At 71.7% G+C, this 56,501-nt stretch carries 48 protein-coding genes and 1 riboswitch (1 of these 49 running past the window's edge); of the genes, 16 read left to right on the plus strand and 32 right to left on the minus strand.

Features of this window, described 5'->3' with window-relative positions; all coding sequences use genetic code 11:
• Window positions 1-125 precede the first annotated feature (125 nt).
• The 3 genes from ACWGQ1_RS10160 to ACWGQ1_RS10170 all read left to right on the plus strand — a co-directional run bounded on the left by ACWGQ1_RS10160 (window position 126) and on the right by ACWGQ1_RS10170 (window position 1,998).
• The gene (locus ACWGQ1_RS10160) at window positions 126-689 is read left to right on the plus strand and encodes an RNA polymerase sigma factor (protein ID WP_136036703.1); all 564 of its coding nucleotides are present in this window, start codon (window positions 126-128) and stop codon (window positions 687-689) included.
• Window positions 676-1,413 (plus strand): anti-sigma factor domain-containing protein, encoded by a 738-nt coding sequence (locus tag ACWGQ1_RS10165; protein WP_452312895.1) that lies wholly within the window; start codon window positions 676-678, stop codon window positions 1,411-1,413. The genes ACWGQ1_RS10160 and ACWGQ1_RS10165 overlap by 14 nt, the downstream gene beginning before the upstream one ends.
• A 66-nt stretch (window positions 1,414-1,479) precedes the next feature.
• Window positions 1,480-1,998, plus strand: a complete 519-nt coding sequence (locus tag ACWGQ1_RS10170; RefSeq protein ID WP_136036054.1) for a glycine cleavage system protein R — start codon at window positions 1,480-1,482, stop codon at window positions 1,996-1,998.
• Between the two features lie 21 nt (window positions 1,999-2,019).
• Here ACWGQ1_RS10170 and ACWGQ1_RS10175 read toward each other — a convergent pair whose 3' ends face one another.
• Window positions 2,020-2,730 carry a FadR/GntR family transcriptional regulator gene (locus ACWGQ1_RS10175; RefSeq protein WP_136029435.1) on the minus strand — a complete coding sequence of 237 codons (711 nt, stop codon included), beginning with the start codon at window positions 2,728-2,730 and terminating at the stop codon, window positions 2,020-2,022.
• A 164-nt stretch (window positions 2,731-2,894) separates the two neighbouring features.
• Here ACWGQ1_RS10175 and ACWGQ1_RS10180 point away from each other — a divergent pair, with 164 nt between their 5' ends.
• The 4 genes from ACWGQ1_RS10180 to ACWGQ1_RS10195 all read left to right on the plus strand — a co-directional run bounded on the left by ACWGQ1_RS10180 (window position 2,895) and on the right by ACWGQ1_RS10195 (window position 7,376).
• Entirely contained in the window at window positions 2,895-4,130 is a 1,236-nt protein-coding gene (locus ACWGQ1_RS10180; protein WP_452312896.1) for an aminotransferase class V-fold PLP-dependent enzyme, read from the plus strand.
• A 61-nt stretch (window positions 4,131-4,191) separates the two neighbouring features.
• On the plus strand, window positions 4,192-5,505 hold the full coding sequence (locus tag ACWGQ1_RS10185; protein ID WP_247982292.1) for an ABC transporter substrate-binding protein: 1,314 nt from the start codon (window positions 4,192-4,194) through the stop codon (window positions 5,503-5,505).
• Window positions 5,506-5,508: 3 nt separating this feature from the next.
• Window positions 5,509-6,459: an ABC transporter permease subunit gene (locus ACWGQ1_RS10190; protein ID WP_452312897.1), complete on the plus strand. Its 951-nt coding sequence runs from the start codon at window positions 5,509-5,511 to the stop codon at window positions 6,457-6,459.
• Window positions 6,456-7,376 carry a carbohydrate ABC transporter permease gene (locus tag ACWGQ1_RS10195; RefSeq protein WP_205812679.1) on the plus strand — a complete coding sequence of 307 codons (921 nt, stop codon included), beginning with the start codon at window positions 6,456-6,458 and terminating at the stop codon, window positions 7,374-7,376. Before ACWGQ1_RS10190 ends, ACWGQ1_RS10195 begins: the two co-directional genes overlap by 4 nt.
• A gap of 61 nt (window positions 7,377-7,437) precedes the next feature.
• Here ACWGQ1_RS10195 and ACWGQ1_RS10200 read toward each other — a convergent pair whose 3' ends face one another.
• Both ACWGQ1_RS10200 and ACWGQ1_RS10205 read right to left on the minus strand, forming a co-directional pair.
• Entirely contained in the window at window positions 7,438-8,451 is a 1,014-nt protein-coding gene (locus ACWGQ1_RS10200) for an aldo/keto reductase family protein (protein WP_136036085.1), read from the minus strand.
• 29 nt (window positions 8,452-8,480) lie between these two features.
• Window positions 8,481-9,980, minus strand: a complete 1,500-nt coding sequence (locus tag ACWGQ1_RS10205) for an aminotransferase class I/II-fold pyridoxal phosphate-dependent enzyme (RefSeq protein ID WP_452312898.1) — start codon at window positions 9,978-9,980, stop codon at window positions 8,481-8,483.
• A gap of 19 nt (window positions 9,981-9,999) precedes the next feature.
• Here ACWGQ1_RS10205 and ACWGQ1_RS10210 point away from each other — a divergent pair, with 19 nt between their 5' ends.
• Window positions 10,000-10,473, plus strand: coding sequence for a hypothetical protein (locus tag ACWGQ1_RS10210; RefSeq protein ID WP_452312899.1), 474 nt, complete (start codon window positions 10,000-10,002; stop codon window positions 10,471-10,473).
• On the opposite strand, the gene ACWGQ1_RS10215 is transcribed toward ACWGQ1_RS10210, so the two are convergent.
• From ACWGQ1_RS10215 to ACWGQ1_RS10290, 16 genes are all read right to left on the minus strand, one after another.
• A complete protein-coding gene (locus tag ACWGQ1_RS10215; RefSeq protein WP_452312900.1) occupies window positions 10,461-11,933 on the minus strand; it encodes a DUF4407 domain-containing protein in 1,473 nt (490 codons plus the stop codon). The two genes, ACWGQ1_RS10210 and ACWGQ1_RS10215, sit on opposite strands and share 13 nt — an antisense overlap.
• Window positions 11,934-11,983: 50 nt before the next feature.
• Window positions 11,984-13,273, minus strand: a complete 1,290-nt coding sequence (gene rlmN, locus ACWGQ1_RS10220; RefSeq protein ID WP_205828305.1) for a 23S rRNA (adenine(2503)-C(2))-methyltransferase RlmN — start codon at window positions 13,271-13,273, stop codon at window positions 11,984-11,986.
• 44 nt (window positions 13,274-13,317) lie between these two features.
• Window positions 13,318-15,228 (minus strand): 3D-(3,5/4)-trihydroxycyclohexane-1,2-dione acylhydrolase (decyclizing), encoded by a 1,911-nt coding sequence (gene iolD / locus ACWGQ1_RS10225; protein ID WP_247637852.1) that lies wholly within the window; start codon window positions 15,226-15,228, stop codon window positions 13,318-13,320.
• Entirely contained in the window at window positions 15,228-16,139 is a 912-nt protein-coding gene (gene iolB / locus ACWGQ1_RS10230) for a 5-deoxy-glucuronate isomerase (RefSeq protein WP_452312901.1), read from the minus strand. The genes iolD and iolB overlap by 1 nt, the downstream gene beginning before the upstream one ends.
• Window positions 16,140-16,177: 38 nt before the next feature.
• On the minus strand, window positions 16,178-17,695 hold the full coding sequence (locus tag ACWGQ1_RS10235) for a CoA-acylating methylmalonate-semialdehyde dehydrogenase (RefSeq protein ID WP_452312902.1): 1,518 nt from the start codon (window positions 17,693-17,695) through the stop codon (window positions 16,178-16,180).
• Between the two features lie 15 nt (window positions 17,696-17,710).
• Window positions 17,711-18,610 (minus strand): Cgl0159 family (beta/alpha)8-fold protein, encoded by a 900-nt coding sequence (locus ACWGQ1_RS10240; protein WP_206252520.1) that lies wholly within the window; start codon window positions 18,608-18,610, stop codon window positions 17,711-17,713.
• Between the two features lies 1 nt (window position 18,611).
• Window positions 18,612-19,568: a 5-dehydro-2-deoxygluconokinase gene (gene iolC, locus ACWGQ1_RS10245; RefSeq protein WP_136033378.1), complete on the minus strand. Its 957-nt coding sequence runs from the start codon at window positions 19,566-19,568 to the stop codon at window positions 18,612-18,614.
• A 66-nt stretch (window positions 19,569-19,634) separates the two neighbouring features.
• Complete coding sequence (locus tag ACWGQ1_RS10250; protein ID WP_452312903.1) at window positions 19,635-22,322, minus strand: glycoside hydrolase family 38 N-terminal domain-containing protein; 2,688 nt, start codon at window positions 22,320-22,322, stop codon at window positions 19,635-19,637.
• 39 nt (window positions 22,323-22,361) lie between these two features.
• Entirely contained in the window at window positions 22,362-23,618 is a 1,257-nt protein-coding gene (locus ACWGQ1_RS10255) for a CehA/McbA family metallohydrolase (protein WP_452312904.1), read from the minus strand.
• Window positions 23,618-24,691 carry an ATP-binding cassette domain-containing protein gene (locus ACWGQ1_RS10260; protein ID WP_452312905.1) on the minus strand — a complete coding sequence of 358 codons (1,074 nt, stop codon included), beginning with the start codon at window positions 24,689-24,691 and terminating at the stop codon, window positions 23,618-23,620. Before ACWGQ1_RS10260 ends, ACWGQ1_RS10255 begins: the two co-directional genes overlap by 1 nt.
• Window positions 24,691-25,545, minus strand: a complete 855-nt coding sequence (locus ACWGQ1_RS10265; RefSeq protein ID WP_205812745.1) for a carbohydrate ABC transporter permease — start codon at window positions 25,543-25,545, stop codon at window positions 24,691-24,693. Before ACWGQ1_RS10265 ends, ACWGQ1_RS10260 begins: the two co-directional genes overlap by 1 nt.
• Window positions 25,542-26,489 carry a carbohydrate ABC transporter permease gene (locus ACWGQ1_RS10270; RefSeq protein WP_240744632.1) on the minus strand — a complete coding sequence of 316 codons (948 nt, stop codon included), beginning with the start codon at window positions 26,487-26,489 and terminating at the stop codon, window positions 25,542-25,544. Before ACWGQ1_RS10270 ends, ACWGQ1_RS10265 begins: the two co-directional genes overlap by 4 nt.
• Before the next feature lie 2 nt (window positions 26,490-26,491).
• On the minus strand, window positions 26,492-27,901 hold the full coding sequence (locus tag ACWGQ1_RS10275; RefSeq protein ID WP_136036190.1) for an extracellular solute-binding protein: 1,410 nt from the start codon (window positions 27,899-27,901) through the stop codon (window positions 26,492-26,494).
• Between the two features lie 63 nt (window positions 27,902-27,964).
• A complete protein-coding gene (locus ACWGQ1_RS10280; RefSeq protein ID WP_452312906.1) occupies window positions 27,965-29,134 on the minus strand; it encodes a Gfo/Idh/MocA family oxidoreductase in 1,170 nt (389 codons plus the stop codon).
• Window positions 29,131-30,039, minus strand: a complete 909-nt coding sequence (locus ACWGQ1_RS10285) for a TIM barrel protein (RefSeq protein ID WP_452312907.1) — start codon at window positions 30,037-30,039, stop codon at window positions 29,131-29,133. The genes ACWGQ1_RS10280 and ACWGQ1_RS10285 overlap by 4 nt, the downstream gene beginning before the upstream one ends.
• Window positions 30,040-30,111: 72 nt before the next feature.
• The gene (locus ACWGQ1_RS10290; protein ID WP_136033363.1) at window positions 30,112-30,813 is read right to left on the minus strand and encodes an MgtC/SapB family protein; all 702 of its coding nucleotides are present in this window, start codon (window positions 30,811-30,813) and stop codon (window positions 30,112-30,114) included.
• A gap of 172 nt (window positions 30,814-30,985) precedes the next feature.
• Here ACWGQ1_RS10290 and ACWGQ1_RS10295 point away from each other — a divergent pair, with 172 nt between their 5' ends.
• The 4 genes from ACWGQ1_RS10295 to ACWGQ1_RS10310 all read left to right on the plus strand — a co-directional run bounded on the left by ACWGQ1_RS10295 (window position 30,986) and on the right by ACWGQ1_RS10310 (window position 33,956).
• Window positions 30,986-31,747, plus strand: a complete 762-nt coding sequence (locus tag ACWGQ1_RS10295) for a GntR family transcriptional regulator (protein ID WP_136033361.1) — start codon at window positions 30,986-30,988, stop codon at window positions 31,745-31,747.
• Window positions 31,748-31,810: 63 nt separating this feature from the next.
• Window positions 31,811-32,449 carry a bifunctional 4-hydroxy-2-oxoglutarate aldolase/2-dehydro-3-deoxy-phosphogluconate aldolase gene (locus tag ACWGQ1_RS10300; RefSeq protein ID WP_136033359.1) on the plus strand — a complete coding sequence of 213 codons (639 nt, stop codon included), beginning with the start codon at window positions 31,811-31,813 and terminating at the stop codon, window positions 32,447-32,449.
• Window positions 32,450-32,487: 38 nt separating this feature from the next.
• Entirely contained in the window at window positions 32,488-33,210 is a 723-nt protein-coding gene (locus ACWGQ1_RS10305; protein WP_452312908.1) for an ankyrin repeat domain-containing protein, read from the plus strand.
• Window positions 33,207-33,956 (plus strand): sulfite exporter TauE/SafE family protein, encoded by a 750-nt coding sequence (locus ACWGQ1_RS10310; protein ID WP_372490548.1) that lies wholly within the window; start codon window positions 33,207-33,209, stop codon window positions 33,954-33,956. The genes ACWGQ1_RS10305 and ACWGQ1_RS10310 overlap by 4 nt, the downstream gene beginning before the upstream one ends.
• 16 nt (window positions 33,957-33,972) lie before the next feature.
• Here ACWGQ1_RS10310 and ACWGQ1_RS10315 read toward each other — a convergent pair whose 3' ends face one another.
• A complete protein-coding gene (locus ACWGQ1_RS10315; RefSeq protein WP_136033357.1) occupies window positions 33,973-34,803 on the minus strand; it encodes an SDR family oxidoreductase in 831 nt (276 codons plus the stop codon).
• A gap of 23 nt (window positions 34,804-34,826) precedes the next feature.
• Window positions 34,827-35,585 (minus strand): SDR family NAD(P)-dependent oxidoreductase, encoded by a 759-nt coding sequence (locus tag ACWGQ1_RS10320; protein ID WP_136033355.1) that lies wholly within the window; start codon window positions 35,583-35,585, stop codon window positions 34,827-34,829.
• A gap of 221 nt (window positions 35,586-35,806) precedes the next feature.
• Here ACWGQ1_RS10320 and ACWGQ1_RS10325 point away from each other — a divergent pair, with 221 nt between their 5' ends.
• Both ACWGQ1_RS10325 and ACWGQ1_RS10330 read left to right on the plus strand, forming a co-directional pair.
• Window positions 35,807-36,541, plus strand: a complete 735-nt coding sequence (locus ACWGQ1_RS10325; protein WP_452312909.1) for a phosphotransferase — start codon at window positions 35,807-35,809, stop codon at window positions 36,539-36,541.
• A 105-nt stretch (window positions 36,542-36,646) separates the two neighbouring features.
• Window positions 36,647-37,687, plus strand: a complete 1,041-nt coding sequence (locus ACWGQ1_RS10330) for a helix-turn-helix domain-containing protein (protein WP_452312910.1) — start codon at window positions 36,647-36,649, stop codon at window positions 37,685-37,687.
• On the opposite strand, the gene ACWGQ1_RS10335 is transcribed toward ACWGQ1_RS10330, so the two are convergent.
• The 5 genes from ACWGQ1_RS10335 to ACWGQ1_RS10355 form a co-directional block, all read right to left on the minus strand.
• Window positions 37,609-39,078 (minus strand): amino acid permease, encoded by a 1,470-nt coding sequence (locus ACWGQ1_RS10335; RefSeq protein WP_452312911.1) that lies wholly within the window; start codon window positions 39,076-39,078, stop codon window positions 37,609-37,611. The two genes, ACWGQ1_RS10330 and ACWGQ1_RS10335, sit on opposite strands and share 79 nt — an antisense overlap.
• 10 nt (window positions 39,079-39,088) lie before the next feature.
• Window positions 39,089-40,459, minus strand: a complete 1,371-nt coding sequence (locus ACWGQ1_RS10340; protein ID WP_206252504.1) for a glutamate decarboxylase — start codon at window positions 40,457-40,459, stop codon at window positions 39,089-39,091.
• Between the two features lie 100 nt (window positions 40,460-40,559).
• Window positions 40,560-41,351: an energy-coupling factor transporter transmembrane component T family protein gene (locus ACWGQ1_RS10345; protein WP_206252502.1), complete on the minus strand. Its 792-nt coding sequence runs from the start codon at window positions 41,349-41,351 to the stop codon at window positions 40,560-40,562.
• Window positions 41,348-42,805: an ABC transporter ATP-binding protein gene (locus ACWGQ1_RS10350; protein ID WP_206253498.1), complete on the minus strand. Its 1,458-nt coding sequence runs from the start codon at window positions 42,803-42,805 to the stop codon at window positions 41,348-41,350. Before ACWGQ1_RS10350 ends, ACWGQ1_RS10345 begins: the two co-directional genes overlap by 4 nt.
• Window positions 42,805-43,449 (minus strand): ECF transporter S component, encoded by a 645-nt coding sequence (locus ACWGQ1_RS10355; RefSeq protein ID WP_136033345.1) that lies wholly within the window; start codon window positions 43,447-43,449, stop codon window positions 42,805-42,807. Before ACWGQ1_RS10355 ends, ACWGQ1_RS10350 begins: the two co-directional genes overlap by 1 nt.
• Window positions 43,440-43,551, minus strand: a riboswitch (TPP riboswitch). It overlaps the preceding gene by 10 nt.
• An 80-nt stretch (window positions 43,552-43,631) precedes the next feature.
• Here ACWGQ1_RS10355 and ACWGQ1_RS10360 point away from each other — a divergent pair.
• Window positions 43,632-45,515 carry a D-alanyl-D-alanine carboxypeptidase gene (locus tag ACWGQ1_RS10360; RefSeq protein ID WP_452312912.1) on the plus strand — a complete coding sequence of 628 codons (1,884 nt, stop codon included), beginning with the start codon at window positions 43,632-43,634 and terminating at the stop codon, window positions 45,513-45,515.
• Window positions 45,516-45,612: 97 nt separating this feature from the next.
• Here ACWGQ1_RS10360 and ACWGQ1_RS10365 read toward each other — a convergent pair whose 3' ends face one another.
• The 3 genes from ACWGQ1_RS10365 to ACWGQ1_RS10375 form a co-directional block, all read right to left on the minus strand.
• Complete coding sequence (locus ACWGQ1_RS10365) at window positions 45,613-47,874, minus strand: ABC transporter transmembrane domain-containing protein (protein ID WP_452312913.1); 2,262 nt, start codon at window positions 47,872-47,874, stop codon at window positions 45,613-45,615.
• Window positions 47,871-49,598 (minus strand): ABC transporter ATP-binding protein, encoded by a 1,728-nt coding sequence (locus tag ACWGQ1_RS10370; RefSeq protein ID WP_136030718.1) that lies wholly within the window; start codon window positions 49,596-49,598, stop codon window positions 47,871-47,873. Before ACWGQ1_RS10370 ends, ACWGQ1_RS10365 begins: the two co-directional genes overlap by 4 nt.
• Window positions 49,599-49,832: 234 nt before the next feature.
• Window positions 49,833-50,894 (minus strand): 3-hydroxyisobutyryl-CoA hydrolase, encoded by a 1,062-nt coding sequence (locus tag ACWGQ1_RS10375; RefSeq protein WP_452312914.1) that lies wholly within the window; start codon window positions 50,892-50,894, stop codon window positions 49,833-49,835.
• A gap of 110 nt (window positions 50,895-51,004) precedes the next feature.
• Between ACWGQ1_RS10375 and ACWGQ1_RS10380 the strand changes: the two genes are divergently transcribed.
• Entirely contained in the window at window positions 51,005-53,548 is a 2,544-nt protein-coding gene (locus tag ACWGQ1_RS10380) for an ATP-binding cassette domain-containing protein (RefSeq protein WP_452312915.1), read from the plus strand.
• Window positions 53,549-53,610: 62 nt separating this feature from the next.
• Here ACWGQ1_RS10380 and ACWGQ1_RS10385 read toward each other — a convergent pair whose 3' ends face one another.
• The 3 genes from ACWGQ1_RS10385 to hemB form a co-directional block, all read right to left on the minus strand.
• A complete protein-coding gene (locus tag ACWGQ1_RS10385) occupies window positions 53,611-54,060 on the minus strand; it encodes a hypothetical protein (RefSeq protein ID WP_136030722.1) in 450 nt (149 codons plus the stop codon).
• 84 nt (window positions 54,061-54,144) lie between these two features.
• Window positions 54,145-55,467 carry a glutamate-1-semialdehyde 2,1-aminomutase gene (gene hemL / locus ACWGQ1_RS10390; RefSeq protein WP_452312916.1) on the minus strand — a complete coding sequence of 441 codons (1,323 nt, stop codon included), beginning with the start codon at window positions 55,465-55,467 and terminating at the stop codon, window positions 54,145-54,147.
• A gap of 98 nt (window positions 55,468-55,565) precedes the next feature.
• Window positions 55,566-56,501, minus strand: partial view of a porphobilinogen synthase gene (gene hemB, locus ACWGQ1_RS10395; RefSeq protein ID WP_136045113.1) — the 3' portion only. It continues 42 nt past the right edge of the window; only the last 936 of its 978 coding nucleotides appear in the window; the start codon falls outside the window, past its right edge — the gene reads right to left on this strand; its stop codon occupies window positions 55,566-55,568.

Genomic DNA, 56,501 nt, shown 5'->3' on the forward strand with positions numbered 1-56,501 from the left:
TGGTCCTCATCACGTGCGGAGGACCCTTCGACAGCACGACCGGTCACTACCGCGATAATGTCGTCGCCATCGCACGGCCCGCCTGACCACCCGCACCCGACGCCCCGAACGGAAGGGAGGCGCGCATGACCTCCGCGGACGACCCCGACGACGAGACGCAGCTCAACGAGCGCTTCGTCCGGGGCGACGAGGATGCCCTCGCCGAGCTGTATCGGCGGTGGTCGCCGGTGGTGTTCACGCTCGCGTTGCGCTCCCTCGGCGATCGCGCCGACGCCGCCGACGTGACGCAGCGCACGTTCGTGTCGGCCTGGACGTCGAGAACGGGGTACGACCCGTCGAAGGCCCGCCTGAGCACGTGGCTGGTGACCATCGCACGGCGCCGCATCGCCGACATGCACGAGTCGCGGGCCCGCATCCAGCGGCTGCAGGAGGAGATGATGCGCGTCACCTCTCCCGACGATCTCGTCAGCGCACCGGTCGACCTGTCGCAGTCCATCCTGATCGCGAACGAGATGCGGCAGCTGCGACCCGAGGCGCGCGAGGTCATGCGGCTGGCGTTCTTCGACGACCTGACGCACGAGGAGATCGCCCGACGGCTGGACATGCCTCTGGGTACCGTGAAGAGCCACATCCGCCGGAGCCTCTCCCGTATGCGCGACCGATTGGAGGTCAACCGTGTCGCACCTTGACCCCGAGCAGCTCGCCCTGCTCGCGCTCGGCGAGCCGGTCGCCTCCGAGCGCGAGCGCGCACACCTCGACCAGTGCCGGGCGTGCGCCGCCGAGATCGCCGACCTCGCCCACGCGGCGGGTGTCGCGCGGTCGACCGTCGCCGACGCGGAGCTGGAGTCGCCGCCCGCCGACGTGTGGGCGCGCATGCACGACGAGCTGGGCCTGCCGGAGCGGCTCCGGGCCGACCCTCTCCGCCCGGCGGAACCGACAGCGGGCGAGCCGTCCTCCGCCCCACGCCCGCGGCGCAGAACCGCCGCCCGCTGGTGGGTGCTCGCCGCCGTCACGGTCCTCGTCGTCACCGTGGGCGTGAGCACGTGGACGGCGATCTCGGCCGCGCTCCGGCCGGTCACGGTCGCCACGGCGACGCTCGACCCGTTCCCCGACCACCCCGATGCGATCGGCACGGCGGAGGTGGACGAGGACCGCGACGGCGCGCGCACCCTCACGGTGTCGCTCGACGGCGAGGTCGGGTCGGAGGACTACCGGGAGGTCTGGCTCATCCGCAACGACGGGAAGGCGCTCATCAGCCTCGGCGTGCTCGACGCCGCGACCGGCGCATTCGCCATCCCCGCGAACGTCGACCTCGACGAGTACGACCTCGTCGACATCTCGTTCGAACCCGTCGACGGCGACCCTGCCCACTCGGGGAACTCCATCGTGCGCGGCACGCTCGACTTCAGCTGAGCGGAGCGCACGACGCCCGCGTCAAGGGGCATGTCCCGAACGCCGAACGCCCCCTACGCTGAGGCCATGACCACACTCATCCTCACTGTCGCGGGTGCCGACCGGCCGGGACTCGTCGCGGCGGTCGCCGACGTCGTCGACGCCCACGGCGGCAACTGGGAGAACAGCTCGCTGGCCGAGCTCGCGGGAACGTTCGCGGGCGTGATCGAGGTGTCGGTGCCGACCGACCGCGCGGGCGACCTGGAGACCGCGCTCCGGGCGATCCAGGGTCAGGGGCTCCTGACGCTGTCGGTGCTCACCGGGACCCGCGGCGTGGCGGAGGAGGACGAGGAGCGGCTGCTGGTGATGCAGGTGCTCGGCAACGATCATCCCGGGATCGTGCGGGAGGTGTCGGCCGTGCTGAACGCGCACGCGCTGAGCATCGAGGAGCTCGCGACCGAGACCCGCGATGCGGCGATGGCGGGCGGACGGCTGTTCGAGGCGTCGGTGATCGCGAAGGTGCCGCCGACGGTCGACCTCGACGCACTGCGGGCCGACCTGGAGCGACTCGCGACCGAGATCCAGGTCGACATCACCCTCGGCTGAGCGGACCCCGCCGGCGCGCACTCAGGCGGACGGCGTCTCCGCGGTCGGGACGTCGTCGAGCCCGGAGTACCGCCGCACCCAGTACTCGGTGTACGCGACGTGCGCGGATGCCGCGGCCGACGCGGCGACGGGATCGGCGGCGGCGAGGCCCCGCAGGATCGCGCGGTGCCCGGCGTCGGAGTGCACCTTGAGCTCCGCGGCATCGTCGGGCTCCGAGATGCGGTACGCCCGGGAGCGGGAGCGCAGCACGTCGATCAGGCTGGTGAGGGCCTCGTTGCCCGCGACCGCGGAGATGCGCATGTGGAACTCGTGGTCGAGGCGTGACTGCGCCTCGAAGTCGGTCGTGGCCTCGATCTCGTCCAGCACCGCGGCGAGCGCCGCCACGGTGTCCGCGTCGATGCGGGCGGCCGCGAGTGCGGCGGCGTGGGGTTCGAGCACCCGGCGCAGCTCGGTCAGCTCCAGCACTCCCGCCATGGGCAGCAGCCCGACGGTGAGGGACAGACTGCCGATGAGGTCGGCCGCGCGCAGCTCGCTGACGTAGCTGCCCGAGCCGTGGCGCGTCTCCAGCACGCCCAGCGCCGCGAGCGTGCGGATGGCCTCGCGCAGCGATCCGCGGGAGACGCCGAGCCGTTCGCACAGCTCCCCCTCGCTGGGCAGGCGGTCGCCGGGGCGCAGCGCACCGTCGGCGATCAGCGCCCGCAGGCCGTGCAACGCCGTGTCGAGTGCGCTCATCGTCATCCTCCCTGACACCCCCGCCCCTCGTGCAGTCTGTCGGAACCGCTCCACGCGACAAACTCGTATGACAACTATGTTTCATCTTCGCGGATTCGTAGCCAAAATCGGGGCCTTGTGGCAAAGTTGTGCAACAACTCGCCCCCACTCATCGATGAGGTCCGATGCCCGCTCCGCTGTTCCCCCCTCCGCTCACGCTGAACTCCGGCCTGCGAGCGCGCGACGCCTGGCCTCTCGACCCCGCGGTCGTGCACCTCAACCACGGGTCGTTCGGCGCGGTGCCGTCGGTCGTGGTCGCACACCAGGACGCCCTGCGTCGCCGCGCCGACCTCAGCCCGGTCGAGTGGTTCCCCCGCATCGCCGAGCGCGTGCAGGACGCCAGGGAGCGCACCGCCCCGTTCGTCGGCGCCCGGGCGGACGACAGCGTCTTCGTGCCCAACGCCTCCGCCGCGGCGACCGTCGTGTACAACGCGCTGCGACTCGAGCACGGCGACGAGATCCTGGTGACGGATCAGGGCTACGGCGCGATCACCATGGGGGCGGAACGCCTCGCCCGCCGCTTCGGGGCGACCGTCCGCACCGTCGCCCTCCCGCTGCTCGCGCCCGACGACGAGATCGTGCAGCTGTTCGCCGACGCCCTCACCCCGCGCACCCGGCTGATCGTCGTCGACCAGATCACCTCGCCCACCGCCCGCCTGCTGCCCACGCGCCGCATCGCCGACCTCGCGGCCGAGCGCGGCGTGCGCACCCTCGTCGACGGCGCCCACGCCCCCGGCCTGATCGCCGACGCCGCCGCGGTCGCGGGCGGCGACTGGTGGTTCGGCAACCTGCACAAGTGGCCGTGCGCCCCCCGCGGCTCGGCCCTGCTCGTCACGGCAGCACCCGACCGCGACGAGCTGTGGCCGCTGATCGACTCGTGGGCCGCCCGCGAGCCCTACCCCGGGCGCTTCGACACCCAGGGCACGATCGACGCCACGACGTACCTGGCCACCCCCACCGCGATCGAGTTCATCGAGGCCGAGTTCGGGTGGGAGCACGCCCGCGCCGCGATGGCCGAGCGCGCCGACGCCGGAGCCGAGCTGATCGCCGAGGCGCTGCGCCCGTACGGCGACGAGGACCCGCTCACACCGCTGCCCTCCCCCGTGCCGTCCATGCGCCTGATCCGCCTGCCGCTCGGGCTCGGCGCGACGCGCGAGGAGGCCGACGCGCTGCGCATGGACCTGCTCGACGAGGTCGGCGTGGAGACCGCCTTCACGAGCTTCCGCGGGGTCGGCTACTTCCGCCTCTCCGCGCACCTCTACACCGAGGCCTCCGACGTCGAGGCGTTCGTCGAGCGCTGCATCCCCGCGATCCTGCGCCGCGCCGGCATCCGCCCCGCCGACGCCCTCATCCTCCCCTGACCACCCGCACGACCCGACCCACCCGAAACACACCCACCCATCCCCCACCGAGAGGCACATCGTGAAGAACAAGATCTTGACGACCGCAGCGGGAGTCGGCACCGTCGCCGTCCTCGCACTCACCGGCTGCTCCGGAGGCTCCGGCTCGTCCGGCGGCGACGGAGACGTCACCCTCCAGATGGTCGAGAGCCTGACGAACCCGGCGCGCACCGAGCTCATCCGCGGGCTCCTCGACGAGTTCGAGAAGGAGAACCCCGACATCACGGTGAACCTGGTCTCGCCGCCCACCGAGCAGGCCGACCAGAAGATCCAGCAGATGCTCCAGTCCGGCAAGGGCGTCGACGTGCTCGAGGTGCGCGACATCACGGTCGGTCCGTTCGCCAACAACGGCTGGCTGTACGACCTCGGCCCCGACCTGAAGAAGTGGGACGGCTGGGACGCGCTGACCGACAACGCCAAGTCCGCCGGCGTCGCCGAGGACGGCAAGAGCTACTTCGTCCCGTACGGCTTCTACGGCCTGTCGCTGTTCTACCGCACCGACCTCGTGGAGAAGGCGGGCTTCGACGGCCCCCCGCACAGCTGGAAGGACCTGCTGGAGCAGGCGTCCGCCATCCAGGATCCGTCGAACAACATCTACGGCTACGCGTTCCGCGGCGGCCAGAACGCCAACAGCAACGTGGTCGCCGCGATCGAGGCGTACACGATCGACGGGCTCGACACGGAGGACGCGTTCCTCATGGAAGACGGCTCGACGATCTTCGCCGCTCCCGAGGCGCAGGATGCGGTCGACGACTACTTCGACCTGTTCAAGAAAGCCTCGCCGCCGTCCGCCGTCTCCTGGGGCTACCCCGAGATGGTCGCCGGCTTCACGAACGGCACCACGGCCTTCCTGCTGCAGGACCCCGAGGTGATCGCGACCGTGCAGGACTCCTCGCTCACCGAAGACCAGTGGGACACCGCTCCGCTGCTCGTCGGACCGTCGGGCAAGGCCGCGCAACCGCTCGCCGTCGCCGGCTGGGGTGTCGCGAAGAACAGCGAGCACACCGAGGCGGCGGTGAAGCTGGTCGAGTTCCTGTCTTCGGCCGAGCCCGCGACCGAGTTCGCCCAGGCCAACAGCCTCGTGCCGATCATCGCCGCCGCGGCCGACGACGAGTTCTACTCCACGGGCCCCTGGACCAGCTACGTCACCATGACCGAGGACCCGGACACCTACGTCAACGTGCGCCAGCCGCGCGGCGTGAGCTGGTGGACCGAGTGGATCCAGAAGTCCGACCAGGACGTGCAGAGCGTGCTGCTCGGCACCATGTCGACGAAGGACCTGCTCGCCTCGTGGGATGCGTTCTGGACCGAGAAGTACGCCGCGGAGAAGGGCTGACCCGTGGCCCGCACCATCCGTGAAGGGGGCTCCGTCGGCACTGCCGGCGGGGCCTCCCCGGCACGCGGACGGCGTCGGCCGTTCCGCGGCCGTCACGCCCTGACGCTGCTGGCGTTCCTCGCCCCGGCGATCGTGTTCGTCTGCTGGTTCACCTACTGGCCCATGCTGCAGGGCGCCCGCATGGCGTTCCACGACTGGAACCTGTGGGACCTCACGTCGACCCCGTTCGTCGGCTTCGACAACTTCCTCGCCGTGTTCCGCGACCCGGCGTTCCCGACAGTGGCGTGGAACTCCGTGCTGTGGGTGGTCGGCTCGCTCGTGCCCCAGCTCGTCATCGGCTTCCTCATCGCGCTGGCCCTGCGCAAGCGGTTCCGCTTCCGCGGGCTCTACCAGGCGCTGGTGTTCTTCCCGTGGGCGGTGTCGGGCTTCCTCATCGGCATGCTGTTCCGCTGGATGTTCAACGCCGAGTTCGGCGTGGTCAACGACCTGCTCATGAAGGCCGGCCTCATCGACGCCCCGCTGCCCTGGCTGGCCGACCCGAAGCTGGCGATGTTCGCCGTCATCGTCGCGAACATCTGGTACGGCGTGACGTTCTTCGCGATCATGATCCTCGCGGCACTCCAGTCGGTGCCCGACGAGATGCTGGAGGCGGCGAGCCTCGACGGCGCCAGCAAGGTGCGGCAGCTGTTCTCGATCATCATCCCGTACATCTCGATGACGCTGCTGCTGACGATCCTGCTGCGCGTGATCTGGATCTTCAACTTCCCCGACATCATCTACGCGATGACGAACGGCGGCCCGGCCAACCAGACCCACATCATCACGACCTGGATGATCAACTACACGCAGCAGGGCAACTACGGCATCGCGAGCGCCATCGGGCTCATCGTCGTGGCGTTCCTCATGGTGTTCTGCGCCTTCTACCTGATGGCGATGCGGAGGGTGCAGCGATGACCATCACCTCGACCACCCGGACCGGTTCCTCGATCACCGAGACCCGTCGGATCACGGTGCCCGACCCGAAGGCCGCTCCGCGACCGAGGCCGCGGGTGACCGTCGGCGGTGTCGTGCGCGTGGTCGGGCTGGCCCTGTGGCTCCTGATCACGCTGTTCCCGCTGTACTGGATCACGCTCACCGCGTTCAAGTCGCCGGGGACCATCAACCGCTTCCCAATCGAGTACTGGCCGAGCGAGCCCTCGTTCGACAACTTCACGAGCCTGTTCGAGAAGAGCTCGTTCGGGGTCTTCCTGGCGAACTCGGCGATCGTGGCGGTGTCGGCCGGAGCCGTCGCGACGCTCATCGCCCTGCTCAGCGCCTACGTGCTCGCGCGCTTCGAGTTCCGCGGCAAGGGGGCGATCCTCATCGCGTTCCTGCTGACGCAGATGATCCCCGCGTTCATCGCCCTCGGCCCGCTGTACTCGATGATGACCGACCTGGGCCTCGTCGACACCAAGCCCGGACTCATCCTCGTCTACATCGCGATCTGCATCCCGTTCTCCACCGTGATGCTGCGCGGCTTCTTCGAGAACGTGCCCGACGCGCTGGAGGAGGCGGCGATGATCGACGGCTGCTCGCGCCTGGGAGCCCTGTTCCGGGTGCTGGTGCCGGTCATGACGCCCGGCATCATCGCGGCGTTCATCTTCAACTTCGTCAACTGCTGGAACGAGCTGTTCCTGTCGGTCGTGCTGATGAACACCGACGCGAACCGCACCGTGCCCTCGGCGCTGAACGGCTTCATCTCCACGTTCAACATCGACTGGGGCTCCATGTCGGCCGCGGCCGTGCTGACGATCCTGCCGACCATGGTGATGTTCGCCCTCGCCAGCCGCTGGATCGTGCAGGGCCTGACGGCCGGCGCCGTGAAGGAGTAGCCCGCGCGCGGACGAAGGCCCCCTCGCGCCCATCGCGGGAGGGGGCCTTCGCCTGCCCCGGTCAGACCAGGCGGCTCTTCGGGGACACGGAGTACGTGTGCTCGGCGTCGCGGTTCACCGTGTCGCCCAGGGCCTCGTCGATCGCGGACAGCGTGTCGGCGTCGAGCGTCACGCCCGAGGCCTTGACGGTGTCGGCGAGCTGCTCGGGCCGGGAGGCGCCCACCAGGGCCGCCGCCACGTTGGGGTTCTGCAGCACCCACGCGATCGCGAGCTGCGGCATCGTGAGCCCCGCCTGCTCGGCGATCGGCTTGAGACGCTGCACCGCGGTGAGGATGTCGTCCTGCAGGAAGCTCTGGATGAACCCGGCCCCGGAGTTCTGATCGGTCGCGCGCGAGCCCTCCGGCACCGGCTGCCCCGGCAGGTACTTGCCGCTGAGCACGCCCTGCGCCATCGGCGACCACACGATCTGCGAGATGCCCAGCTCCTCCGACGCGGGCACGACCTTGCCCTCGATCACGCGCCACAGCATCGAGTACTGCGGCTGGTTCGAGATGAGCTGGATGCCGAGCTGCGTCGCCAGCGCGTGACCCTCGCGCAGCTGCTCGGCCGTCCACTCCGAGACGCCGATGTAGAGCGCCTTGCCCTGCCGCACGACGTCGGCGAACGCCTGGAACGTCTCCTCCAGCGGGGTCTCGTAGTCGAAGCGGTGCGCCTGGTACAGGTCGACGTAGTCGGTGCCGAGGCGCTTCAGCGAGCCGTTGATCGACTCCATGATGTGCTTGCGGCTCAGGCCGGTGTCGTTCGGGCCCTTCGGGCCGGTCGGGAAGTAGACCTTCGTGAAGATCTCGAGCCCTTCGCGGCGCTGGCCCTCGAGCGCCTTGCCGAGCACGACCTCGGCCGCCGTGTTGGCGTAGGTGTCGGCGGTGTCGAACGTGGTGATGCCGGCGTCGAGCGCCGCATGGACGGTCTTGACGGCCGCGTCGTCTTCGACCTGCGAGGCGTGCGTGACCCAGTTGCCGTAGGTGATCTCCGAGACCTTGAGACCACTGTTGCCGAGATAGCGATAGTTGACCATGGATCAACGCTAGTCCCGGCGGCGGACGCTCAGGCCGGTCGGCCGAGGGATTCCCGATACTCGCCCCACGCCGCGCCCAGGCGGCGCACCCCTTCCGCGAGCACGTCATCGGGCGCCGTGAAGGGCAGGCGCACGTGGTCGTCGGGGGCCGTGGGGGACGCGGCGAAGGCGGCGGTGCCGGCGATCGAGACGCCGTGGGTCGCCGCGACGCGGGCGAGAGCCGACGCGGACCCCCGGGGGAGCGCGGCCCACAGCGCCAGTCCGCCCCGCGGCGCCACGTACGTCCAGTCGGGCAGGTGCTCGGCCATCAGGTGCTCCAGCAGCCGCAGCCGCTCCCGATGCACGCGGCTGTTGGCCCGCCGCAGCTCGTCGGCGTGCGCGATGAGGTCGAGCGCGAGCAGCTGACCGGGCACGCTCGTGGACTGGTCGGCGAGCTGCCGGGCGCCTCGCAGACGCCGCACCAGCACCGGGTCGGCACGCAGCCACCCGATCCGCAGCCCCGCCCACGCCCACTTCGACACCGACTCGACGACCATCACGGGGGCGTCCGGTCGTTCCGAGGCCAGCGTGGGCGGCACGACCCCGTCGAACGAGATCCCCGCGACGACGCGGTCCTCGATCACCGGCACACCGTACTGCGCGGCGAGCTCGGCCACGCGGTGCCTGGCCGCGGCGGGCAGGCGCGTGCCCGTGGGGTTCTGGTGGTGGGGGTTGAGCGCCACCAGCACGGGGCGCAGCCGGGCCATCGCCTGCTCCAGCGCGACCACGTCGAGGCCGTCCGCGCCCATCGGCACCCCCTGCACGGTGCCGCCGCGCAGCCCCACGCTGTCGGTCACCCCGGGCCAGGTGATCTCCTCGGCGAGCACGATGTCGCCCGGCTCGACGAGCGCGTTCACCACGAGGCTGATCGCCTGCTGCGCGCCGTGCGTCACCAGGATCTGCTCGGGCGTGGTGGGCGTGCCCTCCGCGCGGTACATCTCGGCGATCAGCTCGCGCAGCACCGGGAGCCCTGCGGGGTCGGTCTCGGGCAGCAGCGCGAGGTCGAGACGCGGCTGATGGTCGCGGATCAGCTGCACCCCGAGCTCCGGGATCTGCGGCACCGTGCGCAGAAGGTCGATCGTGTTCGGCACCGCGGAGAACAGGGCCTCGCCGCGACCGGGACGCGCAGGGGCGGTGGGGGCACCGGTCCCCGCCACGCGGGTGCCGCTCCCCTGCCGCCGCTCCACGAGCTCCTGCTCCGCGAGCACGGCGTAGGCGGAGACGACCGTGCCGCGCGACACCGACACCGCGGACGCCAGGGAGCGCTCGGCCGGCAGCCGGTCGCCCGCGCGGAGCTCGCCACCCGCGATCAGCGCCGAGATGCCGCGCGCGAGCCGGGTCGCCAGCGTTCCGTCGCCGTGGGTCCAGCGGCCGAGCCGAGCGGCCAGCCCCTCGGTCGACACCTCGCCCGCTCGCACCAGCGGAGTCGCGCGATCCCGGGCCGATCCGTGGTCCATCGGCGCCGCATTGGCCCTGTCATCCGTGTCCATGTGACCCGATTCTGGACCAATGGACACCTCCACCACCACTCTCACGCCGGATCTGGGGCCAATCCCCGCGGATTGGACCATCGACCGGTTGCTCGCTCACCTCGCCGACGACCGTGCGCTCGACGACCCCGCGCTGGTCGGCCCCCTGCGCCGCCTCGACGCCGCGATCACGGGGAGCGACGGCGGGCGGCCACTCGCCGCGATCGTGCTCGTCCGCTCCCTGGTCCTCGCCGTCGCCGCGACGCCGGCCCTCCGCGCGCGGACCCTGCACGACGTGCTCGCGTCCGCCCGCGCGCGCGGTGCCGGGGTGCCGCGCGACGCCCGGGCCCCGCACGACGCCCCTGCGCATCGCCCCGCCGCTGCCGCGGACACGGGCACCGCGGGGCCGTTCACGGCACCGGGCTCCCCCGCCGGCGCACGGACCCCCGTGCGGGACGCGGATCCCTCAGCCACCGCGGGGCGCGCGAGCGGGCGCGAGCGTCAGGTGGCCTGAGCGCCCGGGGTCGTGACGATGTCGGCGCGGTCGCGGAAGCCCTCGGCCGTCACCCGGTCGAGCGCCACCTGCTTGCGGATCGCGACGGCCTTCTCGTACAGGCTCGGGTCGCCGTAGCTCGTGAGCACCTTCACCAGCACCGGCAGCAGCTCGATCATGAAGAACAGCGCGGCGATCAGGATGTGCGCCCACAGGATGGCCGGCTCCTTCTCGCTGAGCCGGTTGAGTCCGCTGATCTGGCTGAGCAGCCCCACCGCACCCGCGTTGCCCTGCGCGACCGCATCCGCGCGGGCGTTGTACGCGGCGAGCGCCTGGTCATACGTCTCGCGCGCGGCCGGAAGCTCGTCCTTCGCCTGCTGGCGGTTCTGCGTCTCGGAGGTCGAGGTGTTCTCCTTGGCGGCGGTGCCGGCGGCCGCGAGCTCGTCGTTGGCCGTGCGCAGCTGGGCGGCCAACGCGTCGTAGGTCTGCTGCGCCTCGGCGAGCTGGGCCTGCGCGGCCTGCGAGCTCGCGCCCTCGCCGTTCACCCCGGTGCACCCGGGGACGGTGCCAGCGCCCTCGCCCGTCAGCTCGCACTGGTAGAGCACGCGCGCCTGGTCGATCACGGCCTGCTGCGCGGTCATCTTCGCGGTGAGGTCGTCGACCGTGGCCTGCGCGGCCGACTCGCTGGCGGACGACGAGTCGGTGCCCGCGACGATCCCGGTCGCCGCCTGGTTCTCCAGCTCCGAGACCCGCTCGGAGGCGGCGTCGAGGGCCTTGCGCTCCGGGCCCGATTCGAGCGCCTCCTGATCGGACTGCGCCTGGACGATGTTGGTCGCGGCGACCTCGCGAGAGATGTCGTTGTGGAAGATCTGCAGCACGAGCGGCTCCGCCACGACGAAGCCGATGATGGCCGCCATGATCACCCGCGGGATCGCCAGCCCGATGAGCTTCCACACGTTCCTGGTCGAGGTCATGGTCGAGGTGAGGAACCGGTCGAGGTTGAAGATGATGAGCGCCCACACCACCGCGAGCGGCACCGCGAGCCAGATCGCGGCCTGCACACCCGTGGTCAGCGCGAACAGCATCGAGATCGCGGACACGAGTGCGGTGCCGGCGAGCACGAAGAACATCTGCACGAAGCGGGGCGTCTCGCCGGGCACGCGGTCGAGGATCTCGCCCTCCGCGCCGCCGAGGATTGCGAGGGCGCGGAGTCGCTCGGCGGCCGTGCGGCGACGACGGGGCGGGCGGGCGCGACGCGCGCGGGCCGGCTGCTCCTCGGTTGCGGCATCGACGTCGGCGTCCTCCGTCGTCCGCACGGACTCGGCACGCTCCGGAGCGTCGACGAAGGGGTCGGGGTCGGGTCCCGTCGGCTCGAACTCGCGCAGGAAGTCGAGGTCATCCGTCTCGGCGTTCGGGTCGCCGTCGAGGATGATCCGACCCTGCGAGTCGAAGCGACCCGGGCGATGGGCGGAATAGGGCATCCGGACAGGGTACGAAGCCCGCCTTGGAGTCGCTCTCAGGAAAGCCCTGATCAGGCCATCGCGGCGGCGGCGGCCTCGTCCTCGGTGGTGGCGACGAGCTGACCGCACGCCCCGTCGATCTCCTTGCCGCGGGTGTCGCGGAGGGTGGTCGGGATGCCGGCGTCGTTGAGGCGGCGCACGAACTCGTCGGTCACGTCACGCTCGGACGAGGTCCAGATCGACCCGGGCGTCGGGTTCAGCGGGATCGGGTTGACGTGCACCCAGCCGCGACCGCGCTGGTTGAGCTTCTCGGCCAGCAGGTCGGCGCGCCAGGCGTGGTCGTTCATGTCCTTGATGAGCGCGTACTCGATCGACACGCGGCGGCCGGTCTTGGCGTAGTAGTCGTAGGCGGCGTCGAGGGCCTCGTCGACCTTCCACCGCGAGTTCACCGGGATGAGCTCGTCGCGCAGGTGGTCGTCGGGCGCGTGCAGCGACAGCGCGAAGGTGACCGGGATGTTCTCGTCGGCGAGCTTCCTGATCGCGGGCACGAGGCCGACCGTGGAGACCGTGATGCCGCGGGCGCTCATGCCCAGGCCGTCGGGCTGCGGCGCGACCATGATGCGCACCGCATCCATCACGCGCTTGTAGTTCGCGAGAGGCTCGCCCATGCCCATGAAGACGATGTTCGACACGCGCTCCATCGAGTGGTCGTCGCGCTTCTTGCCGCCCAGCTCGCCGTTCGCGATCGCCCGGTTCGCCCGCACGATCTGCTCGATGATCTCGGCGGTCGACATGTTGCGGGTCAGCCCGGCCTGGCCGGTCGCGCAGAACGGGCAGTTCATGCCGCAGCCGGCCTGGCTCGACACGCACAGGGTGATGCGGCCGGGGTAGCGCATGAGCACCGACTCGACGAGCGCGCCGTCGTGCAGGCGCCACAGGAACTTGATCGTGTCGCCACGGTCGGTCTCCAGCCGGCGCACCTCGGTCATCAACGGCGGGAGCATGCCCGCGACCAGCTCGTCGCGGATCCCGGCGGGGAGGTCGGTCATCTCGGCCGGGTCGGACGTGTAGTGGCGGAAGTAGTGGGTGGCGAGCTGCTTGGCGCGGAAGCCGGGCAGCCCGAGCTCCTTCACCTTCGAGATGCGCTCGGCCGGGGTGAGGTCGGCCAGGTGCACCGGCGGCTTGCCGCGCTTGGGGCTCGCGAACTGCAGCAGCGGACGACCCTCGGCGTCTTTCTTCTGCGTCCAGCCCTCGGTCGCCGGGCGCACCTGGGGGGCACGGGTCTCACGGATCGCCCCCGAGCGGGACGACGCGGGCGCTGCCTGGGGGCGCGTCTCGCGCGTGCGGGGGTTCTCAGTCATCCTTCCAGGATACCGGGGGCCGGGTGGGAGGCGGCTGGGCCGGATCAGCCGAGCAGCGGGCGCTGCGCCGTGCGCTGCTGCTCGTACTCCGCGCGGGCCCGCCGGGCGCTGTCGGTCGACGCGACCTCGGCGACCGGCACGTCCCACCAGCCCTCGCCGTCCGGCGCGTAGACCGTGGGGTCGCTCTCCACGTGGATCACGGTGGTGCGCTCCGCCGCCTTCGCCGCGCGCACCGCCGCCCGCAGGTCCTCGATCGCGGAGGGACCGGGGGCGACCTCGATCACGTCGACGCCGTAGCTGCGCGCGTTCATGGCGAGGTCGACCGGCAGCACGTCGCCGTGCTGGAAGCTGCGGGCCTGCGCGTCGTACCGGCGGTATTTCGTGCCGAAGCGCTCCGACCCGACCGTCTCGGACAGGTGCCCGATCGACGCGAAGCCCTGGTTCTGGATGAGCACCACGATGAGCTTGATGCCCTCCGCCACCGCCGTCGCGAGCTCGGAGCTGAGCATGAGGTAGGAGCCGTCGCCGACCATCACCACCACGTCCCGGTCGTCGCCCGCCGCCTCCAGCCCGCGCTTGACGCCCAGCCCGCCCGCGATCTCGTAGCCCATCGTGGAGAAGGCGTACTCCACGTGGTAGCCGAGCGGGTCGCTGACGCGCCACAGCTTGTGCAGGTCGCCGGGCAGCGAACCCGCGGCCTGCACGATCACGTCACGGTCCGCGACCTCGGCCCGCACCGCCCCGATGATCTCGGGCTGCCCCGGCAGGTCGCGGCCGGTCGGGGCGAGGGCGGCGTCGACCGTCGCGTCCCACTCCCGCTTCTGCGCGGCGGCCTCGTCGGCGAGCTCCGTGCGCACGCGGGTGCCGCGCAGCTCGGCGGTCAGCGCCTCCAGCGCCTCCCGGGCGTCGGCGATCACCGGCAGCTGCGTGCCGTGCTTGTAGGCGTCGAACGGGGCCACGTTCACGTTCACGAACACCGCGTCGGGGTGCTGGAAGGCCGACCTCGACGCCGTCGTGAAGTCGCTGTACCGCGTTCCGACGCCGATGATCACGTCGGCCTGGGCCGCGAGCCGGTTCGCGGCCGTGGAGCCGGTGGCGCCGACCCCGCCCAGATACTGCGGGTGATCCCACGGCAGCACGCCGCCGCCCGCCTGGGTCGTGCCGACGGGGATGCCGGTCGCCTCGACGAAGTCGCGCAGCGCGCCCTCCGCCTCGGAGTACAGCACACCGCCGCCCGCGATGAGGAACGGCCGCCGGGCCCCGCGGATCGCGGCGACCGCCCTGGCCAGGGGTCCGCGCTCGGGCAGCGGCCGGCGCACGTGCCACTCCCGCTCCTGCAGGAACTCGACCGGCACGTCCAGCGCCTCGGCCTGCACGTCTTCCGGCAGCGCGATCGTCACGGCCCCGGTCTCGGCCGGATCCGTGAGCACCCGCAGCGCGGCGAGCGCCACGGAGAACAGCTGCTCCGGCCGCTGCACCCTGTCGAAGAACACCGACACCGGGCGGAAGGCGTCGTTGACGGTGAGCCCGATGTCGTGCGGTCGCTCCAGCTGCTGCAGCACCGGGTCGGCGACGCGCGTGGCGAAGGTGTCGCTGGGAAGCAGCAGCGCGGGCAGGCGGTTGGTGGTCGCCAGGGCCGCACCGGTGAGCATGTTCGTGGCGCCGGGGCCCACCGAGGCCGTGCTGGCGAACGTCGCGCGGCGGCGGTGCATCCGTGCGAACCCGACGGCCTGGTGCACCATCGCCTGCTCGTTGCGCGCCTGGTGGTACGGCATCAGCTCCGGCTGCTCGAGGTGGTACTGCTGCAGCGCCTGCCCGAGACCGGCGACGTTGCCGTGCCCGAAGATGCCGAACATGCCGGGGATCGTGCGCTCGCGGTGCTCGCCGTCGACCGTCCACTGCTGCGCCAGGAACTCCACCAGCGCCTGGCCGACCGTCATCCGCCTCGTCCGCATCACTGCGCTCCTTCTGCTCGATAGGGAAGCCGCGGGTCGATGTCCTGCCCGCTCCAGCTGTCGCGCACCCACGCGTGCGCGGGGTCGTCGGTGATGAGCCACGAGCGCTCCGGGTCGGGGCCGGCCATCACGTTCAGGTAGTAGAGGTCGTAGCCGGGGGCGGCGACCGCTGGACCGTGATAGCCGTAGGGCACGAGCGCGACATCGCCCGTGCGCACCATCGCCGAGACGTCGATGTCGCCCGCGTCCGAGGAGTAGGTGGCGAACATCCCGAACGCCGCGTCGGACGACGCCGCCTGCCCGCCGTCACGCGCGGGCGCGGCCTCGAAGTAGTAGATCTCCTCCAGGCGCGACTCCCGCCCCGGCACGTGGGCGTCGTGCTTGTGCGGCGGGTACGACGACCAGTTCTCCGCGGGAGTGAGCACCTCGCACACGATCAGGCGCTCCGCGTCGAGGGTCGCCGGGGTGCCGAAGTTGTGCACCTGCCGGCTCGACCGCCCCGCCCCGCGCAGCTCGACCGGGGTCTCATCGGCGCGAAGGTGCCGGGTGGGATGCACGACCGTCGTCGGGGCGGAGGCCACCGCGACCCGTCCGGTCCCGCGGATCACCGCGGTCGCGGCGCACGAGAGGTACAGCACGTCGGTGGGACCGTGGAACACGGAGGTCCGTCCGGCGAGGGTCGTCTCCGTCGTCGCGCCGCCCTCGGTGTGCGTCACCGTGAAGGAGCCCGCGAGCGGGACGACGATGCGCTCGACCCCGGACTCGGCGAGCGCGAGGCTCTCCCCGTCCGCGAGCACGCCCACGCACAGGCCCGTGTGCGCCCACCCCGGCAGCGCCTCGTCGACCACGCTCTCCCAGCCGTCGCGGCCGAGGGCACCGCGCGGGTGGAACCACGGATCGTTCGCGGTCATGGCGCCTCCTGTCGGTGTCGATCGGATGGTCGGTGTCGTCAGCGGTTCTGCGGGAAGCCGAGGTCGATGCCGCCGTGGGTGGCGGGGTCGAGCCAGCGGCTGGTGACGGCCTTCTCGCGGGTGAAGAAGTCGAACCCGTGCACACCGTACGCCTTGGCGTCGCCGAACAGCGACGCCTTCCACCCGCCGAACGAGTGGTAGGCGACGGGTACCGGGATGGGCACGTTGATGCCGATCATGCCCACCTGCACCTCGTGCTGGAAGCGGCGGGCCGCTCCCCCGTCGTTCGTGAAGATCGCGGTGCCGTTGCCGAAGCGCCCGGAGTTGATCAGGTCGACGCCCTCCTGGAACGTCTCGACCCGCACGACCGAGAGCACCGGGCCGAAGATCTCCTCCGTGTAGGCGCGGGAGTCGGTGGGGATGTCGTCGATCAGGGTGGGGCCGAAGAAGAAGCCGTCCTCGCGCCCGTCCACCGTCAGGCCACGGCCGTCCACCACGATGCGGGCGCCGTCGGCCTCCGCGATGTCGACGTAACCGGAGACCTTCGCCCGGTGCTCCGCGCTGATCAGCGGGCCCATGTCGGGCTCGCCGGTGCCGTCGCCCGCGCCGTCGCCCACCCGCAGCGTCGCGATCCGCTCAGTGATCTTCGCGATGAGCTCGTCCGCGACGGGCTCCACCGCCAGCACGACCGACACGGCCATGCAGCGCTCGCCCGCGGCACCGAAGCCCGCGTTCACGGCCTGATCCGCGACCAGGTCGAGGTCGGCGTCCGGCAGCACCAGCATGTGGTTCTTCGCACCGCCGAGGGCCTGCACGCGCTTGCCGGTGCGCGACGCCGTCTCGTAGATGTACTGCGCGATGGGCGTCGATCCCACGAACGAGATCGACTGCACGGTGTCGCTGTGCAGCAGCCCGTCGACCGCCTGCTTGTCGCCCTGCAGGACCGTGAACACCCCGGCGGGCAGCCCCGCCTCGGCCCACAGCTCGGCCAGCCACAGCGCGGCGGACGGGTCCTTCTCGCTCGGCTTGAGGACCACCGCGTTGCCCGCCGCGATCGCCACGGGGAAGAACCACATCGGCACCATCGCCGGGAAGTTGAACGGCGAGATGATGCCCACGACACCCAGCGGCTGCTTGAGCGAGTACACGTCGATCCCGGTCGAGGCGTTCTCCGAGTAGGCGCCCTTGATCAGGTGCGGGAACCCGGTCGCCAGCTCCACGACCTCCTGGCCGCGCAGGATCTCGCCCATCGCGTCGGAGAGCACCTTGCCGTGCTCGGCGGTGATGATCGCGGCGAGCTCGTCCCTGCGGGCGTTCAGCAGCTCCCGGAACGCGAACAGCACGCCCTGCCGCTTCGCGATCGACCACGTGCTCCACTCCGCGAAACCGCGCTCCGCGGACGCGAGGGCCGCGGCGATCTCGGCCTCGTCGGCGAGCGCGACCCTGGCGGTCTCGGCGCCCGTGGCGGGGTTGAACACGGGGGCGGTCCGCCCGCTGGTCGAGGCGTGCGGGGCACCGTCGATCCAGTGGCCGATGACGGGGGTGTCGGAGCTCATGCGGGTCCTTCGGGATCAGGCCGACAGGCCGGGGTGGACGAGGGAGGCCGCGACGTCGATGGCCGCGGCCACGTCGATGTCGGCGGAGTACAGCAGCGTGCGGCCGACCGTGAGGCCGCGCACGCCGGGGAGCGACAGGGCGTCCTCCCACGAGGAGAACGTGTCGTCGGGGTCGGCACCCGCGTCGCCGCCGAGCAGCAGCACGGGCAGGGTGGTCGCGGCGAGCACGCGCTCCATGTCGTCGACCACGGGCAGCTTGAGCCACGTGCTCGCGCTGCTGGCGCCCAGACCGCTCGCGATGGCGATCGACAGCATCACGGCGTCGGGGCTGAGGTCGTTGACGATACGGCCGTCGACGCGGCGGCTGAGGAACGGCTCGAGCATGATCGGCAGGTCGGCGCGGGCCGCCGCGGTCACCGCGTCGGCCGTGGAGGCCAGGGTCGGCGCCGTGCCGTCGTCGTCGAGGTTCACGCGCAGCAGCGCCTTGGCGAAGTCGATGCCCGAGTCCACCATCGCCGGCACGTCGTACCCGGTGTAGCGGTCGTCCATCTCGAAGCTCGCACCCCGCAGCCCGCCGCGGTTCATCGAGCCGACCACGATCTTGTCGTCGAGCAGGCCGAGCACGGCCAGGTCGTCGATGATGTCGGGCGTGCCGAGCACCCCGTCGACGCCCGGGTGGCGCAGCGCGATCGCGAGGCGGTCGAGCAGCTCGTAGCGGTCGGCCATGGCGTAGGGCTCCGCGCCCACCGCGAGGGCTCCGCGTGCGGGATGGTCGGCCGCGATGATGAACAGCCGTCCGTCGCCGCGGATGATGTCGCGGCGGCGGCGCGCGGCCAGCAGCTCGCGGATCGCCCGGGGGGACTCGGCCCGCACGGTGCGCAGTCGCTCGAAGTCCTCTTGCGTCAGTGCTGTCATGTCACGCATCTCCGTTCACGACCTCCGCGATCTCGCGCTCGGTCGGCATCGCCGTGGAGCACTCGCGGCGGCCGGCGACGATGCCGCCCGCCACGTTGGCCCACGTCAGGGTCTTCTCCAGCGGCCACCCGGCGAGCAGCCCGTGGCACAGCGCGCCGCCGAACGCGTCGCCCGCCCCGAGGCCGTTGACCACGGCGACCTGTCGCGCCGGGATCTCGACGCGCTCCGTGGCGGTCTTGGCGAGCACGCCGCGGGGGCCCTGCTTCACGATCGCGAGTTCCACGCCGCGGTCGAGCAGGGCGTCGGCGGCGCGTTCGGGATCGGTCTCGCCGACCGCGACCTCGCACTCCTCGCGGTTGCCGACGGCGACCGTGGCGAAGCCCAGCGCCCGCTGGACCCACGGGCGTGCGGCCTCGGCCGACTCCCAGAACATCGGGCGGTAGTCGAGGTCGAACACGGTGTGCGCCCGGCGGCCGCGCTGTTCCAGCAGCTCCAGGTGGGTCGTGCGGCTGGGGTCCTCGCTGAGACCGGTCGCGGTGAACCACACCAGGGCCGTGTCGCGCACGGTGTCGGCGTCGACGTCGTCCGGCCGGAGCTGGAGGTCGGGCGCCGACGGCTCGCGGTAGAAGTAGAGCGGGAAGTCGTCGGGCGGGAAGATCTCGCAGAACGTGATCGGGGTCTTGTAGTCGGGGTCGGTGGCGACGAACCGGCTCGACACTCCGAGGCGCTCCAGCTCGTCGCGCAGGTACTGCCCGAACGGGTCGTCGCCCACACGGGAGAACAGTGCGGTGTCGTGGCCGTACCGGGCGGCGGCGACCGCGACGTTGGCGGCGCTGCCGCCGAGGTACTTGCCGAAGCTCGTGACCTCGCCGAGCCCCACGCCGTCCTGCAGCGGGTACAGGTCGACGCCGAGGCGTCCGATGCTGAGGATCTCGGTCGCCCGTGGTCGCTCGCTCATCGCCCCGCCTCCTCTCGCTGCATTTGTCCTAACATTAGCACTATTGCACTCCCACCCGTGCGGCCGTCACCGGATCGCGCGCCGCAGGCTGACCACGCCGCCGCCCGCCACTCGCGCACCGCGGGTGTCCAGCGCGTCCTCCTGCACCTCACCGCGCAGATCGGTACGCGCCCACGCACCCTCGGCCGCGAACGCCAGGTCGCGCTCGCCGTCGAGGTAGTTCGCGAAGCGCAGCTCGGCCTCGTCGTCCACGCGTCGCGCCGACTCGAGCACCACGTCACCCGACAGCTCCGCACGGAACGCGGGCTCCGGCAGCGGCCCGTCCGTCTCTCCGGTGCCCCGCACCACGAGCGGCTCGTGCCGGAACAGGTCGGACGCCCGCACCGCCGTCGCATCGTCGGCACCGACCAGGATCGCCAGCTCGGTGTGCACCGGCACCCCGAGGTACTGCGCGCCCGGCACCGGGATCTCGGAGCCGGCCGGCTCATCGCGCAGCGGGTGCAGGTTCACGCTCATCATGCCCACCGAGCGCGACAGCGTCACCGCGAGGGCGTCCTGCTCCCCCGCGGTCGAGACGAGCTCGTACTCCGACAGCTTCTGCACCAGCACCGCCGTCGAGCCCGCCGCGGCGAACCGGTACGCGGGGTAGGTCGGCAGCGGGAACTCGCCCCAGCCGCCCTCGGCCTCGCGCCCGCGCACCGTGAGCCCGTACTGACCAGCGCTGCGCGACGACTCCAGCCCCGCGGCCCCGGTGGGCACGAGCACCCGCAGCCGGTGGTCGGACGCGGTGTTGACGTAGTCGATGCCCACCCGGAGGAAGCCCTCGCCCTCGCGCAGCTCGACCGTGGTCTCGGTCACCAGCGGCACGGTCGCGGCGCCGCGACGACGGTCGGCGTCCAGGCGCTCCGGCAGGTCGTACACGCGGCGGATGCGCAGTCGCCCGCGCAGCGGCCCCTCCTCGACCACCGTCACCTCGACCGATGCCGGGGCGGTCACGGCGGAGGCGGGGTCGACCGGTCCGTAGTTGTACGAGTCGCCGCAGTCGCCCTCGTCGACCAGGGCCAGGGCGCCGTCGATCGCGGAGCCGTCCGCGCCGTCGATGCGCACCGTGCCGTCGGGGTTCACGGTCGCGGTCAGCGCCGCGTTCGACAGCGAGGTCGCGGTCACCCGCACGGGGTCGAGGGGCGCGGGGGCCGAGGTCTCCGACACGGCCGCGAGCGCGACACCGCCGAGGTCGACCGCGAGCAGCGCCCGGTGCCGCGGATCCGCGATGGTCTCCAGGTGCCACAGGTCGTCGCCCGCGGCATCGGCGGCCACGCGCTCCTCCAGCTCGACCGTGAACGCGGCCAGATCCCACACCCCGCGGGGGCTCTCGGCCACCTCGAAACGCAGCGACCGCTCGCCCCACGCGTAGCCGTTGATCTGCTGCCCGAACAGCTCGCGCCCGTGGATGCGGCGCAGGAGCTTGGGCAGGTCGGCCGTGCGCAACTGCTCGTCGCCCAGCACCGTGGGCAGCGGGTCGAGCACCTGCACCCCGGGGGCGAGGGCGGCGGGATCCACACCGTGCAGCGTGACCTCCACCTGCGCGCGCCGGGCGAAGCCGGACGGGTTGAACACCAGGTGCTGCGCGGGGCTCACCGACACCGCGAGGTCGCGCAGCACGCTGTCGATCACGCCGCGGGCGATGTGCCCGGCCGTGTGAATGCGGGTGCCCACCTGCTCCGCGGTGCTGTCGACGCCGCAGCCGGTGACCGAGTCGTGCGCGGTGCTCTCCACGAGGCGGTACCACGCCGTGTCGAAGAACGAGCGGTGGTCGCGCGTGCCGTACAGCAGGTCGAGCCGTTCGGCCGCGGCGAGCGCCTGCTCCGAGCGGGCCATCTCGCGCTTGAGGTTCGTGCGGATCGAGAAGACGCCGGGCAGCAGGTTGCCGCGGGCGTGCGATCGCATCTCCCCGCGCACCTGGGGCAGCGCGGCGAGCGCGTCCGCGTCGGTCGCGTAGCGCGCGAGGTGCTCGTCGAGCGTCGCGATCGACAGGCGGGGCTCACCGCCGGCCGCGTCGTAGTCGCGGATCACCTCGGCCAGGTCCTCCGGGGGCGCGGAGTGGTCGGTGCCGAGCATCGCCAGCACGGGGTCGTCGCCGTACCACGACGCGGTGCGGGCGGCGTAGTCGGGGGCGAGCGCGGGGAGCTGACCGGGCAGGGCGAACATGTCGAGGCCGTTGCCGTAGCCGTCGAAAAGGTACTCGCAGCGCACCGCGTCGCCGTTGGGCGCGACCCAGGAGAACGCGTGCTCCTGCACGTCACCGGGCACGCCGCGCCACAGGGCGCTGTGCCGGATGCCGAAGCCCGCCAGGATCTGCGGCATCTGCGCCGCGTGGCCGAACATGTCGGGCAGGTAGCCGACGGGCATGGTGCGGCCGAGGCGGGCGCTCGCGGCGCGGCCCAGCTCCAGGTTGCGCACGATGGTCTCGCCGTCGCAGCCGAACTCGTCGAGCAGGATCAGGAAGGGGCCGATGCTCAGCTGCCCGCTCTCGACGAGTGCCACCACGCGGTCGCGCATGTCCGGGCGCATCTCCAGGTAGTCCTCGATGGCCGCGGCCTGCCCGTCGAGCGTGAACCGGTACGACGGCTCCGCCTCGAGGATGCCGATCAGGCGGTCGAGCATGTGCACGAGCCGCAGGCGGAACACGTCGTGCGGCTCGTACCACTCGCGGTCCCAGTGGGTGTGGGGGACGACGACGATCTCACTGCTCACGGGCGGGGACTCCTGTATCTCGGGGGGTTCGGGCGGCGCTCAGGCGCACAGGGCGGCGATGCTGCGGTCGGGGTGCAGCAGGTAGTACGGGCCGGCGGCGGGATCGCCGGAGAAGGAGGCGCGGTCGCCGTGCACGGCACGACGCTCGCCCGCACCGTCGACGAGGATGAGCCCGTCGGCGTCGATCGCGAGCAGGTCGCCGTCCACGCGCAGCAGCACGGGCGCGGTGAACAGCTCGGGCACGGTGAGGCCGTCGCGCACGGCGACGCCGCCCATGATCGCGGTGCGGCCGGCGGCGACCCCGGCGAGGATCGCCTCGGCCGAGTCGTCCTCCGCCGCGACCCACGTGGTGGGCGTGCCCGGGCCGACACCCTGACTCCGCATGTGGAAGTCGGCGCCTCCCAGCAGCACGGCCCCCCTGTCCCAGCGCTCGTGGAACGCGAGGGGCGAGGTGGCGATCAGCTCGCGGTACCAGGTGGAGTGCCACAGCTCGATCGCCCGGGGCGTGCGCTCCAGCGGGTGCAGCCACGAGCAGTCGCCCGAGATCGGGTGGTTCACGCTGAGGACACCGCCACGGCGCTCGACCTCGTCGACCCACTCCTGGGCCGGACGGCGGAAGTCGATCCAGCCGATGTCGCCGAACGCGTTCGCGTGACCGCGGTGGGTCGTGACCTCCTGGCCGGGCAGCAGCGTGATGCCCTGCTGCGCACCCACGACCGGGAGGTGCGCGTGGTGGCTGGTGGTGTTGTGGTCGGTCACGGACAGGAAGTCCAGGCCCGCCCGCACCCCGAGCGACGCGAGCCCCGCGATGCTCTCGTGCCCGTCGGAGTGCAGGGTGTGCGCGTGGAAGTCACCCGCGTACCACCGCAGTCCGGCGTCCGCGGGCAGCTCGCGGCTGCTCCCCCGGGGCACCCCGTCGATCCGCGCGGGCACCGGGCCGTGGTCGATGCCCGACTCCGCGGGGAGCAGCACCTCGACGGTCGCGTCGGTCCCGCCCGCGGGGAGCCGGTGCACGCCGAGGATCACGTGCCACTCCCCCTCCTCCGGGCGACCGGGGAGGTAGCCGGGCGTGGCGTCGTCGGTGCGGATCACGAAGTCCTGCCGCGAGCCGCCCGACCATCCGCGCCACCCCGCCGCACCCTCGCAGCCGAGGTCGATCACGGCCGCCTCGGTGTCGTACGACAGGCGCACCTCGAGCGAGTCCGTGCCGGGCGGCACCTCGAACGGCACGCGCACGTAGCGGTCCGCGTTCTGGATCTCGTGCGTGAGGCGCAGGGTGGTGCGGATCGCGGCCATCAGCCGAGCCGCTCGGTGGTCTCGGTGTCGAACAGCAGGGCGCGGTTGCGCTGCGGCACGATCCAGCCGCGGTCGCCCGGCTGCGGCTCGAGCTCCTCGGGCACGACGACCTGCAGCTTGTGGTCGCCGGAGCTCACCAGCACGAGGCTGGTCGCACCGAGGGTCTCGGTCACCACGACCTCTGCGGCGATGCCGTCGGCGACGGGCTCGGTCGACCAGCGCACGTACTCCGGGCGGATGCCCCAGCTCACGGCCTGCCCGTCGCGCACGTCCGCGGCAGCCTCGGCGGGCACGGGCACGTCGGTGTCGCCGATGCGCACGTGGCCGCCGGTGACCGTGGTCTCCAGCAGGTTCATGGGCACGGAGCCGATGAACCCCGCGACGAACGTGTTGTTGGGGCGGTGGAAGATCTCCCGCGGCGAGCCGATCTGCTGCAGCTTCCCGGCCTTCATGACCGCGATCCGGTCGGCGAGCGCGAGCGCCTCGGCCTGGTCGTGCGTCACGAACACGGTGGTCACGCCGAGGTCGCGCTGCAGCTCCTTGAGGAACGTGCGCGCCTCGAGCCGCAGCCGGGCGTCGAGGTTCGACAGCGGCTCGTCCAGGAGCAGCACGTCGGGCCGCGTGGCGACCGCGCGGGCGAGGGCCACGCGCTGCTGCTGCCCGCCCGAGAGCTGGCCGGGGCGACGCTCGATGAGGCCGTTCAGCGACAGGCCGTTCGCGACCGACTCGGCCGTGGTGCGGCGCTCGTTCTTCGCGACGCGGCGGATGCGCAGCGGGTAGGCGATGTTGTCGGCCACGTCCATGTGCGGGAACAGCGCGTAGTCCTGGAACACCATGGCCACGCCGCGCTCACCCGGCTCGGCGTTCGTGACGTCCTTGTCGCCGATCGTGAGGCGGCCGGACGTGATGCTCTCCAGGCCGGCGATCGAGCGGAGCAGCGTGGTCTTGCCGCAGCCGGAGGGACCGAGGAGGGCGAAGAACTCGCCGTCGGCGATCTCGACGTCGACGCTGTCGACGCCGCGCACCCCGCCGGGGTACTCCTTGACGAGTTGGGTTGCAGTGATGGCGGCCATCAGGACTTGATCCCTCCGTGGAAGCGGAAGCCGTAGCGGCGGTTGACGAAGAAGTAGATGAGGAGGACGGGCACCGAGAAGACCAGCGAGAACGCGGAGATGAGCCGCAGGTCGGCCTGGCCGCTCTCGGTGTAGAACGTGTACATGAGCACGGCGGCCGGTTGCATGTCGGGCGTGCGCAGCAGCAGGAACGGGACGAGGAAGTTGCCCCACACCTGCACGATGGTCCAGATCGCGATGAACGCGAGCCCGGGTCGGGCGATCGGCACGACCACGTCCTTCAGGATGCGGAAGGGCCCTGCGCCGTACAGTCGCGCCGACTCCTCGTACGACTTCGGGATCGAGTCCATGAAGTCCTTGAGGATGAAGATCACGGTGGGCAGAATGCCGCCGGCGAGCACGAGGATCACCCCGACGTGCGTGTTGATGAGCTGCAGCTGGTTGATGAGCTGGAACGTGGGCACCATGGCCGCGGTCCCTGTCACGATCGACGACAGCAGCAGCAGCCCGTAGAGGATGCCGTCGCGGCCGGGGATGTTGATGCGGCTCATGGCGTACGAGGCCAGCGCGCCCAGCACGATCACCAGCGCCATCGTGCCCACGCCGAGGATCAGCGAGTTCAGGATCGACTTCAGCGCGTAAGGGTTCTCCGCCAGGCGCGCGAAGTTGTCGAGCGTCCAGTCCGGCCACGACACGGTCAGCGACGGGGTCGCGTCGAACGGTGCGAGGATCAGCCAGACCATCGGCAGCGCGAAGAACAGCGACACGATCACCAGCACGAGCGTGAACAGGATCCGCGAGACGAAGTGGGTCACGGACCGGTCGCGCGCGACGGTCTTGATGGTCGACATCATGAGCGCACCTTCTTCTTCTTCGGATTCGCACCCCGGGAGACGCGCGTGTACATCAGCGCGATCACGAGGTTGATCAGGAGCATGATGAGCGAGATCGCCGCACCGAGGCCGAGCTGTCCGCCCGGGATCGCGGTCTGGTAGATGTACACCGAGAGGATGTCGGTCTGCCCGTTGGGGCCGCCCGCGGTCAGCAGGTACGGCGTGAACGTGTTGAACGTCCACAGCGTGATCAGCAGCGTGTTGGTGAGCAGGTGCCCCTTGATGTTGGGCAGGATCACGTCGCGCAGCTGCTGCCACGTGTTGGCGCCGACCATGCGGGCGCTCTCCAGCTGCGACGGCGGCACGGCGCTGATGGCGGACGAGAACAGCTGCATCGAGAACGCGGTCCCGACCCAGATGTTGAAGATGATGATGCACTCCATCGGATGCTCGATCAGCCAGGCGGCACCCTCGGTGCCGAGCAGGGCGTTGAGCGTGCCGGTGCGGCGGTCGAGCAGGGCGAGCCACAGGAACGAGGCGACCGAGGCCGGGATGACCCAGGCCGCGAGCACGAGCGTCTCGATGAAGGTCTTGACGCCGGGACGGACGTTGCGCAGCATCCACGCCAGCGCGAACCCGAGCACGGTCTGCCCGATGATGCCCGAGACGAGCACGAACACGAGCGTGAGCCACAGGGAGTTCCAGAACCGCGGGTCGTTCAGCGCGGTGGAGAAGTTGTCCAGGCCGACGAACTGCGGGTTGGCGGCGGCGAAGCCGGTGAGCCGGTAGTTCGTCATCCCCAGGTAGACGGTCCAGATCGCGGGGAAGAGGAGGAACAGGCCGATCAGGAGGAGCCCGGGGGCCGCGAACAGCGTCGCCCTGGCGCGCCCCAGACCGGCGACGTCCTCCGCGCGGCGCCGGCGGGGAGCGCGGACGCTCCCCGCCGGCATCGTTGCATTCGTCATGGTCACTCGGAGATCGCGTCCGGTCCCACGACGCCTTCGAGACCACGGACGTAGGTCTTCAGCGCATCGTCGACCGAGGTTCCGGTGGCGACGTCGAGCGTGGCCTGCTGCAGCAGCACCGACACCTGCGGGTACGCGGCGAGACCGGGGCGGTACGCCGTGATCGGCAGCACCTCCTGGCTCACGAACGTCAGCATCGGGTCGGACGACAGCAGCTTCTCGTTCACGTCGTCACGCGGCGAGATCGCGAGCGTGCCGGCGGCACGGGCCTCGTACGCCTCGGGCGAGTTCATGAACGCGAGCAGCTCCCACGCCAGCTCGGCGTGCTTCGAGTTCGGGTTGAGCACGCGGCCGGTGCCGCCCGACATCGACACGAAGTCCTGGCCCTTGATGCCCTCGCCGGGCTCGACCGCGGGGATCTTGGCGTAGCCGACGACCTCGTCGCGGTTGGCCATGGGCGCGGTGCCCACACCCTCCGCGGGGTTGATCACGGAGCGCCAGAAGTAGTCGCCCTCCAGGAGGATGCCGATCTTGCCCTCGGCGAACAGCTGGAACGACGTGTCGCGGCCGGAGGCCTCCTGCTGCAGCACGGGGTCGCCCAGGCCCTCATCGACGTAGATCGTCTTGTAGAGGTCGAGCACCTCCTGCATGCCGTCGGTGGCGCCGATCCACTTGCCGTCCTCGTACACCTGCTCGCCGGTGCCGACGAGCATCGGGAGCAGGCCCTGCATGGTCGTGGCCTCGCCCATCGCGGTACCGGCGTTGAGCTGGATCGGGGTCACGCCGTCGATCTTCTTGAGGTCCTTCGCGGCATCGAGGATGTCGTCCCAGCTCTCCGGCGCCCAGTCCTCGTCGAGGCCGGCCTGCGCGAACAGATCCTTGTTGTAGTAGAGCACCCGGCCGTCCGCGCCCTGGGGCACCCCGTAGCGGTCGCCGTCGAACGACAGCGCGCTCTGCACGGCGTCGGGGATCTGACCCCAGCCGTCCCAGTCGTCCACGGCGTCGCCGCCGACCTCGGCGAGCGGCTTGATGTAGCCGGCCTCGGCGAACTCGCCGACCCAGATTCCGTCCATGCCGATGATGTCGGCGCCCTTGCCGGACTGCAGGTCGAGGGCGATCTTCGTCTTGTAGTCCTCGTCGTCGACGCCCTGCGGCTGGAACTCGACGGTGACGTCCTTGCCGTCCTCCTCCATGGCCTTCTCGAACTCGGGGACGACCCAGTCCGCGATCCAGTCGGCCTCGGCGGCGTTCTTGCCTCCCGTGATGGAGTTGGTGGTGAGCGTCAGGGTGACGGGCCCCGTCGACTCCTCGGCCTCGGGCTCCGATCCTCCGGAGCAGCCGGCCAGCACGACCGCACCGACGGTGGTGAGGGCGAACGCCGCGAGCAGGCGGCGCTTTCCTTGCGTGACCATTTCCGACCTTTCTTGTCGTTGATCGCCGAGCGGTGGCGCTCGGATTCGGGTGTTGCGGGATGGCTACTGCGCGGCTTCGGCGCTCGGGTCGAGCGCGTGGCCCTTCGAGACCGCGAGCGCGCGGATGATCCGCTGCCCGACGCGCACGTCGGCGACCGACTCCTCGACGCTCGCCCCGTCGGGGCGTTCGCCGCGGACCAGGGCCGCGAGCGCGTACAGCTCGTTCTCGAATGCTTCCTGTTGCATCCACCGCGATTCGCTCACGCGGATGCCGAGCTCCGGGTGACTCTCGGTCACGCGGAGGATGGTGGGGAGGTTCGTCACGTAGGGCACGCCGAACACGAGCTCGATCGATCCGGCCTCGTGGTGGAACGTGACGGTCTCCTGGTAGTCGGGGTAGCCGTCGATGTAGTGCCAGTCGACGGTCCACGGCGTCTCGTCGCGGGCGAGGGTGCCGCGCACGTGCACGGAGCCCGGCATCTTCGGGCCCCAGTGCTGCGCGAACGCGACCTCGCCGAGGCCGCCGACGAGCGACCGGAGCAGCCCCACGTCGTGCACGATCGAGCCGAGCACGACGTTGGTGTACAGCGTGCGGAGGTCGACGGGGAGGTCTGACCCGACGGCCCCGTCGACGATGGCGGCTGTGGCGGCGATCAGGGGCTCGATGGTGTCGCGGGGCACGTCGCCCGTGGGAGCGGCGAGCCGCGCGTAGGCGAGCTGCGAGCCGTCGAGCGGGTGCATGACCTGCACGTCGATCGCGCGCAGGGTCACGTCGGCGAGCAGCTCCTTCGCGCGCAGCGACGCGGTGTCGTACTCCTTCATGTAGCCGACGCGCACCCAGTCGCGCAGGTCGACGCCGGCCTCGCGCCCGTACGCCGTCAGCTCGTCCAGCTCGGCGAGCGAGTAGGCGAGCGGCTTCTCGGCGAGCACCCGGATGCCCGCCCGCACGAGCCGCAGGGTGTCTCCCGCGTGCGAGCCGGTGGTGGCGAGGATGGCGGCGTCCACGTCGAGGTCGCCGGCGGCCGTCGCGGCCACGAGCTCGTCGACCGAGGTGAACTGCCGGGCGGACGGCACGCCGTAGCGGGCGCCCATGTCGGCGGTGCGCGCGGCGGACAGGTCGACGAGCGCGGCGATCGCGAAGGCCTCGGCGTTGCGGCGCAGCAGCGGCAGGTGCACGCTCTGGCTGATCGCGCCGAGTCCGATCACGACGACGCGGGTGACGGCGGCGCTCATGCGAACCACCGCCGCAGGGCCTCGCGGTTGGCGGCCTGCTCGGCCACGGCGCGCTCCACGTCGGCGGTCGAGCGCGGCACCACGTCCTGCTCGACGATCAGCCATCCGGAGTACCCGCTCGCGACGATCTCGTCGAGCAGGGCGTCGACGGCGAGGTCGCCCTCCCCGAGCGGCACGAACACGCGCTTCGCCCACACCGAGCGCATGGGGTCGTCGGCGGCCAGGGCGTCGTGCAGCAGGGCGGTGCGGGCGTCCTTCAGGTGCAGGTGGTTGATCCGCTCTCGCCAGCGCCGGTAGTCGGGCAGGGGGTCGCCGCCGCCGATCAGCAGGTGACCGGAGTCGAACGTGAGGTCGACGTCGGTGGAGGCGAGCAGCGCGTCGATCTCCTCCGGCGTCTCGACGTGCGTGCACGCGTGGTGGTGGAAGGTGGGCTCGAGGCCCCGGTCGCGCACGCGCGCGGCGGCGCGGTTCACCCGGTCGGCGAACCGGTCCCACGCGGCACCGCGGAGCGTGAGCTCGGGGGCGCCGCCCGGGCGGGCCTTGCGGGCGGGGCTGCCGGAGTCGGCGAGGGTGGGCAGCGGTGCGAGGTCCTGGCCGCGCTCGGCGGCGGTGACGAACACGTCGAGCGTGCGGTCGAGGCCGGCCAGCGCAGCGGCGAACTCCTCGTCCTCGCCCGCGAACGGCAGGTCGACCCAGCCGCCGGCGAGGTCGAGGCCGTGGCGGGAGAGGCGCTCGTCGAGCTCGGCGCCCTGGCCGAGGAGACCGACGGGGCCCAGGTCGATGCCCTGGTATCCGGCTTCGCTGATCCAGCGGGCGAGCTGCTCCCCGTCGGGGAGGGCCACGAGGTCCGGTCGAGCGAGTTCGAAGACTCCGTAGCTCACCGGCGCGTTCGCGATGCGGATCACGCGTTGTCCTTTCTCCATTGAATGGTCGAACCCTGGGTTCGTCTCGAATGTTAGCAGGTCATGACATATGCATCAATCGTCCTCGGAGAAGCCCTGCACCACGACCGAGCGCACCCCGTCGAGGCGGGCGATCGCGTCGATCAGCTCGGAGCGCGACCCCGGCTCGGCCTCCGCGAACTCGAGCGTCGCCCGCATGTCCGCCTCACCGTGGATCCGCGCGGCACCGAGCAGTGTGGCGGGCAGCCCCCGCCGCTCGGCCGCCGCCAGCACCTCGCGCAGCGCGCCGCGGTCGGCCTCGTACTGCAGGGTCACGCGCAGGCGCTCGGGCTCGGGGCGCACGCGGTCGCGCAGCCGCGACAGCGGGCCGACCGTGAGGAGATGAAGACCCGTGCCCGCGATCGCGAGCAGGGGCATGTTCGCCCCGCAGGCCATGCCGATCGCCGCGACGACCCAGATGGTCGCGGCCGAGGTGAGCCCGGACACGGCGTTGTTGCGCACGAAGATCACCCCGGCGCCGAGGAACCCGATCCCCGACACCACCTGCGCCGCGATGCGCGAGGGATCGACGGCCACCTCCGGCCCGAGCACGCCCTCGAAGCCGTAGGCCGAGATGAGGGTGAAGATGGCCGAGCCCAGGCCCACCAGCACGTGCGTGCGCAGCCCGGCGTTCTTCTGCTTGCGGGAGCGCTCGACACCCACGGCCAGCGAGAGCACGAACGCCAGCCCGAGGAGCCCGAGCTCGACGAGCAGGTGGGGATCCCACCCGAAGCTCACGCTGCTCCTGTCATGTCAGCACAATAGCACTTTAAGCATCTCGGAGGTCACCCGCGGTGCCATCCTGCGCGGGCGCGGCCGGGATCCGCGGAATACTGCGCCTCGACGCCGTCTGGAGTCGCTCGTATGATTGTCGCTACAATGTGACTCCCCAACCCAGAGCGGAGCATCCATGGCCGATGTCGTCACCCCCTGGCCCCACGAGCTCTTCGCGGACATCGACCGCACGGGGCCCGTCCCGCTCTACTTCCAGGTGTCCACACGACTCCAGAGCGCGATCCAGTCCGGCGCGATCCCCGCGGGCGCCCGCCTGGAGAACGAGGTCTCGATCGCGGAGCAGCTCGGACTCTCCCGCCCCACGATCCGCCGCGCCATCCAGGAGCTCGTCGACAAGGGCCTGCTCGTGCGCCGCCGCGGCATCGGCACCCAGGTGGTGCAGGGCTCGGTCACGCGGCAGGTCGAGCTGACCAGCCTGTACGAAGACCTGCAGAGCGCGAACCACGAGCCGGGCACGCAGGTACTGACCCACGAGATCATCCCCGCGACCGACGAGGTGGCCCTCGCGCTCGGGCTCGAGCCGGGCACCGAGGTGCTGCATCTGCGCCGCAGACGAAGCACCGACGGCGTCGCGGTCGCGGTGCTGGAGAACTACCTCCCGCGCGAGCTGGCCGACATCTCGACCGAGCAGCTGGAGTCGCGCGGCCTCTATCAGGTGCTCCGCGCCCGGGGCGTCGCGATCCGCATCGCGAAGCAGAAGATCGGCGCCCGCCGCGCGGAAGACGACGAGCCGGAGCTGCTGGAGATCGAGGCGGGCGGCCCCGTGCTCACGATGGAGCGCATCTCGTTCGACCAGTCCGGCGCCGCGATCGAGTTCGGCCACCACTGCTACCGCCCCGACCTCTACAGCTTCGAGACGACGCTCGTCGCCAAGTAGCACAACTTGTAATGACAAGTTGTGGTGCGGAAGAATGGACGCATCCCTCGATCAAGGAGCGCCATGTCCGACCGTCTCGCCCGCGCCCGCACCACCGGCGTCCTCGCCGTCCTCCGCGCCCCCTCGCCCGAACTCGCCCTGGAGGCCTCGGAGGCGATCATCCGGGGTGGAGTGACCGGCATCGAGGTCACCTACTCCACGCCCGACGCCCCGGCCGTGATCCGCGAGCTGATCGCCCGCCACGGTGACGCCGCCTACATCGGCGCCGGAACCGTGACGACCCCCGCGCAGGCCGCACAGGCCGCCGACGCCGGGGCCGAGTTCCTGGTGAGCCCCGGCACGCTCCCGGCCCTCACCCGCGCGATGCTCGACACCGGCCGCGTCGTGATGACCGGCGCCCTCACGCCCACCGAGGTCATGGGCGCGCTGGAGCTCGGCGTCGACGTCGTGAAGATCTTCCCCGCCTCGCTCGGCGGCCCGGCCTACCTCGGCGCTCTCCGCGGCCCGTTCCCCGACGCCCCGCTCATGCCCACCGGCGGCGTCAAGCCCGACAACCTCGCCGACTGGTACGCCGCGGGCGCGGTCGCGGTGGGCGCCGGCGGCGACCTCGCCAACGGCGCCTCGATCGCGGCGTCCGACTGGGCCGACCTGGAGCAGCGCGCCGCCCGGTTCGCCGCGGCGCTCGCCTCCGTCCGGAGCTGACGCTCCCCCACCTCCGGGCCGTTTGGTATACCAGAGGTATGCGGATGCGGCGGGGCGTGCTCTGGGCGGCCCTCGCGGGGGTCGCCCTGCTCACCTCGGCGTGCACGGCGACCACCGCCACGCACCCGACCGCACCCACCACGGAGGCCCCGATGACCGACACCACGCCCGCCCCGCGCGACGCCACGTCCGCCCTGCTCGACGCCGCCGCCCGCGGTGACGCCGCCGCCGTCCGGGTTGCGCTCGACGCCGGTGCCGACATCGAGGCCCGCGGCGAGGGCGGCATGACCGCACTGGTCGCGGCCACCAAGGCGAACCACGTCGAGGCCGCCCGCGCGCTGATCTCCGCGGGTGCCGACGTGAACGCGAAGGACGACATCCAGGACTCGGCCTATCTGTACGCGGGTGCCCGCGGTCACGACGAGATCCTGCGCCTCACCCTCGACAACGGCGCCGACCTCACCAGCACCAACCGCTTCGGCGGCACCGCCCTCATCCCCGCGTCGGAGCGCGGCCTGCTCGACACCGTGCAGATCCTGCTCGATGCGGGCGTCGACCCCGACCACGTGAACAACCTGGGGTGGACGGCGCTGCACGAGGCGATCGTGCTCGGTGACGGCTCGGGGCGCTACGCCGCCGTGGTGCGCGCCCTGCTCGACGGCGGCGCCGACCCGACCATCCGCGACGGCGACGGCGTGCTCCCGCTCGACCTCGCGACCGCCCGCGGCTTCCAAGACATCGCGGACGAGCTGCGCCGGTGATGGCGCTCGACGCGTGGGCCTGGGCGGCGCTCGGCCTGGCCGCGGTCGTGATCGGCATCTCCAAGACCGCACTGCCCGGCGGCAGCATCCTCGCGATCGCGCTGTTCGCCGCGGTGCTGCCCGCCCGCACCTCGACCGCTGCCACGCTGCTGCTGCTCATGGTGGGCGACGTGTTCGCGCTCCTCGCCTACCGTCGGCACGCCCACTGGCCGACGCTGCTGCGACTCGCCCCCGCCGTCATCGCCGGACTGCTGCTCGGCTTCGCCTTCCTCGCCCTGACCGGCGACGACGTGGTGCGGCGCGCGATCGGCGTGATCCTGCTGCTGATGATCGCCGTCACCCTGTGGCGACGATGGCGGCAGTCGCGCGTCGAGACGACGGTCACGCCCCGCGGCGGACTCGTGCTCGCCGGCGCCTACGGCACCCTGGGCGGCTTCACGACGATGGTCGCCAACGCCGGCGGACCCGTGATGTCGATGTACTTCCTGGCGACGCGCACCCCGGTCCAGGTGTTCCTGGGCACCTCGGCCTGGTTCTTCGCGATCATCAACGTGATCAAGGTGCCGTTCCTCGCCGGCATCGGACTGTTCACCGCGCCGGTGCTGCTGACGGACGCGCTGCTCGCGCCGCTGGTGGTGCTCGGCGCCCTCCTCGGACTGCGCGTGGCACGACGGCTCGATCAACGGGTGTTCGACCGCATCGTGATCGCGCTCACGATCCTGGGCGCGCTCTACCTGCTCTTCTGATCCCGCGCGGACCGGGTCAGTCGAGGAAGATGTCCGGGAACAGGGCGCTGTCGGGGGTGCCGGGCACGGCGGCGTAGCGCGAGAAGTCGGTCACGCCCTCGGCCTCCAGCACGTCCTCCACGATGAGCGACTGCCCCGTGGTGGTCGCGGCCGGCCGGCACAGCACCGCGTAGGCGGCGTCGGCGTAGATGTCGGCCGTGCGGCTCGCGGCCATCACCCTGTCGCCCCCGAGGAGGTTCTGCACGGCGGCGGTCGCGATGGTCGTGCGGGGCCACAGCGTGTTGGCGGCGATGCCGTCGCGCGCGAACTCGGCCGCGAGCCCGAGCGTGACCATGGTCATGCCGAACTTCGCGAGCGTGTAGCCCGTGTGCGCCCCGAGCCACTTCGGGCTGGGGTTCAGCGGCGGCGAGAGCGACAGGATGTGCGGGTTCTCGGCGTCCTTCAGGATCGGCACGGCCGCCCGCGACAGCATGAACGTCCCGCGCACGTTGACGTCCTGCATCAGGTCGTACTTCTTCGCCGAGAGGTCGAGCGAGCGCGACAGGTCGATCACGCTGGCGTTGTTGATCACGATGTCGATGCCGCCGAACTCGCCCTGCGTCTTCATGACCGCTTCGGTGATGTCGTCGTCCTCGCGCACGTCGCCGACGATCGGCAGCGCCTGGCCGCCGGCCGCGCGGATCTGCTCGGCCGCGGTGTGCACGGTGCCCTCGAGCTTCGGATGCGGGGTGTCGGTCTTGGCGAGCATGGCGATGTTGGCGCCGTCGGCGGCGGCGCGCAGCGCGATCGCGAGGCCGATGCCGCGGCTGCCGCCCGACATGAGGATGGTCTTGCCGGCGAGTGACATGGGTTCTCCTTCGGGGCGGGTGGTCAGCGCGGTGCCATGCGGATGGCGCCGTCGAGGCGGATGGTCTCGCCGTTGAGGTAGCCGTTCTCGACGATCTGCTGCGCGAGGGCGGCGTACTCGTCCGGTCGGCCGAGGCGGGCGGGGAACGGCACCTGCTGGCCGAGCGAGTCCTGCGCCTCCTGCGGCAGCCCCATCAGCATCGGGGTCTCCATGATGCCGGGGGCGATGGTGCACACGCGGATGCCGTGTCGGGCGAGTTCGCGAGCGATCGGGAGGGTCATGGCGTGCACGCCGCCCTTCGACGCGGAGTACGCGGGCTGCCCGATCTGACCGTCGAACGCCGCGACGCTGGCGGTGTTGACGATTACGCCGCGCTCCTCGTCGTGCAGTTCGTTCTTCGCGATCACGGCCGCGGCCTGCGAGATGACGTTGAAGGTGCCGACGAGGTTGATGCGCACGATCCGCTCGAAGTCGGCGAGCACCGCGGGGTTGCCCTCGCGATCGAGCACCTTGGCGGGCGGGGCGATACCGGCGCAGTTGATCACCACGCGCAGCGGGGCGGCGGCCTGTGCGGCGGCGACCGCGGCCGCGACCTCGTCGACGCTCGTGACGTCGGCGGGCACGAAGATCCCGCCCAGTTCTTCCGCGATCTCGGCACCCGCCGAGGAGGGGAGGTCGATGATCGTGACGTGGGCTCCGGCCGCCGCGAGGCGACGCGCGGTGGCGAGCCCGAGGCCCGACGCCCCTCCGGTGACGAGGGCGCCCTGTCCGCTGATCTGCATGTGAGGTTCTCCTTCGAACGTCGTGCGACATGCCTGATACGCAGTCCCAGCCTAGGTGGTTCCTGGTTCCAGGACGAACCCGGGCTGCGGTGGTGCCGGTGCGACCGGGCGTGAGGGGACGGCGTCGAGGCGAGCCTACGACACCGCCCGTCCGGAGACGGCGTCCGCTCCTCGCGCGACCGGTCGGCCCTGAGCGTCCGCGCGTCCGGCAGGATGGGAGCATGACGATCCCCGCCGAGTCCGTCGTCGTCCCCGACCGGGTGCGCGAGCTGTCCCGCGGAGCAGACCTCGTCTGCGTCTGGCGGAACGACGACGGCGGTCTCACGTTCCGCGCGACCGGCGTCGGCGAGCCCTTCTACATCAAGTGGGGTCCGCGCAACCTCGAGTCCACGCTGCGCGACGAGGCCGAGCGAATGCGCTGGGCCGCGCGGTGGATCAGCGCGCCGACCGTGCTGGACAGCGGCGAGGACGAGACGCACGAGTGGCTGGTGACGGCGGCCCTCGACGGCCTGAGCGCCGTGGATCCCCGGTGGACGGCCGAGCCCGCGACCGCCGTGCGCGCGGTGGGTGAGGCGCTGCGGGCGCTGCACGACGCGCTGCCCGTGGCCGACTGCCCGTGGGAGTGGAGCGTGCCGTCGCGCATCGCGAACGCGGAGCGCCGGGGCATCGTGGTGCCGGAGTCGTTGCGCACTCCGCCGCCGATCGACCGCGCAGTGGTGAGCCACGGCGACGCCTGCTGCCCGAACACCCTGATCGGCGCGGACGGCCGGTGGCTCGCGCACGTGGACCTCGCGCAGCTGGGCGTCGCCGACCGCTGGGCCGACATCGCCGTGGCCGCCATGAGCACCGGGTGGAACTACGGCCCGGGGTGGGAAGACGCCCTCGTCGAGGCGTACGGCCTCGAACCCGACCGGGAGCGGATGGCGTACTACCGCGACCTGTGGAACGCCACCTGACCCTCCCGGCCGGCGGAGCGCAGGTCGGGATGCGGCAACGAACTCTCGACATCTGATGTCTGATCTGGTGTCATGGGTGGGACGACCCCCCGATCAGGAGGCCTCATGCACCTCGATCCGTCGCCACCCGCTCCCGTCGCCGGGTTCGCCGAGACACTGCGGGAGGCCATCGCGGCCCGCGGCACGTCCCTCGCGCAGCTGAGCGATCGGCTCCGACGACACGGGAACCCCGTCTCGATCGCCACCCTCAGCTGCTGGCAGAACGGCACGCGGCAACCCGAGGGGGTCTGCTCGCTCGCGGCGGTCGAGGAGCTCGAGACGCTGCTCCTGCTCGACAGCGGCACCCTGCAGCGACGCATCGGACACAGCCGCCGCGCCGGACGTCCACCCAAGCCGCGGGCACCCTGCGAGGACTGGACGCGGGAGGGGCCGATCCTCGACACGTTCCGCGCGCTCGGCATCGACCCCGCGGCGTCGTTCAACACCCACTCCGTCCACGCGGTCTGCACCACCGACGCGCACGGCCTCGTCGACACCATCCACTACCGCGCGATCCTCCGGCCCCCCAGCGGACGGGCCGGCCTCATCCCGTACATCGACCTTCCCGGGGTGCCGACCGACGTGTGGCCCGAGCTGACCGCGGTGACCGGGTGCCGCGTGGTGCAGCGCCACGCGCACTCCTCCCGCATGGCGTTCGGCATGCTCCTCGCCGTCGACGATCCGCCCGAGCAGCGGCAGTCCGCGCTCATCGAGTTCACCCTGCACTACCCGCTCCCCTACCCGCGCGACCGGCTCGTGACCTACGCGAGCATGTACCGCACGCCCGAGCTGCTCCTGCACGTGGACTTCGCGCGGTCGCCGTCGCCCACCTGGATCGAAGAGGTCACGATGGTCGGCGGCGAGGAGGAGATCGTGCCGCTGCCCCCCCGCGAACCGCACGGCCACCACCGTGCGCTCGGGGTTCGCGCCGGGGCTGATCGCGCTCCGCTGGGGGTACGGCTCCCGCGAAGACGGCGCCGACCCGCTGCCCCTGTGACGGGCGGCGGGTCGGCGTCGGTTCCGGGCGCTCAGGCCTCCGGGTGGGCGTCGCTGGGCAGGCTGCCGTCCGCCGGCCGACGGTCCCACGACGGACGGCGCACCGCGTAGAACACCAGGGGCGGAGCACCCAGCACCACGATCACCGCCCCCACGATCCACGGGTAGGCCGCGGGCGGGAACGCGGTGAAGCCGTCCGGCGGGATGAACGCGAGGAGGAACGCGGCCAGGCAGGCGACGAAGCCCACCCCGGCGACCAGCGGCAGCCCCTTCACCCGGTACGCGCGCTTCACGTCCGGCGCCTTCCGCCGCAGCACGAGGGCCGAGGCGAACATCAGCATGTACATGACGAGGTACAGCGCGGCGGCCATGTCGATCAGCGCGACGAAGGCCGCGCTCACGTTCGGCACGATGATGAAGATCGCCGCGAGCACCGTCACGATCGTGCCCTGCAGCATCAGGATGCCCGACTGCACGCCCGCCTTGTTCCTCTTCTGCAGCAGCCCCGTCTCCGCCGCGGCCAGCACGCCCTTCGACGGGCCGGCGACCCAGGTCACGACCGAGGCGAGGGCGCCCGCGGCGATCAGGGCCGACACCACCGCGGTGGCCCAGCCCATGCTCCAGTGGTCGAAGTACTCCCCGAACGCGAGCATGATGCCGTTCGTGAGACCGAGCTCCTTCGGCGGCACCGCGACCGCGATCGCGAGGGTCGGCAGGATGAACACCAGCAGGATGAGCGCCGCCGCGAGGAACACCGAGCGGGGGTAGCCGCGGCCGGGGTCCTTCATCTGGTTCACGTGCACCGCGTTCACCTCCATACCGGCGTAGGCCAGCACGTTCGACACGATCAGCACGATCGAGGCGAGCCCGGTGAACGGCGGGATCATCGCCGACGCCTCGAGGGGGACCTGGCTCTTCTCGCCGCTGAACACCCAGACCGCGCCGAACACGATCAGCAGCACGGCGGGCAGCAGCGTGCCGAGGATGCCGCCCCACGAGCCGAGCTTGGCGAACAGGTCGCCGCCGCGGAGGGTGACCAGCGTCGCACCCCAGTAGCAGACGATGATCACGACCGCGGTGAAGAAGCCCGAGCTCGACAGCGACGGATCCAGGAAGACGAACGCGAGCGCGCCCGCCACGAAGGCGAGCTGGGTGGGGAACCACACCACGTTCTGGATCCACTGGAGCCACACCGCGGTGAACCCCCAGCGGTTGCCGAGGGCTTCGCGCACCCAGACGTAGACGCCGCCCTTCCACCCGGTCGCGAGCTCGGCCGCCACCAGCGCCGTGGGCACCAGGAACAGGATCGCCGGGATGAGGTAGAGCATGATGCTCCCGAGGCCGTAGACCGCCATCGCCGGCAGGGAGCGCAGGCTCGCCACCACGACGAGCGTCAGCAGGGCGAGCTGCCCCACCCCCAGCACGGCCACCGCGGGCCGGGAGACGCGGGTCGACGGGGTGACGGCGGGACGGGGGGCGTGTTCGGCACCGTGTGCAGACATGACCCGCGCCTCAGTGGTGGAACGCCGAGTCGGGGTGGTCGCCCGGCATCGGCGCGGTGAGGGCGTCGAGGTGCGCGACCTCGGCGGTGATCGCGTCGAGCAGTTCGGCGGCCAGGTCCATGCTGAGGCCGTTGCGCACCACGATGCGCTGCACCGTGAGCTCCTCCAGGTCGGCGGGCATCGGGTAGGCGGGCACGAGCCAGCCGCGCATGCGCAACCGATCCTGCAGGTCGTACAGGGTCCAGTTGTCGGTATGCCCCTCCTTCAACCGCCACGCGAACACGGGGATGTCGCTGCCGTCGTTCCACAGCTCGAACGCGTCGAGCTTCGCGATGCCCGCCGACAGGAACTTCGCCACGTCCTGCGACGCCTGCTGCACCGCCCGGTACCCCTCGAAGCCGAGGCGGAGGAACAGGTAATACTGCAGCAGCACCTGTGCGCCGGGGCGCGAGAAGTTCAGTGCGAACGTGGGCATCTCCCCGCCGAGGTAGCTGACCTGGAACACGAGGTCCTCCGGCAGCCACTGGGCGTCGCGCCACACGACCCACCCGAGTCCGGGGTACACGAGCCCGTACTTGTGGCCGGAGGTGCTGATGGAGTGCACCCGCTCCAGGCGGAAGTCCCACTCCAGGTCGGGCTGCAGGAACGGGGCGATCATCGCCCCGGAGGCGCCGTCCACGTGGATCGGGATGTCGAGCCCCGTGTTCTTCTGGATCTCGTCGAGCGCCGCCGCGATCTGCGCGACCGGCTCGTACATGCCGGTGTAGGTGACGCCCATGATCGCCACGACCCCGATCGTGTTCTCGTCGACGTACTTCTCCAGCTCGTGCCCGTCGAGCGTCTTGTGCTCCTCGCTGATCGGCACGAAGCGCGGCTCCACGTCGAAGTAGTTGCAGAACTTCTCCCAGCACACCTGCACGGCGCTCGACATCACGAGGTTCGGCGAGGAGGCGTCCTTCCCCGCGGCGCGACGCGCCTGCTGCCACCGGCGCTTGAACGCGAGCCCGCCGAGCATGCACGCCTCGGACGAGCCGATGGTGGACGTGCCGATGCTGCGGGCGGCATCCGGCGCATGCCAGAGGTTCGCGAGCATGTGCCAGCAGTTGTCCTCGATCGCGGCGGTCTGCGGGTACTCGTCCTTGTCGATCATGTTCTTGTCGAACGAGGCCATGTACACCTGCTTGGCCTCGTCGTCCATCCAGGTGCTCACGAACGTCGCGAGGTTCAGACGGGCGTTGCCGTCGAGGATGGTCTCGTCCTCGACGATCTGCTTCGCGGTCGACGGGAGCGACTCGGCGTCGGGGATCACGTGTCGCGGTGCGACCGTGGCCTCCCCCGGCCGGGTGAAGATCGGCTGACCGTCGGTGGGTGCAGTGCTCATGTGCGGAGTCCTTTCGGCTGAGTCGGCTTCTCACTCCGTTCGTCACGCTAACCAGGGCGCGTTGACGTATCTCCCGCCCCTCGCGTAAACGGGGTGAGGCTCAGGCGCCGGGACCGAGGATGAAGTTCCAGGCTCCGGTGAGCACGGCCGCCGCGACCGCGATGCCGGAGATGGCCGCGCCGACCGCGAGCAGCAGCCACTCCGCCGCCCCGAACCGCGACTCGCGCGCCCACGTGCGGCGCCCCGGCGCCCCGAACCCTCGCGCTTCCATGGCCGTGGCGAGCTTGGCACCGCGGCGGATCGACAGCACGAGCAGCGCGAACGCCATCCCGAAGAAACGGCGGAGGCGTCCGCGGTCGGCCACCCCGCGTGCGCGCCGCGCCAGTTCGAGCGCCCGCCAGTCGTCGAGGAACAGTCCGACCATGCGCAGGCCCGCGAGCGCACCCAGCACGAACCGGGCGGGGAGGCGGAGGATCTGCCCGAGCCCGTCGGCGAGGTCGGTGGGGTCGACGGTCACGAACAGCACCACGGACGGCAGGGCGATCGCGAGCACGCGCAGCATCGTCGCCACGGCGAGGGCGAGCGAGCCCTCGCTGATGCGAAGCACGAACCAGTCCACGTACACGGTGCCGGAGGTCTCGCCGTACAGCGCGATCGTGAGCCCGGTGAGCGGCGCCGCGAGCCACACCGGCCACGTGCGCACCCAGAACTCCCGCCAGCCGATGCCCGCGAACAGGAACAGCACGAACTCGAGCGCCAGGGCGACCGCGGCCGAGACCGGGTCGAGCGTGAGGATGAGCGGCACGGCGATCAGCGCGCTCACGCCGAGCTTGGCGACCGGGTTGATGCGGGCCACCGCGCCGGTGCGGGCCTTCGCGTCGAGCAGGGTCACGGCATGCCGCCCAGGTCGAACCGGGTGGCGTGGAGGGCTCTGGCCACGTCGAGGTCGTGCGTGATCGCGACCACGGCCGACCCCTCGTCGCGCAAGGCCGCGAGCAGCGCGACCAGCTCCGCCCACGTGCGCGCGTCCTGCCCGAACGTGGGCTCGTCCAGCACGAGCACCCGTGGGCGTGTGGCGATCGCGGCCGCGACCGTGAGGCGGCGCTTCTCCCCGCCGGAGAGCGTGTACGGGTTCGCGGCCGCGAGACGGTCGAGGCGCAGGCGGGAGAGGAGCTCGTCGGTGCGCGCGGCGATCTCGTCCTCGGGGAGGCCGAGCGCGCGGGGGCCGACGGCGAGCTCGTCGCGCACGGTCGTGGCGAGCAGCTGATGCTCCGGCTCCTGGAACACCATGCCGACGCGGGTGAGCAGGTCGCGCGAGCTCCACCGGATGGGCGCGGGGTCGGCGCCGTCCGCGAGCTCGGGCGCGGCGACCACTGCTCCCCCCGCGGGCGGAAGGAGTCCCGCGAGCGTGAGGCCGAGCGTCGACTTGCCGGCGCCGTTGGGCCCGGTGACCGCGACGGCTTCTCCCGCGTGCACGTCGAGGTCGATGCCCGTGGCGACCGGGCGACCCTTCACCCGGGCGACCGCGAGCCCGCGCGCCGAGAGCAGCACCTCGCGGGGGGCCGTGCGCGGCGGCGGCGGGAACGCGGGCGGATGCCCGGGGACCCACACCCCGTCGTCGGCGAGCCGCTGCCCCTGCGCCCCGAGCACCTCGTGCGGGGGGCCGTCGGCGACCACGCCGCCCTCGCCGATCACGATCACGCGGGTCATGAGCGGCAGCCACACGTCGAGCCGGTGCTCCACGACCACGAGCGTGGCGGGGTGGGTGTCGAGCAGGCGCGACACCGCGTCGCGCACCTCCGCCACCCCGTGCGGGTCGAGGTTCGCGGTGGGCTCGTCGAGCAGCAGCAGTCCGGGGCGCATGGCGAGGAGTCCCGCGAGCGCGAGGCGCTGCTTCTGCCCGCCCGACAGCGCCTTGGTGGGGTGGTCGAGCGGCACGTCGAGCCCCACGGCCTCGAGGGCCGCGGTGACGCGCGGCCAGATCTCGGCGCGCGGGATGCCCAGGTTCTCGCAGCCGAAGGCAACGTCGTCGCCCACGCGTGCCAGGATCACCTGCGAGTCGGGGTCTTGCAGCACCAGTCCTGCGCGACCCCGGGTGGCGGTCGCCGCGGCGCCGTCGACGAGCAGCCGGCCCTCGCTCTCGCCCTCCTCCTCGCCGCCCAGCACACCGGCGAGCCCGTGGAGCAGCGTCGACTTGCCCGCGCCGGATGCGCCGAGCACGAGCACGCGCTCGCCCGGCTCGATGCGGAACGACACGTCGCGCAGGGCCCAGGCGAGGCGACTCGCGTGACGCCACCCCCACCCTCGGGCCTCGACGGCGGCGGGGGTGGCCTGCTCGGCCCCCATCAGACGCGGACGCGCGCCTCGCGGCCGGAGCCGAACCGGTCGAGCGCGCCGGTCGCCGCGATGCCCCTGGCCAGAACCCACGACAGCGCCCCCGCGATCACCGCGCCGGAGACGACGGTGCTGAGCAGGTAGATCGTCGTGAACGCCGGGCCGGATCCGGCGTACCAGAGCACGAGGTTGTTGATGCCGCCCGCGAGCGCGGCGCCCGCACCGGCGAGGATCGCGACGGGCAGCGACCAACGACGGTAGAAGAACAGCAGGAAGACGAGCTCGGCGCCGAGCCCCTGCACGAGCCCGGCCTCGAGGGTGAGGAAGCCGCCCCACTGGTTGCCGATGAGCGCCGAGACGACGGCGGCGAGCAGTTCGACGTAGATCGCGGCTCCGGCCTTGCGGATGATGAGTCCGCCGAGCACGCCCGCGAACAGCCAGGGGCCGTCGAGCAGGCCCTGCAGCCCCGGGAGCAGCGGTTCGAGGAGGGCCTTGGGGCCGAGGTAGCCGACGTTCCAGGCGAGGAAGATCAGGCCGGCGGCGACACCGAGGACACTGGCGACGACGATGTCGACGATGCGCCAGCGCAGGTAGCTGCGCGGCGCGGCCGCCGTCGAGGTCTTCGCGGATGCGGACGTGGACGTGGACGTACTCATAGGAACTCCTCCCTGCGCTGGCATGACCCAGATCAGGTTCGACGGTCGAAGCGCGATTCGCTCCCTCTCAGCCCGGCTCGCCGGACTCCCGTGGTTGTGCTGACGATCCTACCCGGTCCGCCGGTTGGCGCGTCGCCGCCCCGGCGCGGCCGATTCCCGGCCGGATTCGGTACCGTAAGCGGGTGACCGCATCCGATCCCGCCGGCGAGGCGACGGGCATCGGCGGCAACGGCCCCGCTCCGACTGCTGCCCCCTCCGACGACGCCCCCACGTCCGCGCTGCGCTCGCGGGCGCGGGCGACCACCACCCCACCGACCGGGAGCGACGACGCGGGCGACGACGACGCGCGACCCCCGGCGCGGGTTCCCGCCGCCTCCGCCGTGTCGACCTCCGGTCTCGGCGCGCTGTTCGGCGACCGTGCGCGCACCGCGACCGCGACCGATGCCTCCGCGAACGGCGCCGCGACCGGAGGCGACGCGGACGTGAGCACGGACGGCCCCGCGGCCGAGGTCTCCCCCTCCGCTGATCCCGCGATCCCGTCCGTCGCGTCGGCCCCGCCCGCCGCGGACTCCGCGTCCTCGACGATCACGGCAGCGACGCCGCCGCTGACCAAGCCGCCGTTCCGCGCGAGGGTGTCGGAGCCGGCTCCCCCGGCCGAAGACGACGATGCAGCGGTCGCCCTCCTGTCCGGTACGGCCGCGCAGTGGGCGGACGACGCGACCCCGGCGACCGCGCTGACCTGGGTGGATCCGGCCGATGTCGCGGCCCACGCTCCCGCCGTCTCGCTCGATGCCGAGCCGGAGGCGCAGACCGCCGAGGGGCTGTTCCGCGGGGCCCGGTTGCGTCCGGCCATCGCGCGCCCCGGCCTGCTGGTGCCGTTGGGGGTGCTGGCCGGGCTCGTCCTGGCCTATTCGGGCACGACGCTGCTGTGGCCGCTGCACGAGGTGCCCCCGGCGGTGGAGGCGGTGCAGTTCGAGACGACGCCCGCCACGGCCGCCGAGCTCACGTGGCCTGCGGAGGGCAGCGCGGCCGTGGGGGTTGCCGGCATGACCACGTCGGCGTCGATCCCGGATGCGGTGAGCATCGCGAGCATCACGAAGGTCGTCAGCAGCCTGATGGTGCTGGATCGGATGCCGCTCGCGCCGGGTGAGCAGGGACCGGAGTTCCGTTTCACCCGCGGCGACAGCGTGCGCTACTGGGACTATCGACGCCAGGATCAGTCGGCGCTCGACGTCCCGGTCAACGGTGTGCTCACGGAGTATCAGCTGTTGCAGGGCACGCTGCTCGGCTCGGCGAACAACTACATCGATCGGCTGGCCTCGGAGATCTGGGGGTCGAACTCCGAGTTCGCCAGGGCGGCCGAGGAGTGGCTGAGCGAGCGTGGTCTGACCGGGATCACGGTGGTGACGCCGTCGGGTTTCGATGAGCGCAACGTCGCGACGCCGGAGGCGCTGATCGCGCTCGGCGAGCTGGCGATGCGCAACCCGGTGTTCGCGGAGATCGTCGGCACCGCCTCGGTCGAGCTTCCGGGCGCGGGGACGGTCGTGAACACCAACGGCATGCTGGCCGATCCGGGCGTCGTCGGCATCAAGACCGGGACCCTGGTCGGGTGGAACCTCCTCACCGCGAAGGATGTGGAGGTGGGCGACACGACCGTGCGGCTGTTCGCGGCAGTGCTGGATCAGGCTGACGACGAGTCGCGGCTTGCGGCCACCCGCGCGCTGTTCAGTCAGGCGGAGGCGGAGCTGCAGACGGAGGATCCGGCCGTCGCCGCGGGCACGGTGGTCGGTCGCGTCACCACGCTGTGGGGCGAGGAGGTGGACGTGGTCACCGCGGAGGACGCGGACGTCGTGCTGTGGAACGGTGCCGCCGCGACCGCGACCGCCGCGTTCGACCTGGGCGAGCGACGAGAGGCCGACGACCGCGTGGGCACGCTGACCACCACCGGGCCACTCGACACGGAGGACACGGCCCTCGTGCTGCGCGAAGACGTGGAGGGCCCCAGTCCCTGGTGGCGCCTGACGCACCCGCTCGATCTGCTGGGCATCACCGTCCACACCGACTGAGCCAGGCGCCGCGGTTCGCCGGCCGCGCAGACGACGACGCCCCGCTCCGAGGATCCGGAGCGGGGCGTCGTGTCGTTGGTGCGGGGCCGCCGAGGTGTCAGGCGCGGGGGTCCGCGCCCTCGGCGCCGTCATCGAGCAGCGCTCGTGCGGCCGCGGCCTCCGCGGCCGGGACGTTCGCCCCGACCGAGGCTCCGGCGATCGCGTCGTCGGCCTGCTCCCGTGCCGTCTCGTCGGCCGCCTCCCCCGTGACGACCAGGGGCGTGGAGCCCGTGAGGGCCTCCTCCGCGTCGAGGTCGGTAGCGGCCTGCTCGAACTGCGACTGGTACAGCCGCCAGTAGGCGCCCTGCGCGGCGATGAGCTCGTCGTGCGTGCCCTTCTCCACGATGTCGCCGTGCTCCATCACGAGGATGAGGTCGGCGTCGCGGATGGTGGACAGGCGGTGCGCGATCACGAACGACGTGCGCCCCTGGCGGAGCGCGGCCATCGCGTGCTGCAGCAGCAGCTCGGTGCGGGTGTCGACGGCCGAGGTGGCCTCATCCAGGATGAGGATCGACGGCTGGGCGACGAACGCGCGCGCGATCGTGATCAGCTGCCGCTCACCGGCCGACACGTTGGACGCATCCTCGTCGAGCACGGTGTCGTAGCCCTCGGGGAGGGCGTGCACGAACCGGTCGACGTACGTGGCCTTGGCGGCGGTGAGCACTTCCTCATCGGTCGCGGTCGAGCGACCGTAGCGGATGTTCTCGCGGATGCTCCCGGCGAACAGCCACGGGTCCTGCAGCACCATGCCGGTGCGCGAGCGCAGGTCGTCGCGCGTGATCTGCGAGATGTCCTGACCATCGAGCGTGATGCGCCCGCCGCTGAGCTCGTAGAACCGCATGATCAGGTTGACCAGCGTGGTCTTGCCCGCGCCGGTCGGCCCGACGATCGCGACCGTCTGGCCCGGCTCCACCCGGAACGACAGGTCGGTGATCAGCGGTCGCTCCGGCGTGTAGGAGAAGGACACGTTCTCGAACTCGATCACGCCCTTGCCGTCGCCGAGCGGCGGGGCGTCGGCCTCGTCGGGCTCCTGCTCGTCGGCGTCGAGCAGGTCGAACACCCGCTCGGCCGACGCCGTGCCGGACTGCACGACCGCTGCCATGCCGCCCAGCTCCGACAGCGGCTGCGTGAACTGCTGCGAGTACTGGATGAACGCCTGCACGTCGCCGAGGCGCAGCTGCCCGCTCGCGACCATGAGGCCGCCGAGCACCGCGATGCCGACGTAGGTGAGGCTGCCGACGAAGGTCATGGCGGGCATGATGATGCCCGACAGGAACTGCGCCTTGAAGCTCGCCTGGAACAGCTCCTCGTTCTCGGCCTTGAACTTGTCGAGCGCGTCCTGCTCCCGACCGAACACCTTCACGAGCGCGTGCCCGGAGAAGGCCTCCTCGACGCGGGCGTTGAGGCGGCCGACCTTGCGCCACTGGGTGCCGAAGGCCTTCTGCGAGCGCGGGCCGATGACGCCGAAGATCACGCCCATGAGCGGCAGCGCGACCAGGGCCACCAGTGCCAGCTGCCACGAGATCGAGAACATCATCACCAGCACGCCGACCACGGTGAGCACGGCGGTCAGGGCCCCGGAGAGGGACTGCTGCATCGTCTGGGTGATGTTGTCGATGTCGTTCGTGACGCGGGAGATCAGCTCGCCGCGCTGCACCCTGTCGAAGTACGACAGCGGCAGCCGGTTGATCTTCGCCTCGACGGCCTCGCGGAGGCGCCACATGGTGCGCACCATGATGACGTTGATCACGTATCCCTGCAGCCAGCTCAGGAACGCGGCCACCACGTAGATCGCGAGGACGGCGGCGATGACCCAGCGCAGCGCATCGAAGTCGATGCCGTCGCCGACCCGGAAGTCGCCGAGGGCGCCGACCTGGTTGGCGAAGTCGTCCTGCCCCGCTCCGCGCAGCGCATCGACCACCACGTCCTGCGACGTTCCGGCGGGGAAGCCGGGGAAGTCGCCGTTCGGCTGGCCGAGCTGGATGGAGATGAAGCCGCGGTAGACGATGTTGGTCGCCTCGGCCAGGACCTTGGGAGCTGCGACCGTCAGCACGACGCCCAGGGCTCCGAGGATCGACACGAACACGAACCACACGGCCGAGGGCTTGAGCAGTCCGATCATGCGGGCGAAGCTCGGGCCGAAGTTGTCGGCCTTGCCCGGCGCGACGCTGTCCCAGCCGCCGCCGTTCTGCCGTGCCTGCTCCGCGAGCTCGGCCTCGTACTGCTCTTCCGCCGTGAGCTCGCGCTCCTCGGTCTGCGCCGGGCCCTTTCCCCGTCCGCGCTTCGGCGCGGCGGTGCGCTTGTCGTCCTGCGCGCTCATGCGTCCACCCCCAGCTGCGACTCGACGATCTCTCGATAGGTGCCGCTGGTCTCCAGCAGCTCCTCGTGCGTGCCGACGCCCACCATCGTGCCGCCCTCGAGCACCACGATGCGATCGGCGTCGGTGATGGTGGAGACACGCTGGGCGACCACGATCTTCGTGACGTGCGGCAGCTCGCGCCACAGCGCCTGCCGCAGTCGCGCGTCCGTGGTCAGGTCGAGCGCCGAGAAGGAGTCGTCGAACACGAGCACCTTCGGCTGGTGCACGATGGCCCGCGCGATCGCGAGGCGCTGGCGCTGGCCGCCCGACACGTTCGTGCCGCCCTGGGCGATGCGGGACTCGAGCCCGTCGGGCATCTCCTCCACGAAGTCACGCCCCTGGGCGATCTCGAGCGCGTGCCACAGCTCCTCATCGGTCGCGTCCTCCCGGCCGTAGCGCAGGTTCGACGCGACGGTGCCGGTGAAGAGGAACGGACGCTGCGGCACCAGACCGATGCTGTCCCACAGCGCCTCCACGTCGGCCTCGCGCACGTCGGTGCCGCCCACGTGCACCGAGCCGCTCGAGACGTCGAACAGACGCGGGATGAGAGAGACCAGCGTGGTCTTGCCCGCACCCGTGGAACCCACGATCGCGACCGTCTCACCCGGCTGCGCCGCGAAGCTGATGCCGGTCAGCACGGGCGCGTCGGCGCCCGGGTAGGTGAAGGCGACGTCGTCGAACGCGACCGCACCCGGCGTCGGGAACTCGGTGACGCCGTTCGCGGGGCGCGTCATGGTCGACTCGGTGTTGAGCACCTCGCCGATGCGCTCGGCCGAGACGGCGGCGCGCGGGATCATCATCGCCATGAAGCTGGCCATGATGACGCCGCCCATGATCTGGCCGATGTACTGCATGAAGGCGAACAGCGTGCCCACCTGCACGGTGCCGTTGTTGACCTCGATGCCGCCGAACCAGATCACGGCGACCACGGTCACGTTGAGGATCAGCATGAACAGCGGGAACAGCAGCACGAACAGCGAGCCGACCTTGCGGCCGACGACCATGATGTCGGTGTTGGCTCCGCGGAAGCGCTCCTCTTCGATGCGCTCGCGCACGAACGCGCGGACGACGCGCACGCCGGTGAGCTGCTCGCGCATGATGCGGTTGACGTTGTCGAGCTTGCCCTGGTAGCTGCGGAACAGCGGCACCATGCGGCCGATCACGAGCGCCGCCAGGAGCAGGAGCACGGGGACCGACACGGCGATGAGCCAGCTGAGCCCGGCGTTGGTCTGCACGGCGAAGATGATGCCGCCGATCGCGAGCAGCGGCGCGGTGACGAGCATGGTCGCGCCCATCATCGCCAGCATCTGCACCTGCTGCACGTCGTTGGTGTTGCGCGTGATGAGGGAGCCGGCGCCGAACTGCGACACCTCGCGCTCGGAGAAGCCGCTGACCTTGCCGAACACGTCGGCACGGATGTCGCGACCCGCGCCCATCGCCGCGCGCGCGGCGAAGAAGGTCGCGATCACGGAGGCGACGATCTGGCCCAGGGAGACCGCGAGCATGAACAGACCGGTACGCCAGATGTAGGCGGTGTCGCCCTGCGCGACGCCCTTGTCGATGATGTCGGCGTTGAGGCGGGGCAGGTAGAGGGTGGCAGCCGCGCTGGCGAACTGGAAGACCAGCACGGCCACGAGGAGCCACTTATATCGGGACAGATAGCGGAGGAGGATTTTTCCCAGCACAGGCGGACTTTCTAGGAAGGAGGAGGCGGCGGATCTCCCGGCAGACGGATGCCGACCGACGACCGGCCATAGGACAGCGTGCCACGAAGCGGGGACATTCGTATCCCCCTGGGGGCGGACCTTCGCTCACAGCGAACCGCATCCCGTGCGATCAGCACTTTTCTGCACGGTGACGAAGAAGGGCCCGCCGGAAGCCTGCCCGAGCGCCGCCCGCGTCAGCGAGCGGGCTGCCCCTCAGAACAGCGGCGGCTGCGGCGTATAGTCGCGGGCCGGCGCACCCGCGTCCGCCGTCAGCTCGGCGAGGGTCGCCGGCTGCCACTTCGGGTTGCGGTCCTTGTCGACCAGCTGCGCGCGGATGCCCTCCACGAGGTCCGGGTGCTCGTTGACGAACCACAGCACCCGTCGGTACTCCCCCTCGAGCGCGGCGCGCAGTCCCGGCAGCTCCCGCGCCTCACGCACGGCGTCGAGCGTCACGACCAGCCCGGTCGGCGCGAGCCCCTCGAGGAGATCGGCCACGGCTGCGGCCTCGGTCGTGCCCTGCGCGTGCAGCCGCTCCAGGATCTCGGGCACGGTCGGCGCGGAGAACGCCTCGTCGATCCAGGCGCGCGATGCCGGGAGCGTCGACGGCTCCGGCGTCTCGTCGAACAGCAGCACGATCTCGCTGGGGCTCGTCGGGTCGGCGCGGTGCGCGAGCGCGTCGCGCAGGGCGTCGAGGCGGTCGGAGGGCACCACGTGGTCGGCGAACCCGAGGTACACCGCGTCGGCGGCGCTCATGGTCGCCCCGGTCAGCCCGAAGTACTCGCCGAACCGTCCCGGCGCCCGCCCGAGCAGCCACGTGCCACCGACGTCGGGAGTGAAGCCGATGCGGGTCTCCGGCATCGCGAGCTTCGACCGCTCGGTGACGATCCGGATGGCCGCGTGCCCGGCGAGCCCGATGCCGCCGCCCATCGTGATGCCGTCGGCCAGCGCCACGACCGGCTTGGGGTACTCGGCGATCATCGCGTTCATCGCGTACTCGGCGCGGAAGAACTCGGCCGACCGCTCGGGGTGACCGGACACGGTCTGCTCGTGCAGGCGGCGCACATCGCCGCCCGCGCACATGCCGCGCTCGCCCTCGCCGTCGATCAGCACGATCTGCACGTCGGAGTCGTCACGCCACGCCATCAGCGCCCGGGTGATCTCGGCGATCATGTCCTCGTCGAGCGCGTTGATCGCCTCGGGGCGATTGAGGGTGAGCCGTCCGAGCGCTCCTTCCGTGCGGACGAGGACACGGGGGGCGGCAGAGGTATCGGTCACGGGTGCCAGGCTACCTTCTCACCAGGGGTGGAATTCCGCACGGAATGCGGGTTCCGGGGCGGTTTTCCGGCAGGATAGGGGGAACTGTTCATCGCGACGAGAGGTGCCGGATGCCTGAAGGACAGGTGCTCGAGTTCACGAATGTGACGAAGCGCTTCAACGAGGTGACCGCCGTCTCGGACTTCTCCGCCCGCGTCGAGCCCGGGGCCGTGACCGCCTTCCTCGGTCCCAACGGCGCCGGAAAGACCACGACTCTCCGCATCCTGCTCGGTCAGGTGCGTGCCACGTCGGGGACCGCCACGATCGGCGGCGTCGCGTATCCGGAGCTGCGCCAGCCGCTGCGCACGATCGGCTCCGTGCTGGAGGAGACGGTCTACCGCCCTCGCCGCACGGCCAGCCGGCAGCTGACCATCGCCGCGAAGGCCAATGGCATCCGCCTGTCCCGCGTCGACGAGGTCCTGTCGCTCGTGGGCCTGGAGAGCGAGGCCGATTCCCGCATCGGCGGCTTCTCCCTCGGCATGCGGCAGCGGCTGAGCGTCGCGCACGCGCTGCTCGGCGACCCCGGTGCCCTGGTCTTCGACGAGCCGGCGAACGGCCTCGACCCGGAGGGCATCCGCTGGATGCGTCTGCTCATGCGCCGTCTCGCGGACGAGGGGCGCACGGTCCTAGTGTCGTCGCACGTGCTCAGCGAGATCGAGCAGGTGGCCGACCACGTGCTGGTGCTGTCGAAGGGACGGCTGGTGCTGTCCAGCGGCATCGAGACCCTGGCCGACCCGGCCGGCGGCTCTGTCATCGTGGATTCCGTGGATCGTCCCGGCCTCACGACGGCGCTGGTGGCGGCGGGCTTCGACATCGAGGTGCTGCGCTCCGGGCTGACCGTGCGCGGAGCCGACGCGAGCACGGTGGGTGCCGTGGCCGCTGAGGCCGGCATCGCCCTCAGCACCCTCGTGCAGCGCGGGCCCACGCTGGAAGACGTCTTCATCGATCTGATGCGCGGTGGTCGCTTCGGCACAGCGGCGGACACGACCGCGGCCGCTGCGGGCGGGGCGGTGCCGGGCGAGACGGCAGCGACCGATACGAACGATGAGGCGAGCGATTCCTCCGCCGACGTGGCAACAGCGGGCGCCGGTGCCGCCGCATCGGCTCTGGCTGCCGGGGGTGCGGCCGCTCTCGCGGACGACCTCACCACCGAGACCATGCCCGAGCCGACGGACGCCACGGCGGAAGACGACGACGTGGACGAGCAGTCGACCGACGCGGAGCCCGCGTCGGAGGACCTCGTCGCCGCCGACACGGAGGACTCCGACGTGATCGAGACCGTGGCGGAGGTCACGGCGGCCACCGGCCCGGTCGCGGTCGTCCCGGTGGAAGAAGACGTGCGTCCCGTGACGATGGAGGACGCGGCGCGGAGCGGCGATGGCGATTCCCTGTCCGAGTCGCGCGCGGAGACGGCGACCTCGTTCGACGAGATCCTGTTCGGCGGCACCGCGCCGGTCCAGGAGGATGAGCCGACCGAGCGGCCCACGCGACGCAGCCTCGCTCAGCTGTTCGCGACGACGCCGGAGTCCGCCGACGACGACCACAGCGCGTCCCCGGAGCATGTGTCCAGCGACGAGCAGGACTCCGAGGGTGATGTCCCGATCGGCTCGGACGACGCGGAGTCAACGGGCGGTTCGGCGTGGAGCACCGGTTCCGCACCGACCGAGGAGGGGGCGGACGAGGCCCCGGAGAACGGAACCGAGGCAGACGAGACTCCGGAGAACGCAACCGGGGCAGACGGAACTCCGGTAGACGAGCCCGCGGACCACGAGCCCCTCGCCGACGATCAGGAGTCCGCGCTGGATTCCGTCGATGACGCCCACGACAGCGAGAGCCCGGCGGATGAGGCGCCGGCGGACGCCACCGGGATCGCGTCCGACGAGCCCGCCGCAGACCCGGTTCCGGCGGACGACGAGCCGGTGAGCACCGCCGATGACGAGTCCATCGAGGAAGACCCCGCGGGCATCGAGTTCTTCGCCGAGCTGGACGACGCCGAGGAGGCGGACGAGACCGACGAGGCCGACCACGGCGACCACGGCGACCGCGATGCCGAGGAGGCTCCGCTCGAGGCGGTCGGCACGGACGGAGCCGAAACCCCGGACGAGGACGAAGACCCCCGCGCGGCCGCCGTCAGCTCCCTGCTCTCCGCCGCCGCACGCGCGTACTACGAGGACGAGCCGCGGGACTACCCGCTGAGCACCGCCGACAGCATGCCCGCGACCGGCGCGCCGGGAGAGCCGCACGACGCCGGGGCCCACTGGAGCGTCGCGACCACCGGCGTGATCGACACGGTCCCGCTGGCTCGCGACACCGCGACCGATGGTCAGGACAACCACGGCACCGCCGACGCGCACCACCAGCCCCACGACGGTGTCGCCGAGGTGCAGGACGGCGAGGGGCACGAGAGCGAGGGACACGCGGTGCCCGAGCACGACGACGAGCACGACGGCGAGCACAGCGACGAGCACAGCGACGACGACCGCGACCGCGAGGGCCACGGTCACGACGACGGGCAGAGCGAAGGCCCCGGTCACGACGACGGGCAGAGCGACGCGCACGATCACGACGGGCACGATCGCGAGCAGCACACCGACGGCGACGAGCACCGCGGCTGAGCCCGAGACACGAGACGCCCTCCCGGCTACGGCCGGGAGGGCGTCTGTCGTTCGTGGGGCTGCTAGGCCGGCCGCGGGCGGATGACCGGACGACGGCTGCCCTTCGACACGGGCGTCGGTGCGGTGGCGACGATCTCCTCGACGCTCGCCGGCTCGTCCGACACCTCGAGCCGCAGCGCCTGCGTGAGTGCGAGGCCGTGCCGCGTGGTGAGGATCAGCCGGTTGTACTGCGGGTCGCCCTCGAGGTCGATCACGACGCTCGGGCGACGCCGCCGGATGAGCACGAAGTCGAGGGTTCCGGCGGCCTTCCAACTGCCGGCGGCGAGCACGGTCGGAATGTGGGTCCCGGGGTTCGGCACACCGCGGAGCCAGGTCCAGGCGTCGTCCGTCAGCTGCACCTTGGTGATGGTGTCGCGCGGGATCCGCACGTTCTCACGGTGGAAGGTGGCGGCACGTTCGATGGGCGAGAGCACGACTTCGAGTTGCGTCTGGTCCAGCAGCAACGTCACCATGCCCCTTAGTCTGCCAGCGCGGCGCTCCCGGTTGGCTGGAAGTTGCTCACAGGAAAGCAACGATCCGTTGTGGGCACGGATACATCAGGGCCGGGCGTCTGCCGCGGCCTGGGCCGCGAACGCCAGCGCCGCCTCGATGCGCTGCAACTCGTCCTCACCGTGCGCCGCCGTGAGGAACCACGCCTCGAAGACGCTCGGCGGAAGCGCGACACCGTGCTCGCGCATGGCGTGGAAGAACGCCGAGTAGCGGAACGACTGCTGCGCCTGCGCCTCGGCGTAGTCGCGCGGGATCGAGGCGCGGAACGAGGCGCTGAACAGGTTGCCGGCCGACGCCACCGCGTGCGTCACGCCCGCGTCGCTGAGGGCGGTGTCGAGCGCGGTCGCCACCCGGGTCGCCGCGGCGTCGACCGTGGCGTAGACCTCGGGCGTCGCGAGGCGCAGCGTGGCGAGACCCGCGGCGACCGACAGCGGGTTCCCCGACAGCGTGCCCGCCTGGTACACCGGGCCGAGCGGAGCCAGCAGGTCCATGACCTCGGCGCGACCGCCGAGCGCGGCCAGCGGCATGCCACCGCCCACGACCTTGCCGAACGTGATGATGTCGGGGAGGTAGTCCTCGCCCGCCGCGGCCTGCAGACCCCAGAACCCCGCCGGGTGCACGCGGAAGCCCGTCAGCACCTCGTCCAGGATCATGAGCGCGCCGTGAGCGTGTGCGGTGTCGGCGATCAGGCGGTTGAATCCGGGCCGCGGGGGGACCACGCCCATGTTCGCCGCGGACGCCTCGACGATCACGGCGGCGATGCGCTGGCCGTGCTCGGCGAACACCGCGTCGAGCGCCTCGGGGTCGTTGTAGCGGATGACGAGCGTCTGTGCGGCGATGGGTGCCGGCACCCCGGCGGATCCGGGCAGCGCGAGCGTAGCGACGCCCGACCCCGCCTCGGCCAGCAGCCCGTCGGAGTGGCCGTGGTAGTGCCCGGCGAACTTCACCAGCAGGTCGCGACCGGTCGCGCCACGGGCGAGTCGGATCGCGGTCATGGTCGCCTCGGTCCCCGTGGACACCAGGCGCACGCGCTCGATGGGTCGGATGTCGCCGAAACGAACCCGGTCGGCGATCAGCGCGGCCAGCTCGACCTCGCCCTGGGTCGGGGCACCGAACGACAGACCCCGCGCTGCGGCGTCCTGCACGGCGGCGACCACCTCGGGCTGCGCGTGGCCTAGCAGCGCCGGACCCCACGAGGCCACCAGGTCGACGTACTCCCGGCCGGCGGCGTCGGTGACGGTCGCTCCCTTCGCCGAAGCGAGGAACCGCGGCGTCCCGCCCACCGAGCCGTAGGCGCGCACCGGCGAGTTCACCCCGCCCGGGATCACAGCGCGGGCAGCGGAGAACAGGTCGTCATTGCGGTCGGTCATGGCAGCTCCTCGGTGATGCGCGGAGCTCTCCCGGGCATCCCTTCCAGGCTAACCCGCCGTACCGACGCCGGAGTCCGCGCGGTGACGCCGCGGGGCGGTCAGCCGCGAAGCCAGCGGGCGGCCTCGGTCGCCCAGTAGGTCAGCACGGCGTCGGCGCCCGCGCGCCGGATCGACAGCAGCGACTCGAGGATCGCCGCCCGGCGGTCGATCCAGCCGTTGGCCGCGGCGGCCTCGACCATCGCGTACTCGCCGGACACCTGATACGCCCACACGGGCACGGTCACGGCGTCGCGCACCTCGCGCAGCACGTCGAGGAACGCCATCGCCGGCTTGACCATGACGATGTCGGCGCCCTCCTGCTCGTCGACCAGCGCCTCCCGCACGCCCTCGCGGCGGTTGCCCGGATCGAGCTGATACGTGCGCCGGTCGCCGGTCAGCTGGGAGTCCACGGCCTCACGGAACGGGCCGTAGAACGCGCTCGCGTACTTGGCCGCGTACGCCAGGATCAGCGTGTCGGTGAAGCCCTCGGCGTCGAGCGCCCGGCGGATCACCGCGACCTGGCCGTCCATCATGCCGGACAGCCCGAGCAGCTGCGACCCGGCCCGCGCCTGTGCCAACGCCATCGAGGTGTAGCGCTCGAGGGTCGCGTCGTTGTCGACCGAGCCGTCCGCCGCGAGCACCCCGCAGTGCCCGTGATCGGTGAACTCGTCGAGGCAGAGGTCGGTCTGCACCACGAGCGCATCGCCCACCTCGGCCGCGAGGGCCTCGGTCGCGACGTTCAGGATGCCGCGCGGATCGTCCGCTCCGGAGCCGACCGCATCGCGCACCGCCGGGACACCGAACAGCATGACCCCGCCGACGCCGGCCTCGGCCGCCTCGACGGCGGCGGCACGCAACGAGTCGAGCGAGTGCTGCGCCACGCCGGGCATCGAGCCGATGGGCGCCGGCTCGGTCAGTCCCTCGCGCACGAAGAGCGGAAGCACGAGCTGACGGGGCTCGAGCGAGGTCTCGCGCACGAGGTCGCGGACAGCGCG

The sequence above is a fragment of the Microbacterium sp. NPDC055599 genome, assembly GCF_053618975.1.

Excerpts from the sequence above, each read along its gene's own strand:
- ACWGQ1_RS10330 (WP_452312910.1), top strand. The coding sequence starts at position 36,647 with ATGCACCTCGATCCGTCGCCACCCGCTCCCGTCGCCGGGTTCGCCGAG.
- ACWGQ1_RS10210 (WP_452312899.1), top strand. The coding sequence starts at position 10,000 with ATGGACACCTCCACCACCACTCTCACGCCGGATCTGGGGCCAATCCCC.
- ACWGQ1_RS10195 (WP_205812679.1), top strand. The coding sequence starts at position 6,456 with ATGACCATCACCTCGACCACCCGGACCGGTTCCTCGATCACCGAGACC.
- ACWGQ1_RS10240 (WP_206252520.1), bottom strand. The coding sequence starts at position 18,610 with ATGACAGCACTGACGCAAGAGGACTTCGAGCGACTGCGCACCGTGCGG.
- ACWGQ1_RS10160 (WP_136036703.1), top strand. The coding sequence starts at position 126 with ATGACCTCCGCGGACGACCCCGACGACGAGACGCAGCTCAACGAGCGC.
- ACWGQ1_RS10325 (WP_452312909.1), top strand. The coding sequence starts at position 35,807 with ATGACGATCCCCGCCGAGTCCGTCGTCGTCCCCGACCGGGTGCGCGAG.
- ACWGQ1_RS10235 (WP_452312902.1), bottom strand. The coding sequence starts at position 17,695 with ATGAGCTCCGACACCCCCGTCATCGGCCACTGGATCGACGGTGCCCCG.
- ACWGQ1_RS10300 (WP_136033359.1), top strand. The coding sequence starts at position 31,811 with ATGTCCGACCGTCTCGCCCGCGCCCGCACCACCGGCGTCCTCGCCGTC.
- ACWGQ1_RS10265 (WP_205812745.1), bottom strand. The coding sequence starts at position 25,545 with ATGATGTCGACCATCAAGACCGTCGCGCGCGACCGGTCCGTGACCCAC.
- ACWGQ1_RS10320 (WP_136033355.1), bottom strand. The coding sequence starts at position 35,585 with ATGCAGATCAGCGGACAGGGCGCCCTCGTCACCGGAGGGGCGTCGGGC.
- iolC (WP_136033378.1), bottom strand. The coding sequence starts at position 19,568 with ATGAGCGAGCGACCACGGGCGACCGAGATCCTCAGCATCGGACGCCTC.
- ACWGQ1_RS10335 (WP_452312911.1), bottom strand. The coding sequence starts at position 39,078 with ATGTCTGCACACGGTGCCGAACACGCCCCCCGTCCCGCCGTCACCCCG.
- ACWGQ1_RS10350 (WP_206253498.1), bottom strand. The coding sequence starts at position 42,805 with ATGGGGGCCGAGCAGGCCACCCCCGCCGCCGTCGAGGCCCGAGGGTGG.
- ACWGQ1_RS10180 (WP_452312896.1), top strand. The coding sequence starts at position 2,895 with ATGCCCGCTCCGCTGTTCCCCCCTCCGCTCACGCTGAACTCCGGCCTG.
- ACWGQ1_RS10260 (WP_452312905.1), bottom strand. The coding sequence starts at position 24,691 with ATGGCCGCCATCACTGCAACCCAACTCGTCAAGGAGTACCCCGGCGGG.
- ACWGQ1_RS10255 (WP_452312904.1), bottom strand. The coding sequence starts at position 23,618 with ATGGCCGCGATCCGCACCACCCTGCGCCTCACGCACGAGATCCAGAAC.
- ACWGQ1_RS10315 (WP_136033357.1), bottom strand. The coding sequence starts at position 34,803 with ATGTCACTCGCCGGCAAGACCATCCTCATGTCGGGCGGCAGCCGCGGC.
- ACWGQ1_RS10365 (WP_452312913.1), bottom strand. The coding sequence starts at position 47,874 with ATGAGCGCGCAGGACGACAAGCGCACCGCCGCGCCGAAGCGCGGACGG.
- ACWGQ1_RS10200 (WP_136036085.1), bottom strand. The coding sequence starts at position 8,451 with ATGGTCAACTATCGCTATCTCGGCAACAGTGGTCTCAAGGTCTCGGAG.
- ACWGQ1_RS10355 (WP_136033345.1), bottom strand. The coding sequence starts at position 43,449 with ATGAGTACGTCCACGTCCACGTCCGCATCCGCGAAGACCTCGACGGCG.
- iolB (WP_452312901.1), bottom strand. The coding sequence starts at position 16,139 with ATGACCGCGAACGATCCGTGGTTCCACCCGCGCGGTGCCCTCGGCCGC.
- ACWGQ1_RS10385 (WP_136030722.1), bottom strand. The coding sequence starts at position 54,060 with ATGGTGACGTTGCTGCTGGACCAGACGCAACTCGAAGTCGTGCTCTCG.
- ACWGQ1_RS10175 (WP_136029435.1), bottom strand. The coding sequence starts at position 2,730 with ATGAGCGCACTCGACACGGCGTTGCACGGCCTGCGGGCGCTGATCGCC.
- ACWGQ1_RS10280 (WP_452312906.1), bottom strand. The coding sequence starts at position 29,134 with ATGAGCGCCGCCGTCACCCGCGTCGTCGTGATCGGACTCGGCGCGATC.
- rlmN (WP_205828305.1), bottom strand. The coding sequence starts at position 13,273 with ATGACTGAGAACCCCCGCACGCGCGAGACGCGCCCCCAGGCAGCGCCC.
- hemL (WP_452312916.1), bottom strand. The coding sequence starts at position 55,467 with ATGACCGACCGCAATGACGACCTGTTCTCCGCTGCCCGCGCTGTGATC.
- ACWGQ1_RS10270 (WP_240744632.1), bottom strand. The coding sequence starts at position 26,489 with ATGACGAATGCAACGATGCCGGCGGGGAGCGTCCGCGCTCCCCGCCGG.
- ACWGQ1_RS10215 (WP_452312900.1), bottom strand. The coding sequence starts at position 11,933 with ATGCCCTATTCCGCCCATCGCCCGGGTCGCTTCGACTCGCAGGGTCGG.
- ACWGQ1_RS10170 (WP_136036054.1), top strand. The coding sequence starts at position 1,480 with ATGACCACACTCATCCTCACTGTCGCGGGTGCCGACCGGCCGGGACTC.
- ACWGQ1_RS10305 (WP_452312908.1), top strand. The coding sequence starts at position 32,488 with ATGCGGATGCGGCGGGGCGTGCTCTGGGCGGCCCTCGCGGGGGTCGCC.
- ACWGQ1_RS10205 (WP_452312898.1), bottom strand. The coding sequence starts at position 9,980 with ATGGACACGGATGACAGGGCCAATGCGGCGCCGATGGACCACGGATCG.
- ACWGQ1_RS10380 (WP_452312915.1), top strand. The coding sequence starts at position 51,005 with ATGCCTGAAGGACAGGTGCTCGAGTTCACGAATGTGACGAAGCGCTTC.
- ACWGQ1_RS10340 (WP_206252504.1), bottom strand. The coding sequence starts at position 40,459 with ATGAGCACTGCACCCACCGACGGTCAGCCGATCTTCACCCGGCCGGGG.
- ACWGQ1_RS10295 (WP_136033361.1), top strand. The coding sequence starts at position 30,986 with ATGGCCGATGTCGTCACCCCCTGGCCCCACGAGCTCTTCGCGGACATC.
- iolD (WP_247637852.1), bottom strand. The coding sequence starts at position 15,228 with ATGCGGACGAGGCGGATGACGGTCGGCCAGGCGCTGGTGGAGTTCCTG.
- ACWGQ1_RS10275 (WP_136036190.1), bottom strand. The coding sequence starts at position 27,901 with ATGGTCACGCAAGGAAAGCGCCGCCTGCTCGCGGCGTTCGCCCTCACC.